The 57,671-nt window shown below is 32.7% G+C and carries 58 protein-coding genes (1 of these 58 running past the window's edge); 27 read left to right on the top strand and 31 right to left on the bottom strand.

The features are described from left to right. The 4 genes in view from CHB81_RS13285 to CHB81_RS13270 are tightly spaced (at most 4 nt apart) and all read right to left on the bottom strand, a layout consistent with a single transcriptional unit that may run on beyond the window. Positions 1–463, bottom strand: partial view of an SDR family NAD(P)-dependent oxidoreductase gene (locus tag CHB81_RS13285; RefSeq protein ID WP_089352351.1) — the 5' portion only. It extends 281 nt beyond the left edge of the window; the window shows 463 of its 744 coding nt (coding positions 1–463); it begins with the start codon at positions 461–463; its stop codon lies off the left edge, out of view. Further along, a complete protein-coding gene (locus CHB81_RS13280; protein ID WP_089352350.1) occupies positions 463–1,551 on the bottom strand; it encodes an aromatic ring-hydroxylating dioxygenase subunit alpha in 1,089 nt (362 codons plus the stop codon). The genes CHB81_RS13285 and CHB81_RS13280 overlap by 1 nt, the downstream gene beginning before the upstream one ends. Then, positions 1,548–2,603 carry a 3-oxoacyl-ACP synthase III family protein gene (locus CHB81_RS13275; RefSeq protein WP_089352349.1) on the bottom strand — a complete coding sequence of 352 codons (1,056 nt, stop codon included), beginning with the start codon at positions 2,601–2,603 and terminating at the stop codon, positions 1,548–1,550. The genes CHB81_RS13280 and CHB81_RS13275 overlap by 4 nt, the downstream gene beginning before the upstream one ends. A gap of 4 nt (positions 2,604–2,607) precedes the next feature. After that, positions 2,608–2,838: a phosphopantetheine-binding protein gene (locus CHB81_RS13270; RefSeq protein ID WP_089352348.1), complete on the bottom strand. Its 231-nt coding sequence runs from the start codon at positions 2,836–2,838 to the stop codon at positions 2,608–2,610. Positions 2,839–3,088: 250 nt separating this feature from the next. On the opposite strand from CHB81_RS13270, the gene CHB81_RS13265 reads away from it, so the two are divergent. Continuing rightward, positions 3,089–4,165 (top strand): DegT/DnrJ/EryC1/StrS aminotransferase family protein, encoded by a 1,077-nt coding sequence (locus tag CHB81_RS13265; protein ID WP_089352347.1) that lies wholly within the window; start codon positions 3,089–3,091, stop codon positions 4,163–4,165. 33 nt (positions 4,166–4,198) lie between these two features. Continuing rightward, the gene (locus CHB81_RS13260) at positions 4,199–4,771 is read left to right on the top strand and encodes an L-threonylcarbamoyladenylate synthase (protein ID WP_089352346.1); all 573 of its coding nucleotides are present in this window, start codon (positions 4,199–4,201) and stop codon (positions 4,769–4,771) included. A gap of 454 nt (positions 4,772–5,225) precedes the next feature. Here CHB81_RS13260 and CHB81_RS13255 read toward each other — a convergent pair whose 3' ends face one another. Beyond that, positions 5,226–6,350 (bottom strand): cysteine desulfurase family protein, encoded by a 1,125-nt coding sequence (locus CHB81_RS13255; RefSeq protein ID WP_089352345.1) that lies wholly within the window; start codon positions 6,348–6,350, stop codon positions 5,226–5,228. 86 nt (positions 6,351–6,436) lie between these two features. Between CHB81_RS13255 and CHB81_RS13250 the strand changes: the two genes are divergently transcribed. Continuing rightward, positions 6,437–7,396 (top strand): hypothetical protein, encoded by a 960-nt coding sequence (locus CHB81_RS13250; RefSeq protein ID WP_089352344.1) that lies wholly within the window; start codon positions 6,437–6,439, stop codon positions 7,394–7,396. Positions 7,397–7,546: 150 nt separating this feature from the next. On the opposite strand, the gene CHB81_RS13245 is transcribed toward CHB81_RS13250, so the two are convergent. Both CHB81_RS13245 and CHB81_RS13240 read right to left on the bottom strand, forming a co-directional pair. Then, positions 7,547–8,098, bottom strand: coding sequence for a Smr/MutS family protein (locus CHB81_RS13245; protein ID WP_089352343.1), 552 nt, complete (start codon positions 8,096–8,098; stop codon positions 7,547–7,549). Continuing rightward, on the bottom strand, positions 8,088–8,273 hold the full coding sequence (locus CHB81_RS13240) for a hypothetical protein (RefSeq protein WP_089352342.1): 186 nt from the start codon (positions 8,271–8,273) through the stop codon (positions 8,088–8,090). Before CHB81_RS13240 ends, CHB81_RS13245 begins: the two co-directional genes overlap by 11 nt. 106 nt (positions 8,274–8,379) lie before the next feature. Here CHB81_RS13240 and CHB81_RS13235 point away from each other — a divergent pair, with 106 nt between their 5' ends. Next, entirely contained in the window at positions 8,380–8,664 is a 285-nt protein-coding gene (locus tag CHB81_RS13235) for a DUF2752 domain-containing protein (protein ID WP_089352341.1), read from the top strand. Between the two features lie 26 nt (positions 8,665–8,690). Here the strand turns inward: CHB81_RS13235 and CHB81_RS13230 are convergent, their stop codons facing one another. Next, positions 8,691–9,392 (bottom strand): DUF1003 domain-containing protein, encoded by a 702-nt coding sequence (locus tag CHB81_RS13230; RefSeq protein ID WP_089352340.1) that lies wholly within the window; start codon positions 9,390–9,392, stop codon positions 8,691–8,693. Positions 9,393–9,582: 190 nt separating this feature from the next. On the opposite strand from CHB81_RS13230, the gene epsC reads away from it, so the two are divergent. The 3 genes from epsC to CHB81_RS13215 all read left to right on the top strand — a co-directional run bounded on the left by epsC (position 9,583) and on the right by CHB81_RS13215 (position 12,377). Continuing rightward, positions 9,583–10,374: a serine O-acetyltransferase EpsC gene (epsC, locus tag CHB81_RS13225; protein WP_089352339.1), complete on the top strand. Its 792-nt coding sequence runs from the start codon at positions 9,583–9,585 to the stop codon at positions 10,372–10,374. Positions 10,375–10,376: 2 nt separating this feature from the next. Beyond that, entirely contained in the window at positions 10,377–11,264 is an 888-nt protein-coding gene (gene cysM / locus CHB81_RS13220) for a cysteine synthase CysM (RefSeq protein ID WP_089352338.1), read from the top strand. 126 nt (positions 11,265–11,390) lie between these two features. Continuing rightward, a complete protein-coding gene (locus CHB81_RS13215; protein WP_089352337.1) occupies positions 11,391–12,377 on the top strand; it encodes an aldo/keto reductase in 987 nt (328 codons plus the stop codon). Between the two features lie 79 nt (positions 12,378–12,456). On the opposite strand, the gene CHB81_RS13210 is transcribed toward CHB81_RS13215, so the two are convergent. Beyond that, on the bottom strand, positions 12,457–13,521 hold the full coding sequence (locus CHB81_RS13210) for a sensor histidine kinase KdpD (RefSeq protein WP_089352336.1): 1,065 nt from the start codon (positions 13,519–13,521) through the stop codon (positions 12,457–12,459). A 159-nt stretch (positions 13,522–13,680) separates the two neighbouring features. Between CHB81_RS13210 and rlmD the strand changes: the two genes are divergently transcribed. The 3 genes from rlmD to CHB81_RS13195 are packed head-to-tail and all read left to right on the top strand — an operon-like array spanning position 13,681 to position 16,478. Continuing rightward, entirely contained in the window at positions 13,681–15,093 is a 1,413-nt protein-coding gene (gene rlmD / locus CHB81_RS13205; RefSeq protein WP_089352335.1) for a 23S rRNA (uracil(1939)-C(5))-methyltransferase RlmD, read from the top strand. Between the two features lie 13 nt (positions 15,094–15,106). Beyond that, positions 15,107–15,676 carry a DUF6452 family protein gene (locus CHB81_RS13200; RefSeq protein WP_089352334.1) on the top strand — a complete coding sequence of 190 codons (570 nt, stop codon included), beginning with the start codon at positions 15,107–15,109 and terminating at the stop codon, positions 15,674–15,676. Next, the gene (locus tag CHB81_RS13195) at positions 15,648–16,478 is read left to right on the top strand and encodes a DUF6048 family protein (RefSeq protein WP_089352333.1); all 831 of its coding nucleotides are present in this window, start codon (positions 15,648–15,650) and stop codon (positions 16,476–16,478) included. Before CHB81_RS13200 ends, CHB81_RS13195 begins: the two co-directional genes overlap by 29 nt. 59 nt (positions 16,479–16,537) lie before the next feature. Here CHB81_RS13195 and CHB81_RS13190 read toward each other — a convergent pair whose 3' ends face one another. The 3 genes from CHB81_RS13190 to CHB81_RS13180 form a co-directional block, all read right to left on the bottom strand. Then, on the bottom strand, positions 16,538–17,230 hold the full coding sequence (locus tag CHB81_RS13190) for an aspartate/glutamate racemase family protein (RefSeq protein WP_089352332.1): 693 nt from the start codon (positions 17,228–17,230) through the stop codon (positions 16,538–16,540). Between the two features lie 19 nt (positions 17,231–17,249). Continuing rightward, positions 17,250–17,486 carry a hypothetical protein gene (locus CHB81_RS13185; RefSeq protein ID WP_089352331.1) on the bottom strand — a complete coding sequence of 79 codons (237 nt, stop codon included), beginning with the start codon at positions 17,484–17,486 and terminating at the stop codon, positions 17,250–17,252. Between the two features lie 239 nt (positions 17,487–17,725). Beyond that, positions 17,726–18,883 (bottom strand): class I SAM-dependent RNA methyltransferase, encoded by a 1,158-nt coding sequence (locus CHB81_RS13180; RefSeq protein ID WP_089352330.1) that lies wholly within the window; start codon positions 18,881–18,883, stop codon positions 17,726–17,728. Positions 18,884–19,017: 134 nt separating this feature from the next. On the opposite strand from CHB81_RS13180, the gene CHB81_RS13175 reads away from it, so the two are divergent. Together CHB81_RS13175 and CHB81_RS13170 are read left to right on the top strand one after the other, a co-directional pair. Continuing rightward, positions 19,018–19,782 (top strand): bifunctional 2-polyprenyl-6-hydroxyphenol methylase/3-demethylubiquinol 3-O-methyltransferase UbiG, encoded by a 765-nt coding sequence (locus CHB81_RS13175; RefSeq protein ID WP_089352329.1) that lies wholly within the window; start codon positions 19,018–19,020, stop codon positions 19,780–19,782. Positions 19,783–19,870: 88 nt separating this feature from the next. Then, complete coding sequence (locus tag CHB81_RS13170) at positions 19,871–20,539, top strand: ZIP family metal transporter (RefSeq protein WP_089352328.1); 669 nt, start codon at positions 19,871–19,873, stop codon at positions 20,537–20,539. A 234-nt stretch (positions 20,540–20,773) separates the two neighbouring features. Here CHB81_RS13170 and CHB81_RS13165 read toward each other — a convergent pair whose 3' ends face one another. The 3 genes from CHB81_RS13165 to CHB81_RS13155 all read right to left on the bottom strand — a co-directional run bounded on the left by CHB81_RS13165 (position 20,774) and on the right by CHB81_RS13155 (position 25,706). Then, positions 20,774–23,158: a TonB-dependent receptor gene (locus CHB81_RS13165; protein WP_089352327.1), complete on the bottom strand. Its 2,385-nt coding sequence runs from the start codon at positions 23,156–23,158 to the stop codon at positions 20,774–20,776. Between the two features lie 154 nt (positions 23,159–23,312). Beyond that, positions 23,313–24,461, bottom strand: coding sequence for an AraC family transcriptional regulator (locus CHB81_RS13160; protein WP_089352326.1), 1,149 nt, complete (start codon positions 24,459–24,461; stop codon positions 23,313–23,315). Between the two features lie 99 nt (positions 24,462–24,560). Beyond that, positions 24,561–25,706: an AraC family transcriptional regulator gene (locus CHB81_RS13155; RefSeq protein ID WP_089352325.1), complete on the bottom strand. Its 1,146-nt coding sequence runs from the start codon at positions 25,704–25,706 to the stop codon at positions 24,561–24,563. A 104-nt stretch (positions 25,707–25,810) separates the two neighbouring features. Between CHB81_RS13155 and murQ the strand changes: the two genes are divergently transcribed. From murQ to CHB81_RS13115, 9 genes are all read left to right on the top strand, one after another. Then, complete coding sequence (gene murQ, locus CHB81_RS13150; protein WP_089352324.1) at positions 25,811–26,623, top strand: N-acetylmuramic acid 6-phosphate etherase; 813 nt, start codon at positions 25,811–25,813, stop codon at positions 26,621–26,623. Between the two features lie 223 nt (positions 26,624–26,846). After that, complete coding sequence (locus CHB81_RS13145; RefSeq protein ID WP_017498392.1) at positions 26,847–27,068, top strand: DUF6095 family protein; 222 nt, start codon at positions 26,847–26,849, stop codon at positions 27,066–27,068. A gap of 35 nt (positions 27,069–27,103) precedes the next feature. Then, positions 27,104–27,268 (top strand): hypothetical protein, encoded by a 165-nt coding sequence (locus tag CHB81_RS26865; RefSeq protein WP_158283897.1) that lies wholly within the window; start codon positions 27,104–27,106, stop codon positions 27,266–27,268. A gap of 66 nt (positions 27,269–27,334) precedes the next feature. Next, a complete protein-coding gene (locus tag CHB81_RS13140; protein WP_089352323.1) occupies positions 27,335–27,907 on the top strand; it encodes a pentapeptide repeat-containing protein in 573 nt (190 codons plus the stop codon). A 112-nt stretch (positions 27,908–28,019) separates the two neighbouring features. Beyond that, positions 28,020–28,595, top strand: coding sequence for a DUF1572 family protein (locus CHB81_RS13135; RefSeq protein ID WP_089352322.1), 576 nt, complete (start codon positions 28,020–28,022; stop codon positions 28,593–28,595). A gap of 34 nt (positions 28,596–28,629) precedes the next feature. After that, positions 28,630–29,094 carry a hypothetical protein gene (locus CHB81_RS13130; protein WP_089352321.1) on the top strand — a complete coding sequence of 155 codons (465 nt, stop codon included), beginning with the start codon at positions 28,630–28,632 and terminating at the stop codon, positions 29,092–29,094. Between the two features lie 152 nt (positions 29,095–29,246). Beyond that, positions 29,247–29,618, top strand: coding sequence for a DNA topoisomerase IV (locus CHB81_RS13125; protein ID WP_089352320.1), 372 nt, complete (start codon positions 29,247–29,249; stop codon positions 29,616–29,618). 162 nt (positions 29,619–29,780) lie between these two features. Further along, a complete protein-coding gene (locus tag CHB81_RS13120) occupies positions 29,781–31,700 on the top strand; it encodes a DUF294 nucleotidyltransferase-like domain-containing protein (RefSeq protein ID WP_089352319.1) in 1,920 nt (639 codons plus the stop codon). A gap of 2 nt (positions 31,701–31,702) precedes the next feature. Next, positions 31,703–32,329 (top strand): PolC-type DNA polymerase III, encoded by a 627-nt coding sequence (locus CHB81_RS13115; RefSeq protein ID WP_089352318.1) that lies wholly within the window; start codon positions 31,703–31,705, stop codon positions 32,327–32,329. A gap of 7 nt (positions 32,330–32,336) precedes the next feature. On the opposite strand, the gene CHB81_RS13110 is transcribed toward CHB81_RS13115, so the two are convergent. The 13 genes from CHB81_RS13110 to ychF form a co-directional block, all read right to left on the bottom strand. After that, positions 32,337–32,669: a hypothetical protein gene (locus CHB81_RS13110; RefSeq protein WP_089352317.1), complete on the bottom strand. Its 333-nt coding sequence runs from the start codon at positions 32,667–32,669 to the stop codon at positions 32,337–32,339. Positions 32,670–32,853: 184 nt separating this feature from the next. After that, positions 32,854–35,568: a DNA gyrase/topoisomerase IV subunit A gene (locus CHB81_RS13105; RefSeq protein WP_089352316.1), complete on the bottom strand. Its 2,715-nt coding sequence runs from the start codon at positions 35,566–35,568 to the stop codon at positions 32,854–32,856. Between the two features lie 40 nt (positions 35,569–35,608). Beyond that, positions 35,609–36,184 carry a hypothetical protein gene (locus tag CHB81_RS13100; RefSeq protein ID WP_089352315.1) on the bottom strand — a complete coding sequence of 192 codons (576 nt, stop codon included), beginning with the start codon at positions 36,182–36,184 and terminating at the stop codon, positions 35,609–35,611. Between the two features lie 10 nt (positions 36,185–36,194). After that, positions 36,195–37,298, bottom strand: coding sequence for a YhcG family protein (locus CHB81_RS13095; protein WP_089352314.1), 1,104 nt, complete (start codon positions 37,296–37,298; stop codon positions 36,195–36,197). 19 nt (positions 37,299–37,317) lie between these two features. Beyond that, the gene (locus CHB81_RS13090) at positions 37,318–39,189 is read right to left on the bottom strand and encodes a DNA topoisomerase IV subunit B (RefSeq protein WP_089352313.1); all 1,872 of its coding nucleotides are present in this window, start codon (positions 39,187–39,189) and stop codon (positions 37,318–37,320) included. A 162-nt stretch (positions 39,190–39,351) separates the two neighbouring features. Then, positions 39,352–40,527, bottom strand: coding sequence for a nicotinate phosphoribosyltransferase (gene pncB / locus CHB81_RS13085; protein WP_089352312.1), 1,176 nt, complete (start codon positions 40,525–40,527; stop codon positions 39,352–39,354). Between the two features lie 90 nt (positions 40,528–40,617). Continuing rightward, on the bottom strand, positions 40,618–41,601 hold the full coding sequence (locus CHB81_RS13080; protein WP_089352311.1) for a transglutaminase domain-containing protein: 984 nt from the start codon (positions 41,599–41,601) through the stop codon (positions 40,618–40,620). A 41-nt stretch (positions 41,602–41,642) separates the two neighbouring features. Then, a complete protein-coding gene (locus CHB81_RS13075; RefSeq protein WP_089352310.1) occupies positions 41,643–42,620 on the bottom strand; it encodes a transglutaminase domain-containing protein in 978 nt (325 codons plus the stop codon). A 3-nt stretch (positions 42,621–42,623) separates the two neighbouring features. Then, positions 42,624–43,148, bottom strand: coding sequence for an NADPH-dependent FMN reductase (locus CHB81_RS13070; RefSeq protein ID WP_089352309.1), 525 nt, complete (start codon positions 43,146–43,148; stop codon positions 42,624–42,626). 105 nt (positions 43,149–43,253) lie between these two features. Continuing rightward, entirely contained in the window at positions 43,254–44,168 is a 915-nt protein-coding gene (locus CHB81_RS13065; RefSeq protein WP_089352451.1) for a YihY/virulence factor BrkB family protein, read from the bottom strand. Between the two features lie 108 nt (positions 44,169–44,276). Next, a complete protein-coding gene (locus CHB81_RS13060) occupies positions 44,277–44,951 on the bottom strand; it encodes a hypothetical protein (RefSeq protein ID WP_141130398.1) in 675 nt (224 codons plus the stop codon). A gap of 8 nt (positions 44,952–44,959) precedes the next feature. Beyond that, a complete protein-coding gene (locus CHB81_RS13055; protein WP_089352307.1) occupies positions 44,960–45,637 on the bottom strand; it encodes a TIGR02117 family protein in 678 nt (225 codons plus the stop codon). 561 nt (positions 45,638–46,198) lie between these two features. Further along, positions 46,199–47,293, bottom strand: a complete 1,095-nt coding sequence (gene ychF / locus CHB81_RS13050) for a redox-regulated ATPase YchF (RefSeq protein ID WP_089352306.1) — start codon at positions 47,291–47,293, stop codon at positions 46,199–46,201. Positions 47,294–47,622: 329 nt separating this feature from the next. Here ychF and CHB81_RS13045 point away from each other — a divergent pair, with 329 nt between their 5' ends. Together CHB81_RS13045 and CHB81_RS13040 are read left to right on the top strand one after the other, a co-directional pair. Beyond that, positions 47,623–50,460, top strand: a complete 2,838-nt coding sequence (locus CHB81_RS13045; protein ID WP_089352305.1) for a TonB-dependent receptor — start codon at positions 47,623–47,625, stop codon at positions 50,458–50,460. Between the two features lie 79 nt (positions 50,461–50,539). After that, a complete protein-coding gene (locus tag CHB81_RS13040; RefSeq protein WP_089352304.1) occupies positions 50,540–51,286 on the top strand; it encodes a class I SAM-dependent methyltransferase in 747 nt (248 codons plus the stop codon). A gap of 50 nt (positions 51,287–51,336) precedes the next feature. Here the strand turns inward: CHB81_RS13040 and CHB81_RS13035 are convergent, their stop codons facing one another. Together CHB81_RS13035 and CHB81_RS13030 are read right to left on the bottom strand one after the other, a co-directional pair. Next, complete coding sequence (locus tag CHB81_RS13035; protein WP_089352303.1) at positions 51,337–52,500, bottom strand: hypothetical protein; 1,164 nt, start codon at positions 52,498–52,500, stop codon at positions 51,337–51,339. 181 nt (positions 52,501–52,681) lie between these two features. Beyond that, on the bottom strand, positions 52,682–53,032 hold the full coding sequence (locus tag CHB81_RS13030; RefSeq protein ID WP_089352302.1) for a 4Fe-4S dicluster domain-containing protein: 351 nt from the start codon (positions 53,030–53,032) through the stop codon (positions 52,682–52,684). 135 nt (positions 53,033–53,167) lie between these two features. Here CHB81_RS13030 and CHB81_RS13025 point away from each other — a divergent pair, with 135 nt between their 5' ends. The 4 genes from CHB81_RS13025 to CHB81_RS13010 all read left to right on the top strand — a co-directional run bounded on the left by CHB81_RS13025 (position 53,168) and on the right by CHB81_RS13010 (position 57,269). Then, positions 53,168–54,241: an acyl-CoA reductase gene (locus tag CHB81_RS13025; protein ID WP_089352301.1), complete on the top strand. Its 1,074-nt coding sequence runs from the start codon at positions 53,168–53,170 to the stop codon at positions 54,239–54,241. A gap of 93 nt (positions 54,242–54,334) precedes the next feature. Further along, entirely contained in the window at positions 54,335–55,405 is a 1,071-nt protein-coding gene (serC, locus tag CHB81_RS13020) for a 3-phosphoserine/phosphohydroxythreonine transaminase (protein WP_089352300.1), read from the top strand. 247 nt (positions 55,406–55,652) lie between these two features. Further along, the gene (locus CHB81_RS13015; protein ID WP_089352299.1) at positions 55,653–56,603 is read left to right on the top strand and encodes a D-2-hydroxyacid dehydrogenase; all 951 of its coding nucleotides are present in this window, start codon (positions 55,653–55,655) and stop codon (positions 56,601–56,603) included. A 102-nt stretch (positions 56,604–56,705) separates the two neighbouring features. Next, positions 56,706–57,269 carry a hypothetical protein gene (locus CHB81_RS13010; RefSeq protein ID WP_089352298.1) on the top strand — a complete coding sequence of 188 codons (564 nt, stop codon included), beginning with the start codon at positions 56,706–56,708 and terminating at the stop codon, positions 57,267–57,269. Positions 57,270–57,378: 109 nt separating this feature from the next. On the opposite strand, the gene CHB81_RS13005 is transcribed toward CHB81_RS13010, so the two are convergent. Beyond that, the coding region (locus CHB81_RS13005) for an IS3 family transposase (protein WP_141130397.1) at positions 57,379–57,671 on the bottom strand (293 nt) is incomplete at its 5' end.

The following is a 57,671-nucleotide window of genomic DNA, read 5'->3' as shown; positions in this document are numbered from 1 at the left end:
CTTTACTAGCAGCATAGATTCCATTTCCTTTCATTCCGAATAAACCTGCAATTGAAGAAACCAAAACAATTGAACTGCCTTTATTAATTTTTTTCTTTTTGAAAATTAAGTTTATCAAATAAGCAATCGAGTCAAAATTTATACTCCTCATTTCATTCATTAATTCTTCTGAATAAAACTTAACAGGAGCCAAAGACACAATTCCTGCAGAATGAACAATTCCGTCAATATTTTCGATTGTATCAACAATAGTTTTAATATCCTCCATTTTAGACAAATCTGCGGTTATAAAACTATGTCCCGTTCCGCATTCTTGTACTAGTTTTTCCAAAAAATCTTTACGTCTGGCTACTGCTATAAAAGTACCGCCTTGTCTTGCGATTGCCAGACAGGTTTCGTAACCAATTCCTGAAGATGCTCCTGTTACAAGTATTTTTTTTCCTGATAAATCGAATGGATTCATTATATGTTTTTTAGTTCTTTTTGTTTATTAAAATATTCGTAAAACTTTAAAATCCGAAACTCTTCATCACCAAATATTGGAGAATGGTTTTTAAAATTAGCAAGATTGCCTTGAATATTTTCTATAATTTTTTTGTCTTCATTTAAAACTAAATCCAAAGAATCATTAGAACTGTTATTAATAAAATCAATAATATTCTGTTCTGATTCACTTAATTCTTTTTCAAATTTTGAAGAAAAATATCGTACTCTTAAATTTGTTTTCGAAGGGGATTCCGGAAGCATAAATCCAAAATAAAATCCTTTTCCTTCTACAGAGCTTATAAATGCATTTGGATAGATGTAAAAATGCAGATATCCTTGTGTTTTAAAAGTTCTGTTTGACAAAGATTTTTCAATAATTTTACTGGGCTTTACATCCTCACTTTTGGGAAACTCGCACCAACTATGTCCTTCAAAAAAATCAAATTTTTCTGGAGGTACAGAACCAAATCCCATTTTTGCAAATGAATTTTCGTGTACAGAAGTACAATGATAACATTCTAAAACATTTTCGACCAAAAGTTTCCAGTTTACTTTATGCTCTATTGTATAATCTATTGTTTTGGTTCCAAAATGAGAACTTATCTCTTGAAGCGGAGCATATATATTTCCTAAATAATGCTCTAAACTTCTATCGAATTCCTTATTTAATTTCAGAAAAATAAAATCGCCACAAAAGGCAACCTCATACTCTTTAAGTCTTAATTCATTTATATGATCTTTTTCAAATGAATTTCGACACATTAAACCCACAACATTACCTTTTTTTCCGTAAGTCCAGTTATGATACAAACATGACGAAACCCTGTTTCCGGAAGGTTCCTCGTGTATGGTATTAAATCTGTGCAGGCAAACATTTTGAAAAGATTTTATAGTACCATTAAAATTCTGAATGAAAATTTTATCACCATAATATTCAAAAGTCAAAAAGTCATTATTATTTAATAATTCATTTTTGTGCGCTGCTAAAATCCAGGATTCGTTAGAAAACAAAGATTTCTCTTTTGAATAAACCTCTTCATCTATATAATCTAAATTCTTTATCATATTTCTATCAAATCTGAAATCACAACATTATTCAGCCTGATTTTAGCTGTTCCCCATGATAAACCAACTCCAAATCCACAAATTATCAAATCTTTAGAAGTGTTTGTCAAATTCTCTTTCAATTGAGCAACGATAGTTAAAGGAATGGTAGTAGAAGAAGTATTTCCAAATTCTTTTAGAGAATACGGAACTTTTTCAACCGGTAATTTTAATTTTTTAACAATCATTTTATTCATCATTAAATTGGCCTGATGAAATACAAAATGATCTATTGCGTCTTTATCAATTTCAAATTTCTCAATAAGTTTATTTACCGTTTTTGGAGCTTGTGAAATTCCGAAACCAAAAACATCCATTCCGTCAAGAACCAAATTACAGGAATTACGACTGATTCCCTCTTCGCTTTTTGTTACTTTAAGAGAATTTTCATCTATTCTGTTTCTTGATCCTCCGTCTGGTATAATAATAGCTTTATAGCCAGATCCGTCTGTCCCTAAATCAAACAACAAGTTCTCTGCACTTTCATCGAATTCAAATGCAGTCGCACTTCCTCCGTCACCAAAAAGCGGAACGGTACTCTTATCTGTTTTTGAAAGTAATTTACTGCTGGTATCTCCGGCTAAAAGTATACCTTTTTTTAGACCGGTTGCTTTCATCATAGCTGCAATAATAGAAATTCCGTAAACGTAACCAGAACATCCCAAAGGAACATCAAAGGCGATACAGTTTGTTGAGAACCCTAATCTGTCTTGAAGTATTGCAGCAGAAACCGGCAAAATATAATCGGCAGTCTGAGAAACAAAAACCAGGATTTCGATTTCGTCTTTCTGCCAATTTAAATCTTTAATTAACTTCTCAGCAGCCTCGCAGCATAAATCAGAGGTACAAATTTCTTTTGTTGCAATACGGCGTTCTTCAACTCCAGTTGCATCAATAAATTTTTGAATTTCCTCCTGTGTTAATATTTCTAAATCAATATTTCGTTCCTTATTTTTAGGAACGCAGCAAGAAATACCTCTTATTGCAATGTCATTTACTGAAAAAGCTGCCATTTAATTATCCTTTATTTTTAATAATTTCGAAGATATCGTTCAATGAATTAGATGATTTAATATCATCTCCTGTCAATTTTACAGAATATTCTTCATCAGCCATAGCGATTAATGAAAGTGCAGTTAATGAATTCCACTCGTCTAAATCTCTAAAAACAGTTTCTTGTGTAATTAATGCCGCGTCTGTGTCATCTAAAATGTCTGCAAAATTTCTCAAAAAAGTGTTGATTTCCATAGTAATCTAAAATTTATTTTTATTATTTATATTAATCTCATCAAAAATCGAAAAAAACCTACGTTTAATTCAAATTTAAAAAAGCCCTAAAACATTGCTAGACAAGCAAGTTCAAAACATGTCTGACTCATTAGAATGTTATAATAGGCGCTAAAGCCAAAAATTAAGGTTTCTTTTCCTAATTTTACCCCGCAAATATAACAATAGTTTACCCTTAAAGATAAATTAAACTCACTAAATCCATAATTAAATGATTCCTGTAACCAAAACTTTTCTGCCTTCGCAAGAAGAATATAATTCTTATTTAAAACGGGCATGGGACAAAGCTTGGCTTACAAATCGCGGTGAGCTTACTTTAGAATTAGAAGAAAAACTGAAAAATTTTCTTAATGTTTCTAATTTAATCATAACTAATAACGGTACAATTCCTATTCAAATTGCATTAAAATTATTTGGAAAAGGAGGCGAAATAATTACAACACCTTTTTCATATGTTGCAACTTCGGCTGCGATCGTGTGGGAAAACTGCACTCCGGTATTTGTAGATATTCATCCAGATTATTTAACGATTGATGAAACCAAAATTGAATCTGCGATTACCCCAAAAACTACGGCAATATTAGCTACGCATGTTTTTGGAAATCCGTGTCATGTTGTCGAAATAGAGCGAATTGCTAAAAAATACAACCTGAAAGTCATCTATGATGCAGCGCACTGTTTTGGAGTTCAATACAACAATCAGTCTGTTTTTAATTTTGGTGATGTAAGCACCTGCAGTTTTCATGCAACCAAAATATTTCATACAGGTGAAGGTGGTGCCATGTTTTGTAATGATAAAGAAACATATCATCAATTATTCTACAGCCATAATTTTGGACATAATGGTCCCTTAGCATTTCATGGATTGGGTATAAATGCCAAAATTTCTGAGCTACAGGCAGCAATGGGATTGGCGGTCTTTCCACACCTATCTTCTATATTTGCGGAAAGAAAAAAGGTCGTAGATTTTTACAATGAAAATTTAAACTTCGACACTATAAGATCTTTAAAAATAAGAGAAAACACAGAATGGAATTATAGCTATTATGCCGTGATTTTTGATTCGGAAGATACCTTATTAAAGATTTTAGATGCTTTAGCAAAAGAAAACATTATACCAAGACGTTATTTTTATCCTTCGTTAAATACAATCGAATATACAAAAGGAGATAAAATGCCAATTTCGGAATCTATTGCATCCCGAATTTTATGTTTACCTCTTTATGTAGGAATTTCGACAGCAGATTTAGAAAAAATCGTTAGAACTATAAATACACAAACACTATAACAGTAAAATTGCTAGTATAAAATATTTTAAGTTATGAATTCAGATATAAATACAGAAGTTCACAATGCATTCGAAGTCATAAAAGAAGGAGGAATCATACTTTATCCAACAGATACTGTTTGGGGAATAGGTTGTGACGCCACAAATCCGGATGCTGTTGCAAAAATATACAAGCTTAAACAGCGTGCCGAAACTCAAAGTATGATCGTATTGATGAATGGCGAAAAAATGATGTATAACGTTTTTAAAAACATCCCTGAAGTTGCCTGGCAAATTTTAGATTTATCAGAGAAACCAACTACTTTGATTTTAGATGAACCAAGAAATGTAGCCAAAAACATTATAGCTGCTGACAATTCGCTTGGCGTTCGTGTTGTAAAAGAACCTTTTTGTTTTAAATTATTAGAACGAATGAAAAAACCATTGGTTTCGACTTCGGCTAATATTTCGGGGCAGCCTACTCCTATTGCTTTCAAAGATATTAATCCTGAAATCATAAAAGGTGTTGATTATGTAGTAAAACTAAATCAGGATAAAGTTGCCGGAAAGCCTTCGACAATTATAAAGTTGACAAATGATTCGCAGGTTAAAGTGATACGTAAGTAATTGTGAATTGTTAATTATTAATGTCCCAAGTTCATATAAAAACCTTACAACTTCAAAATTGACTTCGACTTCGCTTAGTCTGACAAAGATTGTCTTTCTGAGCGAAGTCGAAAAATATTCAAGAAAAAAAACTTAGCGACTTAGTAACTCAGTCCCGAAGCTCAATGTCATTAAGTAAAGGATAAAACTATAAAATTACTTAAACAATTTAATCAAGAAAGTAATTAGAAAAATCCGTTTTTTATCAGCGTTTTCGCTTTCGCGAATCAGTAAAATCAGTGTCTAATTTTGACGCAGATAAAACAGATTTACTTCGTAAAAACGCGGATAAAAACGGATTTGATTTGCAATAATTTTTTTTTAAAAAAACTTAACTTAATAACATTGCCTGAAGCCTCGGGATAGTAACTTTCAAAAAAACCTTTGAACCCTTTGTAACTCTGAATCTTTGAACCTACAAAGTTTTAAGACTTTGAACCAACCAATCAATATCTTCCTTGGTATTATAATGACTAAATGAAATTCTGAGATTTGGTAATTTTAAATCTTCTTCAGACAACATTTCTTTCAAAACATGAGATGGTTTTATACTTCCGGATTGGCATGCGCTTCCTCTTGAAACTGCAATTCCTTTCATATCCAAACTAAATAAAAGCATTGAAGTTTTATCTTGCGAAAAAGGCAAAATGATGTTGATAATATTATAGAAATCCTCTTTTTTTCCGTTGATTCTAAAGTCGGGAAAATGAAGTTCTAATTGCTCAATCAAATACATTTTTAAATCTGTAATGTATTTTCTTTCCTCATCTAAATTTTCATACGAAAGTGACAGCGCTTTTGCCATTCCCGCAATTTGATGTACAGCTTCTGTTCCTGCGCGAAGTCCTTTTTCTTGTTCTCCGCCAAAAATCAAAGGCTGTAAACCTGAATTTTTTCGAACAAAAGCAAAACCAACGCCTTTTGGTCCATGAAATTTATGTGCGCTAGCTACTATAAAGTCAACTGGTATTTGTTGCAAATCTATTTCGGTTTTCCCGATAGACTGTACCGTATCTGAATGAAATAAGACGCCATATTGTTTGCAAATAACTCCAACTCTATCTAAATCTAAAATAGTTCCGGTTTCATTGTTTACGTGCATTAAACTAACAATTGTCTTTTTATCTTCAGATAGTAAATTTGACAAGTGCGTTAAATCTATACTTCCGTCAGGATTAATATTAACATAATCGACCTGAATATTATAATCAGATTGCAACGCCATTGTCGTGTACAAAACTGCATGATGCTCAATTTTTGTAGTAATGATTCTCTCGACTTTCAGATCTTCAACCGCCGAACGAAGAATCCAGTTATCTGCTTCAGTTCCGCCAGAAGTAAAAATAATTTCTTGTGCAGAACAATTTAAATGCTTGGCAATACTTTTTCTTGAAAGTTCTAAAACAGTTTTTCCATTGCGTCCAAAACTATGTGTAGAAGACGGATTTCCAAAATCTTCTGTCATAACTTTTGTCATTTCCTGAATGACTTCAGGGCGCATAGCTGTTGTAGAGGCGTTGTCGAGGTATACTTTTTTCATCATTGCAAAGTTATGAAATATCAATTGTGAAATCTTAAATATCAATTGCGAAATTTTTCACTATTTTTGACCCAAATAAAATTACGATGAAAAAATATGCTTACCTTCTCTTATTTGCACTACTTTTAAATGGTTGCGATGATGGTGATTTAACAGTTGATTCTATAGATTTTGATAAAGTTACTGCCACAAACTGTGACACAACAAACACTTTACTTTACAAAATCAAAGACAGAGAGTCGATATTATTGCAATTAGCTCCCAGCAGTCTTATAAACAACCCAACACCAGAAGGTCAACCAGTAAAATACGACATTAAAAACGACAGCCAGTATCGCGTTGTTTACAGAGCCTACGATGGTACTGTTGGAGTACCAAATATTTGCGGTATAATCCCTCCAAAAACACCAAATGTTATCGAAGAATGGTTAGGAACCAGCGGAAAAATAGAAATCACTACTACGCAAATTACTACTGTTCCAAGCGAGGTAGATGGTAGCACACGAATTACAGGTTATAACCATAACATTATTTTTAGAAATATAAGTTTTCTAAAACCTACCCAAATGACGCAGGTTGAAGCAGAATATATTTTTGGAGATTTTAAAATTACTCAAGATCCGCCAACTTTAACTTTTGCCAAACCAGACGAAGCTGGAGAATGTCCGGATTTAAAACAAGTCTATAACTACAATGCTGCATTTTACATCATGCTGGAACATTTTGATCCTACTTTATTTGTAAATGTGGCAACTCCACCGGGAGTGCCAAGAGTAAGAAATATAACCGCAACAGAAAACAATGTTGTTTATCGTACCCTTACCGGTGTTGCTTTAAATAAAGATTATTTCTGTAATGCTATCGCTCCAACAAATCCTGCCGTAAAAGAAACCTGGAACGGTACAAGTGGAACAGTTGAAGTTACAACGGAAATCGCCGGAACTATAGTTCAGCACACCATTGTAATAAAAAATGTAACGCTTGTAAAAGGAAACAGCAGCTTTAAACTAGGTAATAATTTTGCAATGGGAACTGTAACAAAATAGACAAATTAGGCTTAAAAAAACTTTTAAAGACTAATTTAATTCTTACAAAAAACGTCCATTTTTCTAAACTGATTCAAGTATAAAATCAGAAAGAAAAACGGACGTTTTTTTGTGCTTTATAATAAATGGTTTTTAACCCAAAAAGCGACTTTACTTATTATTTTGTCTAAAATAAACTTCAGTTGCACCTAAACCATATTTTTGATAATTGGCATCCTGAAAATCAATTCCGTCATAACGACCTAATAAAAAATCAAGTTCGGCTTTTAAAATTCCTTCGCCAACACCGTGAATAAAAACAATTTTAGGAATGCGATTTCTGATCGCAAATTCAATGTGTCTTTTTGCCGTTTCAGTCTGCAAAGTCAGGATATCATAATTTGACATTCCGCGTTTGTTTGGAACCAGTTTTTCGATATGCAAATCAAATTCCGGAGCTGCAATTTCGCGTTTATCCTTCTTTTCTTTCACAAAACTACGTGGTTTTGGTTCCGTTTTCTCTTTTGTAATCTCATCTAAATCGATTCTTTTAATAGAATTCATTAAATTACTGGAATCCTGAATCTTAAGCAATTCATTGGCAAAAAATGTCATCATAAATCCATCTTCCGTTTCAATTAAAACTTCATTATTTTTAACCGAAACTACCGTTCCGTTTATAGCTTCGTCTAAGACTGAAACCTTATCTCCTTTAGTCAACATCCTTCTCTTCTTTATCTTGATTTTTACTTGGTGTTTTTGCGCTCAGCTGCATCATTCCAAACATGAAAACTGCAATCGCAATTACCGTGATATAGACATTCTTTTCTGCTGAAACCTGCTCGTATAATGCAACCGAAATAGCAAGAATCATTATTATAATTTTAATCGCTTTCATATTTTAAAGTATAAGAATTCAAAAGTATAAAACTTTAAAATAGCAGTTCGCAACTTTTGAAATGTTATCAATTATTTTTTTTGTAAAATTGTAAAAAATAATCGACTTGAACTTAGAGAAATATATGATCCCTTGCCTATTCAAAACATTCTTTGGAGTGGAGTGTTTGGGATGCGGTTTTCAGCGTGCTTTAGTCTTACTTTTTCAAGGTGAATTTTCGGCTGCTTTTCAGATGTATCCGGCACTATATACTTCACTTTTATTTTTCGCTTTTGTGGCTTTGTACTTTTTAGACAAATCAAGAAACTACAAAAAAATCGTTTGGAATGTGGCGTTCATAAATCTCGTTTTTATGCTTGGCGGATACTTTTATAAACACTTCTATCTTTAACTTTTTTAATTCAAAAATCACTGAAATTATTTCTTGATTTGGTTTAGAATATCATTCATCATTTCGATTTGTACTTTCTGAATTTCGATTAATTCCTGTTGTTGGTGCATAATCATATGATCGATTTTATCGTGAATCATTCTAATTTCTAATTCTGATTTAAGGTTAATCATATAATCTTTTTTGGCTCGGTTTCTGTCTTTTTCTTCCTGACGATTTTGACTCATCATAATTACCGGAGCCTGCAATGCCGCAATACAGGATAAAATCAAATTCAGTAAGATAAATGGATACGGATCAAAACCTTTATTAACCAAAATATAAACATTAGCAGCAATCCAGACGATTATGAAAGCTAAAAACGAAATAATAAAAGTCCAGCTTCCGCCAAAATCCGCTACTTTATCTGCTATTTTCTGACCAAAACTTCTGGTTTCCTGCTCATCTTCTGCAATACTTACAATTGATCTGTCTTCTTTTAAAGATGCAATTACACTTTTTTCAAGATCAGAAAGCGTCCCTATTTCTGTAGACAAATAGTTCGACACGTATTTTTGGCGATATTCATTTAACTCCTTAACCGCAATACAATCGTCTTCGCAAAAAGAAGGATAATCTTTCATAATTAATCCCAAAATTGGATCATGTATTGATTTTCCGTAAATTTTCTCACTTTCCGGAAATTCAAGATTAGAAATAGCGCTCTTAAAAGTTGAATTGTTTTTCATTTTTATAAATTTTACTGGCTAATTTACGCATTTAACTTCTTAAGAATCATATAAAACAATCGCTTTTATCATTCTTTTTTTTATCACAAATAGAATTCGCTATGCAAAATTTCTTTAGTTAATTCGTGCCTTTATTTACAAAAAACACCTTACTTTTAGCATTTCAAATTATCCACTCAATTTTACAATTGTGACAAAAGAAAGTATCATACAAAACATAAAAGCTCTAAAAAGCCATTCAAACATTAATTACGGAATCAAAACCAAAACAGAAGATTTTACCGAGAAGCTTTTCTATACTCTTTTTGATTCGAATGCCGCTTTAGATGAAAGCATCGACGAACTTGAAATACGCTTTAAAGAAATTGCTATTCTGGCTTGCAAAAAACCAGAAAACTTATGCGAATCGATTTGGGATCGATTCCTCGAAAAATTACCACACGTATTAGAAAAACTAAATAACGATGCAGCCTATATTTTAGAAAATGATCCTGCGTCAAATAGTATCGATGAAGTTTATTTGGCATATCCCGGTTTCTACGCCATTGCGATTTACAGATTAAGTCATGAATTATACAATCTGGATTTGTTGTTATTCTCGAGATTAATGAGTGAATATGCGCATCGAATTACCGGAACAGATATTCATGCCGGTGCTCAAATTGCCTCACCTTTTTTTGTTGATCACGCCACCGGAATTGTTATTGGTGAAACAACCGTCATCAAAAAACACGTTAAAATTTATCAGGGTGTAACACTTGGAGCATTAAGCGTAAGCAAGGAAATGAAAAATGCCAAAAGACATCCAACCGTAGAAGCTAATGTTTGCATTTATGCCAACGCAACTATTTTGGGAGGTGAAACCACTATTGGAAAAAATAGTATTGTAGGAGGAAACGCCTGGATTACCAAATCGATTCCCGAAGATTCTATTGTTCTGAATACTACTACAACTGAAGTTAAAATAAAAGAAAAGAAATAAAAATGGGTCCACAGAAATTGCTTAGCCTAATTGGAAATACTCCTTTGATGGAAACTGTCAATTTGGTTAAAAATAAAAACGTAAAACTTTTACTGAAGCTTGAAGGAAATAATCCCGGCGGAAGTGTAAAAGACAGAGCTGCATACAATATGATTGCTTCGGCTCTTGAAAGAGGCGATATTAAAAAAGGTGATAAACTAATTGAAGCAACAAGTGGTAACACGGGAATTGCTCTTGCAATGATTGCTCAATTATTTCAAATAGAAATAGAATTGGTTTTACCGGAAGATTCTACAAAAGAACGTACACAGACAATGCGTGCTTATGGCGCTACAGTGATTTTAACACCTGCCAGCGAAGGAATTATTGGTTCGCGTGACTATGCCGACAAAAAAGTAGCTCAAGGCGGTTATTTGATGCTAAATCAATTTGCGAATGATGACAACTGGAAAGCACATTATAAAACTACAGGTCCTGAAATCTGGAACGATACTGACGGAACTGTTACTCACTTTGTCTCTGCAATGGGAACTACGGGAACTATCATTGGAACTTCGACTTATTTAAAAGAAAAAAATCCTGCAATCCAGATTATCGGAGCACAACCAAGCGACGGATCTCAAATTCCGGGAATTCGTAAGTGGCCACAGGAATATTTACCTAAAATTTTTGATGCTTCAAAAGTAGATACTGTAGTAGATGTTAGCGAAGAAGAAGCTCGCGTAATGACCAAAAGATTAGCACTTGAAGAAGGTGTTTTTGCCGGAATGAGCAGCGGTGGTTCTGTTGCCGTAGCTTTAAAAATTGCCGAACAACTAGAATCAGGTGTAATTGTAGCCGTTATCTGCGATCGCGGTGATCGTTATTTATCTTCTGATTTATTTGATTAAAGAAAGAGACAAAGGTTATGAGGTACAAAGGTTCAAAGGCAAAATTTATATCCTTTGATTCTTAGACCCTTAAAAAAAAACCTTTACCTCTCTGAACCTTTTTTTAACCCCTGAACCTCAAAAAGAATGAACTATAGAAAACTAGGAAAAACAAACTTCAATATATCTGAAATCTCACTTGGCACTTGGCAAGTTGGAGGAAAATGGGGATCTGCTTTTGATAATAAAACTGCAGATGAACTTTTGAATACTGCCATTGACAATGGCGTAAATTTTATTGACACTGCCGATGTTTATGAAAATGGCTTAAGCGAAACTGCCGTTGGTCGTGTAGTTCGCTCACGATCTGAACGTATTTATGTTGCTACAAAATGCGGCCGCCATATTAACCCGCATGTTAGCGAAGGTTACCAGCCAAAAGTACTTCAGAAATTTGTTGAAGACAGTTTAAAAAGAATGGGATTGGAAACTTTGGATTTGATTCAGCTGCACTGTCCTCCTACTGAAGTTTTTTATCGTCCCGAAATTTTCGAACTATTTGACCGATTAAAAGAACAAGGCAAAATCCAGAATCTTGGTGTTAGCGTAGAAAAAGTTGAAGAAGCCTTAAAAGCAATTGAATATTCGAATGTAACAACGGTTCAGATTATTTTTAATTTATTCCGTCAACGTCCATCTCAATTATTTTTCTCAGAAGCCAGAAAAAAAGATGTCGGAATCATTGCGAGAGTTCCTCTGGCAAGCGGACTTTTAACAGGTAAGTTTGATGCAAAAACTAGTTTTGACGCTCAAGATCATCGAAATTTCAATAGAAACGGTGACGCTTTTGATAAAGGAGAAACTTTTTCAGGAATTGACTATGAATTAGGTCTAAAAGCCGTTGAAAAATTAAAATCATTATTTCCGAAAACTCCAAATCTTGCTCCAATTGCACTTCAGTGGATTTTGAGTTTCGAAGATATAAGCTGTATTATTCCAGGTGCTTCAAAAGAAGATCATGTTTTATCAAATTTATCTCTTTATGATTTACCAGAACTAACTCCGGATAAAATTGCGGCGATGAATGCAATTTACGATGAATACATTAAACCTTCTGTACATCATCTTTGGTAGTTTCTTAAAGATTCTAAAATACTATCCCGAGGCTTCGGGACTGAGATCCTAAGTTTTATAGGCTGAAAATTTATTAACCTTATTTCTTATCGTAATTAATATCAAACTCAATTTTAAATTCGGCGCCTTTGTTTTTTCCTTCGCTTGTGGCGCTTAATTTTCCTTTGTTTCTTTCGATAATTTTCTTGCACAAATACAATCCAATTCCGGTTGACAATTCATTAGCGGTTCCTAATCTACTCATTTTGGTGAATTTCTTAAACAATTCATCAATCTGATTTTTATCAAAACCAATTCCTTTATCTATAACAGTAATGACCAAATTTGAATTCTGAAGATACATTCGAACTTTAATTTCGCTATCAAAATAAGAGAACTTAATTGCGTTACTTATTAAATTAACCAAAACCTGAACCAATAAACCTTCGTCGATTTTAAGTTTAGCTTCGACTAATTCTAAACTTAGATTTAACTTTATATTTTTATCGATCAGGCGCTGCTCAACCTGCTCGTTTATAAATGGGAGAATATTAGGAAATATAATGTTTTTAGGATCCTGATTTACTTTTACAATCTGATCCTGTTCTTTTAGCAGTTTTATAAAATTTTCGATGTATCGGAATTGCAAATTAGTCGATTCACATATTAATTCTGCCAAATGCTTAATAGAATCTGATGGATTTTCGCTTAAAATTAGCTTTGCCAAACCTTGCGGATTTCCCGCAAAATTTTTCAAATCATGAGAAAGCATGTAAATTAAATCCTGCTTTTCGTTTATAAAACTTTCAGATTCATAAATTGATTCTTGAATATTACACATCAACAACCCTGCTTCATCTGAATACTCTGTTGGCAAAACAGATAATCTTCTGTTATTTCTATAATCATCTAAAGATTTAGAAGCTAAAGAAATAGGCTTAATCAATTGATTTAAAACCAAAAGCGTCACTAAAGTCGCCACTAAAGTCATTATCAAAGCAAACACTAAAATGGAAATTGGAGAAATAGTATGATCCGAAAAAATTACGAAGAATAGTATACCAATTAAGGGAATATGAATACCTATGAAAGCAACAAACAGGAATTTGAACACATAACTTTTTCTCAGAAAGCCAATTTTGGAAAGATTATGATACAACTTCATAAAATAATAACAATACTATAGGTTAAAAATGTAGCATTTGGGGTTATTGCCATAAACAAAGTTAGCTTTTAAACTTAATAAAACTAGTAATTTAAAGAAATTGATAAAATATTTTGAAATTTAAATTTATAAAAGTTTACAAACCCTTATTTTTGCGCTATGGGAAGAAAAAATACAGACAAAGTTGTCTTTCATCAAATTCAGGTTCTTGATGCTGGAGCAAAAGGAGTATCAGTTGCTAAAGCTCCTGACGGAAAAGTAATCTTTATTCCGAATGTAGTTCCGGGTGATGTAGTTGACGTACAAACTTTCAAAAAAAGAAAAGCCTATTATGAAGGCAAAGCCGTAAAATTTCACGAATTTTCAGAACATCGTATAGAACCAATATGCGAGCATTTTGGAGTTTGTGGAGGATGTAAATGGCAAAATATGAAATACAGCCAACAGTTGTATTACAAACAAAACGAAGTAAAAAATCATTTGCAACGTATAGGAAAAGTGGAACTTCCTGAATTTGAAGCTATTTTAGGTTCGGAAAAACAGTTTTTCTATAGAAACAAAATGGAATTTTCGTTTTCTAACAGTCGTTGGTTAACCGAAAAAGAAATTGAAAGCACAGAAGATTTAGGAAACAGAAACGCCTTAGGATTTCACATTCCGAAAATGTGGGATAAAATTCTTGACATTCAAAAATGTCATTTACAAGAAGATCCTTCGAACGCGATTAGAAACGAAATCAGAGATTTTGCAAACGAGCATAATTTAGCATTCTTTAATCCAAGAGAACAATCTGGTTTATTGAGAACTTTTATGATCCGTACGGCTTCAACCGGAGAAATCATGGTTTTGATTCAGTTTTTCGAAAATGACAAAAAAAACCGCGAACTTATTTTAGATCACCTTTACGAGAAATTTCCACAAATTACTTCGTTGCAATATGTCGTAAACGCAAAACAAAACGATACTATTTACGATCAGAATATCAAACTATATAAAGGTAGAGATTATATTCTGGAAGAAATGGAAGGTTTAAAATTCAGCATCAATGCTAAATCTTTTTACCAGACCAATTCTGATCAGGCTTATGAATTATACAAAATAACACGTGATTTTGCCGGACTTTCAGGTAACGAAACTGTTTATGATTTATATACTGGAACTGGAACTATTGCACAATTCGTTTCTAAAAAAGCCAAAAAAGTAATTGGTGTAGAAAGTGTTCCCGAAGCAATTTTAGACGCTAAAGCAAATGCTGAACGCAATAATATAACAAATTGCGAGTTTTTTGTAGGAGACATGAAAGTGGTATTTAACGAAAGTTTTATCGCTCAACATGGTAAACCAGATGTTATTATTACTGATCCACCTCGTGACGGAATGCACAAAGATGTTATTGATCAAATCTTGAAAATTGCTCCTAAAAAAGTAGTTTATGTAAGTTGTAATTCAGCAACACAAGCACGTGATTTGGCTTTAATGGATGAAAAATACAAAGTAACACGTGTACGTCCGGTTGATATGTTTCCGCAAACACATCATGTTGAAAATGTTGTACTTTTAGAACTTCGATAACAAAAAACTATAAATGAAAAAAATAGTAGCTTTTTTATTACTCTTCACTTTTGGCTTATCAAGCTGCGAGAAAGATGATATTTGCGATTCAAACACTCCTACAACCCCTCGATTGGTAATATCTTTTTATAATAATGGTGATGCAACTTTACCCAGAAAAGTAACCAATTTAAAAGTCGTAGGAAAAGATAAGGATGGCAAAGATTTGCCTGAAGGAATAGTTTTTAACGAAAATGTTACAGATACAACCAAGTATTATGCAAATGGTGTTTCTACTATTTCAATTCCGTTAAAAACCGATGAAAACTCTACGACTTATACCTTTATTTATAATGCTGCAAGTACAGATCCTACTCTGATTAATAAAGATGTAATACAATTTGACTATAATCATAAAGATTTATATGTATCAAGAGCATGTGGTTACAAAACTACTTTTACATTAAATCCTTTTATTGCTGATCCGGTATCACAGCCTTTTATATATAGTCCGGGAGTAGATGGACCTTGGATGAGAGTAATTAACGTAGAAAACTTTAACATTGAATCTGAAAATGAGACACATCTTAAAATATACTTTTAGTTTTTGCTTATTGTTTTCAATGTTTTGGGTTCAAGCCCAGGAAACGCCGACTACAGCAACAAAAGAAATTGTTCAGGAAAAGCCAAAACTAAAATCAAAAACCGAACCTGCCAAACCGGCGATTCAGGAAACAAAAAAGGATTCGGTTCCTAAAACAGATCGTTATGGTTTGCGTGTAGGTGTCGATTTATACAAATTGACTCGCGGATTTTATGATAAAGATTATAAAGGTGTAGAATTTGTGGGGGATTTTCGCCTGACGAAAAAATACTATCTGGCTGCCGAACTTGGTTTTGAAGACAAAACAACTGACGACGATAGACTGAACTCTACAGCAACAGGAACTTACATAAAAGGAGGTTTTGATTACAATACATATCAAAACTGGCTTGATATGGAAAACATGATCACGATAGGTTTAAGAGGTGGTTTTAGCTCGTTTAGTCAACAATTAAACAGTTATAAAATCTACAATCCTAATCCGTATTGGGGAGAACAGCCTGCAATTGTTTCAGACGAAAAATTCAACGGTCTAACAGCCGGATGGCTTGAAGTTGCATTGGGAATAAAAGCCAAAGTCTTCAATAATGTATTTGTAGGCTTTGGAGTTCAGTTAAAACTTTTGGTTATGAATAATAAACCAAGTGGTTTTGACAATCTTTACATTCCTGGTTTTAATAGAACTTATGATGGAAATTTTGGAGTAGGTTTTAATTATACCGTTTCTTATTTTATACCTTTATACAAGAAAAAAGTTATTGTACCTGAAACTCCTGATAAAAAAGAAACTCCTAAAAAGTAGTTTCTTCTGTAAATAAAAAAAGCCCCGAATTTCTAATTCGGGGCTTTTTATTTATATATCTAAGACAATTGAAATGATATTGCAGCATTCGAATGTATCAAAGTAGTATCAAAAACAGGAACGGTAACATCCTCCGGTTTTATAACTAAAGGAAGTTCTGTACAACCCAAAATAACACCTTCGGCACCATTTTCTATAAGTTCGTTTGTGATCTTCAAAATGCGTTTTTTGGTTTCATCGGTAACGATACCTTTTCCTAATTCTTCAAAAATTGCAGTGTGTAGAAAATCTCTGTCGTCACTATTCTCCGGAATAATGGCTTCAACACCTCTAGCGCTCAGTTTTTCTTTAAAGAAATCAAGTTCCATTGTAAACTTAGTTCCCAATAGCGCCACTTTTTTAAGGTTTTGCTTTTCAATTTGAATAGCCGTTTCTGTAGCAATATGAATAATAGGCAAATCAATTGCTTTCGCGAGTCTGTCCGCAATAAGATGCATCGTATTAGCACACAAAACAATTGCTTCTGCTCCACCCGATTTTAAAAATTGACAAGCTTTAAAAAGCATTTCAAACGTACGATCCCAATCGTTGGTATCGTTATTCTTTTTAATATCAGCATAATTGAAAGAATAAATCAAACATTCTGAGAAGTTAAGTCCTCCCATTTTCTCGTTCATCCCCTGATTTATAAGTTTGTAATAATCTACTGTAGAAACCCAGCTAATTCCGCCTATAAGTCCAATTACTCTCATATAAAAATCACTTTATTAGTTATCCAATCTCTCTAATTCCTTTTATAAAAATCCATTTCATGAACAGCTTTTCTCCATCTTTGGTTTTTACCGCCTGAAATTTAGGCGAAATCAAAGTTGCCGCAATAAATGAGGTCATCGGGATCCAAAATCCAGTTAAATGGGTATAGGTTGCCACCAAATATCTTCCTAAAATAAATAGAATCGCAAAACATCCTAATTGATATAAAAAAGCTCTTACTTGTAGTTTAGTCATTATTTTTGAGTTGCTAAGGTTTTGAGACGCTAAGTTGCTAAGTTTTTATTTAGAAGCTTATTTTTACCTAACCTTAAATTTTTATTTTGAGTCGCTAAGGTTCTGAGTCTCTAAGTTGCTAAGTTTTTTTTAGAAGCTTATTTTCACTGACCTTAAATTTGTTATTTACTTTATATCATAAGACACTGAAATGCAAAGCTAAAAAACTTAGCAACTCAGCATCTTAGTAACTTAGAACCTTAGATCTGAAATTTCGTTCTCTTACTTCCTTCGTACATTTCGTATTTTACCAAACGTGCTTCTAAGCTTGCGTTGAAAAGTTTAATTTTACGAGAAGGTTTTAAACCTACAAACTTCAATGCTTCAAGATTTGCAGTAATAAACCAGGCATTTGTTCCCGGATAGCTTTTCTTTAAAGTATCTCCAATGTTTTTGTAGAATTCTTCCATATGAATATCCAAACGCTCATCATAAGGCGGATTAAAAACCATGTGTAACTTTCCTTCTACTTCTTTTTCAGTATCAAAAAAGTTATTTTCAGAAATAGTAACATAATCATCCAAATTGGCGTTTCTGATATTGTCTTTGGCTTTGTTTACAGCGCTTGGAGCTTTATCAAAACCTTTTATAGTATAATGGAATTCTTTTGTTTTTTTCATCAGACTGTTTACAATCTGATCGAATAAATCATTATCCCAGTCTTTCCATTTTTCGAATGCAAATTCTTTTCTGTTGATATTTGCCGGAATATTACAAGCGATCATCGCAGCTTCTGCAAGGAAAGTTCCAGAACCACACATTGGATCTAAAAAGTGACTTTGACCTTCCCAACCTGACAACAATAAAATTCCTGCTGCTAAAACTTCGTTGATTGGTGCAATATTCGTCGCTGTTCTATAACCACGCTGGTGCAATGAATTTCCTGAGGTATCTAATGCAACCGAAACCTGATCTTTGTCAATATGAATATTGATTCTCAAATCCGGAAATGCTTTATCGATACTTGGTCTTTGTCCCGTTCTTTCTCTAAATTGATCTACAATTGCATCTTTACATTTTTGAGAAACAAACTCTGAGTGATTAAAATAAGTCGAATGTACTGTAGCATCAATTACAAACGTTTGATTTGCATTTAATAATTTAGACCAATTTACACCCGAAATTCCTTTGTATAATGCTTGTTCATTATTTGCTCTAAACGAGTAAATAGGTTTTAAGACTTTAAGTGCCGTACGCAACGATAAATTGGCTTTGTACATAAAACCTTTATCGCCCTTAAAGCTTACCATTCTCACTCCTTTTTCAACATCCTGAGCGCCAAGAGCACGTAATTCGTTCTCTAATATTTCTTCAAAACCAAAAAAACATTTGGCAATCATTCTAAAATTTTCTTCCATCTTTATTTTTGTATTAAAAAACAACTCCGATCACAGTATATAACTAATGATTATACAGCTATATCGCGAAATAGTTATTTTTCGGCAAAAATACACTAAATTTGCGGTACTTTGAATTAATTGAAATAGAATAAATGTCTGAAGCACCAAACTCATCCACACCAAATCAGGATCGTAACACTCAAAACTGGTTCACATCATGGTTTGACACTCCGTATTATCACATTCTTTATAAAGACCGAAATTACAGAGAGGCGCAGATTTTTATGGATAATCTTACACATTATTTAAACCTGCCTGAAAAAGCTAAAGTACTTGATTTAGCTTGCGGAAAAGGACGCCATTCTATTTACTTAAACCAATTAGGTTTTAATGTTTTAGGTGCAGATTTGTCTGAAAACAGTATTGCCGAAGCCAGTAAAAACAGTAACGAAACCCTGCATTTTAAAGTGCACGATATGCGTGAGCCGTTTGAAGAAAAATTTGATGCTATTTTTAATTTATTTACCAGTTTTGGTTATTTTGAAAGCGACGATGATAATTTGACCACTCTAAAAGCAATCAAAGAAAGCTTGTCTGAATATGGTTTTGCCGTAATCGATTTTATGAATGTAAATCAGGTAATTGAAACGTTGGTTCCTGAGGAAGTAAAGACCGTTGAAGGAATCGATTTTAAAATCAAAAGATACGTTCGGGACGGGCATATTTTTAAAGAAATAGATTTTGAAGATCAGGGTCAAAATTATCATTTTACTGAAAAAGTAAAAGCGCTGACTTTGAAAGATTTTGAAGAATTAATGGCCGAAGCCGGTATTTTTCTATTAGATATTTTTGGAGATTATAAACTCAAAAAGTTTCATAAAACCGAAAGCGAACGATTAATCATGATTTTTAAATAATTGGTAAATCGTTAAATTGTTTAACCGTCTAACCGATTAAACAAATCAACAGTTAAACGATTAAACCAAAAAACCGATTAAACAAAATATGAACTATCTTTTACCTTTATTTTCTGTACTATTAGGATATATTGTGGCTTTGTTTTTAAAACCTAAAAGCAAAACCAATCTAAAATTGCTATTAGCATTTAGCGGTTCATTTTTATTATCGTTAACCGTAATGCATTTGTTGCCGGAGGTTTACGAATCGCACAATCACAACATAGGTTTATTTATAATGGTCGGAATTTTATTCCAGATCGTCTTGGAGTTCTTCTCAAAAGGGGCTGAACACGGTCACGTTCACGGACATGCACAGATGTCTCAGATTCCGTGGTTATTATTCATAAGTTTGTGTATTCATGCCTTTTTAGAAGGTTTTCCCGTTAGCCATCATCACGATTTAGCCATCGGGATTGCCATTCATCATTTGCCAATTGCAGTCATTCTGACTACATTTTTCATCAATGCAAATCTGGACAAAAAAGCTATTTTTATATTCATGCTTACCTTTGCAATTATGACGCCACTAGGCACAATTGCATCTGAATATTTATCCTTTTTAAATGATTATTATACTGAGATAACTGCTGTTGTAATCGGGATTTTATTTCATATTTCGTCGACTATTATTTTTGAAAGCAGCGAAGGACATAAATTCAATATTGCCAAAGTTTCGATGATAGTTCTGGGAATTTTATTAGCATTTTTTATATAAGTTGGGCGTGACCATATTCACAAAAGGCGCTATTTAACAAATCGCTTATAAGCGCCTTTCGCAAATCCGGTCGGGCTATCCGCACTACTTCGGTAGTTTACTCCTATCCCTCACGCAAAAAAACTCCTCTCGTTTAAAAATACCTAACAGGTTGAAAAACCTGTTAGGATACTAATTACAGATAAAACAGTAAATTCCAGAATTATCTAATTTTCTAATTGCCAAATTATCTAATTAATTCGCCCTCTTTTTCTCCTCCTGATTTCCAAAAGCTCTTTCCTGTACTTTTATTTTGTTGTTCCCAAAATTGTAAACCACAGATAAACGCGCAAATCTATTGCTTTCATTTTGGCTATAAACCTGTTTTACGCCATTTACAATCGAAACATCATTCTTTAAATAAGAAGTATTAAAAATATCATTTACCAAGAAAGCAATCTGCATTGTTTTGTTTAATAAATCTTGTTTAAAACCAATATTCAAACTTGACGTATATCCGGTTTCATACAAACCGCTTTTATAAGGCGAAGTGTAACTAAAATCTACTTGCAGTTTCGTCGCTTTACCCAATGAAAATGTATTGTTAGTCGAAAAATCCACTTCAAGACCATTTTGTGGTGTAGCATTAATATTTTTAATAAAAGTAGTTTTTGAACCTAAAAGATAAAGCGAATTTTCACTCTGCCACCAATCTGCAAAATTAGCCGAGTATGTTTCTCCAATTCCATAATTAATCCCTTTAAAATAGTTATCTCTTGATACAACTTGCGTCATTGTTTCCGGATTTGAAGTAAATATTACCCCATAACCATCTGTAATTGCATTTAAGAAAACACTGGTTCTTAAAATTTCTTTGTACGAATGCGCAAATTCAAAATTATCGCTAAAAGAAGGCTTCAAAAACGGATTCCCTTCAGAATAACTGTTACTGCTTATGTAAACTCGAAACGGATTTAATAAAGAAAAACTTGGTCTGCGGATTCTCCTTCCGTAGTTTAAACTAAAATTATTGTTTTCATTTTCTTTATAAGAAGCATAAAACGTTGGAAATAGTTTAGAATAATTGTTTATCGTTTCCTGATTTAAATTTACCGAAAAACCAGTTGTTTGGGTATTTTCCAATCGCAATCCCAATTGAAAATTCCATTTATCATTGATTTTTTTATCCGCATTAATATAAACCGCCTGATTATTTTCGGTGTATTCAAATTGGTTAGTCTGGTTTGGATCTAATACCGGAGTTCCGGTAATTGTATTGTAAAAAATAACATCACTTTTACTGTTTGTAAAACTCGCTTTGGCTCCATAAGACAAGTTCAACGCCTGAAGCGGATGTTCCATATCAGCCTTGAAACTCAAATTATCAATATCCTGATTAGAAAAATTTCGTGCCGATTGATTCACGTCGATAAAAGTTCCATCTGCTGCATAATTGTTTGCTAGAAAATTTCTGTCGAATTTTGAACTATAATCAAAGTAATCTACATCAAAAGACAATTTTCTATTTAGAGAATCTAGTTTTGTAATCAAATGCACATTATAAGTCTGATTACCCAATTTCCTGTCCAGAAAGCTCTCATTGATGATGTAATTGTCTAATTTATTTTGAGCATTATAATTATTAATTCTAATATCCGAGTCAAAATTCGGGCTGCTTTTATCTTTTAAAAATTGAAAACCAATCGTCGTTTTTTCCGAAAAATCATAATCTAAAGCTATTTTTCCAGATACGTTATCCTCGTTTAATTTTGTTGTCACATCCATTTTCGTAGGTCCTTCAACAAAATACATATCAAGAGTTTCTTTAAGATTCCTGTAACCCGTTTTTCCATTAATACTCGCCGAAAATCGGAACTTGTTTTTATTATAAAAGAAGTTATTCCTTAAAGTATAAATTCCGTATTTATTTTGATCGTAGGAAGCTGTAGTTGTATTTTTCCAGGAATCGCGAGCACCTTTTTTCATGATAATATTAATCAGTCCGCCAGTTCCTTCGGCTTCATATTTTGCCGGAGGATTACTGATAATCTCAATATTTTTAATATCACTTGCCGAAATAGATTTCAGGAAATTATTCAGTTCTTCACCTGTTAATTCAATCATACGCCCGTCGATCATAACACGAGAAGTTCCTTTTCCTAATATATTGATCGCATCATTTTGTACTACAACACCCGGCGCCGTATTTATAGCGCTCAGAGCATCTCCGCCAACATTTGTTACATTATTCTCAAGATTGTAAACCAAACGATCTGTTTTTTGCTCAATCGTACTTTTTCTGGATTGAATGACAACTTCACCTAAATTTGTTACATTTTCTTTTAAAATGATCAAACCCAAATTAATATCTTTTTCTATTGTAATTTCCTTCTCAAATTCAGAATATCCAGTTGGATTCATTTTTACTTTATAGAATCCTTTATTCAAAATCACTTCAAAACTACCGTCTTCTTTTGTTGTAGTTCCGCTTATAATTTTTCCTTCTTGATTTAAGATTACAACATCTGTCCATGCTATTGGTGTTTTTTCGTCGGCAATTTTTCCATTTAATTTAAAGGATGTTTGTGCTAAACAAAAAAGAGGCAATAGTAAAAAAATAAGGAGGTTAACTTTTTTCATAATTTCTAGTTTTAAACTTGTTCGATTAATTTGAAGCAAAGTTGCCTTAGAAATTTTCCAGATGCGACCGACAAAAAAAAGTCGAACCAATTTCTCTCTAAGAAATCAGTTCGACTTTATTAACCCCGAAGTACGACTTTTTACAAACCACTAATTATGAAGCGTTTCTATATGCTGTAGGCGTTAGATTTGTATATTTTTTAAACGAAGTATTAAAAGATGATTTTGAATTAAAACCTACTTCATACAGGATTTCCAAAACAGTTAAATCAGTTTTTAAAGGATTTTTCAAAATACTCATGGCTTTTTGAATGCGATGTTCGTTTACAAAATCAAAAAAATGCTGATCCATATGGTGATTAATCAAAACTGATAAATCCCGAACCGGAATATCAATTTGATTTGAAAGCTCCTGAATTGTAAGTGACGGATCAAGAAAAGGTTCTTTTTCTTTCATATACTGTTTCAATGTCGAAATTTGAGCCACAATTAATTCGTTTTGATGTTTTTTGGTTTCGGTAATATTTTCATTTTCCTTAGGTAGAATATCTCTTGCCAATTGCAATTTAGAATTGATTCCTCTAAAAAGTTCCGGATCGTTCAAGGCCTTTAACACAAACCAGCAAGTTACTACTAAAGCCAAAAACTGCATGATTACATTTGCCCAAATCCATAGCGACTCAAAATCAGTAAATCTTAAAACATTCTTCGCTATTGACAAATAATACAAAACAAAGAAAACGGTCGATATTTGAAATAGCCATTTAAAAATAGAGCTTTTAGGATTCGTATAATTTTCCTGATATATTTCTCTGTACTTTTTTAAAACCAAAAATACTCCAATGCTATAGAATACGATTTGCAAACCTAGCATCAACTGGAAAACATAAAATTCGGGCATTTGACTACGATGGTCGTAAAACCTTATTTTATCTATATTATTTAAAAAGTAAACCCTGACTATAAAAACTATATTTACAATTATAAATAGAATTGTGTGAAGTAAATGCTTTGTTTTTAATCGAAAATCCGTAAAACAAACTGACAATATATACAGATAGAAAACAGGAATTATCAAAGCACAACTTGTCCATCTGAAAAATTCTAAATTGAGATTGTTTTTCACGAAATCTTCCGAAATAAAAATTCCAATATTATCAATTATAAATAATAGCAAATAGGAAGCAAATAGTCGATTTGCTAATTTATTTTGGGTTTTCACCGTAAGTAAAAAAAATGCCAGCAATAGTGAAACAAAAACCGACATCCAGCCCATAATGCCTAAAAAGCTATCTATACTCATTTGTTTTTTGATTATTCAACAAATATAATATTTTAGTTCTTTTAATACGATCCATTAAAGAAAGCATTACGCTAGTTTGAACTAGAATCAAACAATTTATTATGAAGCGTTTCTATAAGCTGTAGGTGTGAGATTTGTGTATTTTTTGAAAGAAGTATTAAAGGATGATTTGGAATTAAAACCAACTTCATACAAAATTTCCAAAACTGTAAGTTGGTTTTTCGATTGATCCTTCAAAATATGCATTGCTTTTTGAATGCGATATTCATTTACAAAATCAAAAAAATGTTGATTCATATGATGATTAATCAAAATTGATAAATCCCGAACCGGAACATTAAATTGATTAGCAAGTCCCTGAATTGTAAGCGACGGATCTAGATAAGGTTCCTTCTCTTTCATATAATTTTTCAATGCCAGAATTTGTGCTGAAACAGCTTCATCCTGATTGCTTATCGTTACTATTATAGTCTGGTTTTCTTTTGGAAGAAAATCTTTTGTCAGTTGCAATTGCGAATTGATTCCTCTAAAAAGCTCCGGATGATTCAACGCTTTCATTACAAACCAGCAAATTACGCATAAAGCCATAACTACCATCAAAACATTTCCCCACAGAAAAGTATCTCTGGAAGCCGTATAACGCAGTAAATTTTTTGAAGCTGTAATACAATGCATTATTGCGAAAACGCAAGTCATTTGAAAAAGCCATTTGTAAGTAGAAGTACTTGGATTGGTATAATTTTCCAGATAAATTTTTCGGTATTTTTTCAAAATTAAAAAGATACAAACAATATAAAACCAGTATTGTAATTCGATTAATACCTGAAAAAAATAAACTTCAAACATTCGACTGTAATTGGCTATAAACTGTTCTTTTACAATACCTGATTGCAAATAAAATCTTGGCATAAAAACCAAATTCATAACCATAAAAGGAAGTGTATATACTAAATGCTTCCATTTTAATCGAAAATCAGAATAACAAACTGCCAAAACATAGAAGTAAATCAAAGGCATTTCGAGTAAACATACCGTAGATCTCAAAATCTCTAAATTTACATATTGATCCGGAAATGTATAATCAAGAAGACCACTGAAATCAATTGCCGACAAAATAATAAAGCAGGCAAAAAGTCGATTTGCCAATTTGTTTTCAGTTTTTACTGTCAGTAAAAAAAGTGCAAGCAGTAACGAAACAAAAACAGCAATACGGGCAACGCCATCCAAAAAGCCTAACTTATCCATTTATCTTTTAATATGTAACAAATATAATATTTTAGATCTTTTAAAAAGGTTCGAAAAATTGCGATAAAAAAGATTAATTTTGGCATGAGTAATTATAAGAGAAAATGACCTTTACAAAGACCACAGAACAAGCTTCAAAATACGAACATTTAGAAAAAATGTCTGTTCATGAATTGCTTAACAATATCAATCAGGAAGACAAAACAGTTCCAAATGCTGTCGAAAAAGCAATTCCGCAAATTGAAATTTTAGTCGCTCAGGTAGTTGAAAAATTAAAATTAGGCGGGCGATTATTTTATATCGGAGCCGGAACATCCGGACGCTTAGGCGTTGTTGATGCTTCTGAATGTCCTCCTACTTTTGGTGTTCCTTTTGATTTGGTAAACGGAATTATTGCCGGTGGAGACACTGCAATTCGTCGCGCTGTAGAAAATGCAGAAGACAATTCAACACAAGCCTGGATTGACTTACAAGCCAATAATATTGGCAAGCATGATGTTGTAATTGGTATTGCAGCTTCTGGAACTACACCTTATGTTATTGGTGGTTTGGAAACCTGTAATCAAAATAATATTGTTACCGGATGTATTACCAATAATGCAGGAAGTCCTCTGGCTCTGACAGCTCAATTTCCCGTTGAAGTAGTTGTTGGCCCAGAATTTATTACCGGAAGCTCAAGAATGAAAGCAGGAACAGCTCAGAAATTAGTCTTAAACATGATTTCGACTGCAGCCATGATTCAACTTGGAAAAGTAAAAGGTAATAAAATGGTCGATATGCAGTTGAGTAATGTTAAACTGGTTGATCGTGGAGTAAAAATGATTATGGGAGAAATTCCAGTTTCATATGAAGAAGCTTCTGAATTATTAAAAAAATACGGCAGCGTGAGAAATGCTGTTGACAATTATAATAAGTAAAAAAGGTTTTACGAAAAATGTGAGCATCACGAGTATTTAACCGCAAAGTTCACAAAGGTTTTTCGCAAAGGTCACGAAGGTTTAACTTGAAATGTAAAACTTCAAAAAACAAGTTTTTTTGAGATCGCAAAGATGGTGTCGATCTTTGTCAAAGTTTCAAACTTTGACAAAGATTTCAAACTTGAAACCTGAAACTTTTTAAACTTGACACTAAAAACAAAAAATGGCAACAAATAAAGAATTACTAGGAAAAGGAATTAAATATTTATCAGGTTCATTGCCATTATTATTTATTGGTCCGTCCTTAATTTATAATGCTTTTATGAATCAGCATACAAATTGGCATTATTTAGTTTTAGGAATTGGGATTGTGGCTTGTTTGAGTGCTATGTTTTTAATTTTCTACGGATTGAAAATCATTATGAAGGGTTTGTTTAATGACTAATTTGTATCTTCATAAAAATTAAATAATTATGGATATTGAAACGAAATCAGACGGGATTCTTCAAAAAATTGATAATACAAAAGAACTTTACTGCAACTTACAATTTAGATATTGAAAATGCTCTAGAAAACATTAAAAGTAAGGAATTCTTTACTGAGGATCAAGCTAAAGAAATTGCTCAAAAATGGGGAAGAGAATAACTTTATCTGGTTACGATTCAATCTATAATTAACAAATTACAACACCCGAAAATCCAAAAAATATTCATGGAAAGTTTAATTCACATTCAAAAAACCTTTGAGAAAGTCGCTTATATTGATAAAAAGATTAACAATCGGGAGTTTGAAGATTGTGTTTTTAAAAACTGTGATTTCTCTAACAGCAATTTTGGCTATAATACTTTTTTAGACTGCGAATTTATTGATTGTAATCTGTCGATGACAAGCTTATTTAGTACAAGCTTGAAGAATGTTACTTTCAAAAATTGTAAACTTCTTGGAATTGCTTTTAATGAATGTGACGATTTCCTATTTCAGGTTTATTTTGAAGAAAGCACTTTGGATTATGCTATTTTTTCGAATAAAAAAATGCCCAAAACTAAGTTCATCAATTGTTCTGTAAGAGAAGTAACTTTTATAGGAACGAACTTAACAAGTTCGGTTTTTGATAATTGTAACCTGGAAGGAGCGATTTTTAACGATACACAATTGGCAGCCGTTAATTTTAAAACCGCTTACAATTATAAAATTGATCCCGAATTTAATCCAATGAGAAAAGCACAATTTTCAAATGACGGAATTGTTGGACTTTTGGATAAATATGACATTAAGATTGTATAAAAAAATATGCCACGAATCTCACTAATTTTCGCGAATTTTATGTTTTGATATATCCCGATTAAAATTTTAATTCGGGAGAATTCGTGAAATTCGTGGCAAAAAAAATATAATTATGGAAGCAACTGAATCTTATTTAGAAAGTGTTAAAAAACAATTTTTATATTATAAAATGTTGGGAGAAAAAGCAATGGATCAATTAGAACCAAATCAGCTTTTTGTTTCAATAAATGAAGACACCAATAGTATTACTACTATAATCAAGCATATTTCGGGTAATATGCTTTCGCGCTGGACAGATTTCCTGACAACTGACGGCGAAAAAGAATGGCGCAACCGTGATGCCGAATTTGAAAATGATCTACAATCTAAAGAGGAAGTTTTAGAAGCCTGGAATAAAGGCTGGGATTGTTTTCTGGGTGCTTTGAACAATTTAAAAGCGGATCAACTTTCTGATATTATTTATATTCGTAACGAAGGTCATACGGTTATTGAAGCCATAAACAGACAATTGGCGCATTATCCGTATCATATTGGTCAGATTGTTTTTTATGCCAAACAATTAAAAAATAGCAGTTGGGATAGTTTGTCGATTCCAAGGAATAAATCAGGAAATTATAATGCTGAAAAGTTTGCCAAGGAAAAAGAAATCAAGAACTTTACTGATGATGAATTGAAAAGATTGAAATAAGAATTATTGTTATATTTATTTCGGAATTATAAATATGAAAGACAACAAAAACGAAACACATCATTTCTTGCCTAGTGGAGAATGGGAAGGATTTTATTGTTATTCTAATTCGCCTCACCAACATAAAATGTCTATCGAATTGAATTTTGCAAATTCTATTATTTCCGGTTCGGGAATTGATGATGTAGCCTCGTTTCGATGGAATGGTTCTTATAATTTAGAGCATTTTAAAATTAAAATGGTCAAAAAATATTCGACACATATCATTAATTATAGTGGCGATATTGACGAAAATGGTATTTGGGGGCTTTGGGATAATCCTGAAGATTTGAGTTTTTTTGCTGATATTTCGCCAAACGTTCTTCGACAAGCGCAAGCTATGGCAAAAGGAGGTTTTCATATCTGGCCAAAAGCAGTAAAGAGCGAATCTAAAGAGGAAGTCAGAGAAGAAGTAAAAGAATCTAAAAAATTGAAAGAGTTCTATATTCAGAAAATTTAGATCTTATTGATATATAATACAATTGGTACTTGATTAACCGTTAACTTTCTAGCCCTGATGGGAGGGAAAATCCTTTTACTTTTTTCTTTAAAAAGTAAAAGATTGGAAGGAACAGCAGGAAACAGCTCCAAAAAAATAAATTAAACTTAAAAATGAAAAAAATTATATTCTTTTTACCGCTTCTAACATTATTGTCTTGTTATGACGCAGAACACAATTGCAAAGATTTTAAAAACGGAAAATTCAAATTTGAGTTTGATGTAAATGGTGTTAAAAAAACAACCATTTTTGAGCGTAAAGATGGTATTGAAATAGAAACTTTTGAAGGTAAGACAGATACCTCGACAGTGCGCTGGGTAAGCGATTGCGAATATATTTTGCAAAAGAAACATCCGAAAAATATGGCTGAAGAAAAAGCAATCAATATGAAGATTTTAACGACTTCTAAAGATTCTTATACTTTTGAATTTGGAATGGTGGGTTCTGATCAAAAACAACGCGGAACGGTACATAAAGTTGAATAAACTAGAAAAAGTCTCAAATTTGAGACTTTTTTTTTATCTCCACTTGAGAAAAAACCTTTGCCTCTCTGCTCCTTTGCATCTTTGTCCCTTTTTAAAAAATAATCAGAGGTGTTTCTTTTACATTTCTTTTTTATGTCTTACATTAGAACCTAAATCTTACGCATGAAAAATACCATTTCGCATAGAGTCGCTGACTTTTTAAAGGACTTTCCTCCTTTTAGTTTTTTACATCAAAAAGACTTGGAAAAACTGTCTGAACAAATTTCTATTGTTTACAAAGATAAAGATGCCGTGATATTTGCCGAAAATGATAAGACCCATGATTCTTTTTATGTGGTTCATAAAGGCGCTGTAGCACTCAAAAAAAATCAGAAAAACAATGTTCTTGACATGTGCGATGAAGGTGATATTTTTGGATTACGTCCGCTTTTGGCACAGGAAAATTATATTATGGAAGCTGTCGCTTATGAAGAAACCATTTTATATGCGATTCCAATTGCGGTTTTTAGACCTTATGCTCTGGAAAACAGAACCGTTGGTAATTTCCTGATCGAAAGCTACGCCTCAAATACCCGAAATCCATATTCTGATATTCATAAAGATAAGTTATACGGAGACGATATTGTTCATGATCAATTGCATTCTAATAAAGATTCGTTTGATTTACAGCCTATAAAATATTCCAAAAAAATTGTCACTTGCAGTCCGTCTACGACAGCTAGAGATATTGCAAAAATCATGAATAAGAAAAAGGTCGGCGCCATTTTAATCGTTGACGAAATGCTGCCAATTGGTATTATTACGGATAAAGATTTACGCAATAAAATCGTAACTGGCGATTTTTCGATCATGACTACGGCAGAAACTATTATGACGAAACCTGTTATTACATATCCAAAGAAAATGACGGTTACTGAGGCACAAATGGCAATGATGAAAAGTAATATTAGTCATTTGTGTCTTACTAAAGACGGAACTACTAATACTAAAGCTGTTGGGATTTTATCGAAACATGATGTTATGGTGGCTTTAGGAAATAATCCTGCTGTTTTAATAAAGGCCTTAAAAAGGGCTAAAAAACCTAAAGAAATCAAACCTATTCGTGCGAGAATAATGCAATTGCTTCAGGGGTATTTAGATCAAAACATTCCGATGACGTTGATTTCTAAAATCATAACGGAGCTGAATGAAGCTTGTACAACGCGCGTTATTGAAATGTGTATTGAAAAAATGAGTAGTCCGCCACCTGTCAAATTTGCCTGGTTAGCTTTGGGTAGTCAAGGCCGAAGTGAGCAAATGCTGCACACAGATCAGGATAATGCGATTGTTTATGAAAATGTTTCTGAAGTTTTTAGGGAGGAAACAAAAGTCTATTTTTTAAAATTTGCTTCATTAGTAAATAAAGGTTTATTTGATATTGGCTACGATTATTGTCCTGCCGAAATGATGGCTTCAAACCCTAAATGGTGTATGAGCCTTGATGAATGGAAAGACAAAGTCCATCACTGGATTACAAATCCGGGGAAAAATGAGGTTTTATTGTCTTTCATTTTCTTTGACTATAGTCTAACTTATGGTGATGCGGAAGTCACGAATGAGCTTTCTGATTTTATTTTTGAAAATATAAAAGCAAACCCTATTTTTTATGTTCATTTAGTGAGCGGTGCTTTGCAAAGCCCTTCGCCTACTGGATTTTTTAGACAATTTCTGGTAGAACAAGATGGTGCAAACAAAGATAATTTTGATATTAAAAGACGTGCTTTAATGCCGCTTACAGATGCTGCACGTGTTTTAATTTTGTCGCATTCAGTAAAAGGAATCAGTAATACGGCAGAACGTTTTGAAAAATTAGCAGAGTTAGAACCCAATAACAGCGAGTTGTATTTGTCATGCTCTTATTCGTTTAAAGCTTTATTGAAATTTAGAACCAAACAAGGTCTTTTACACAACGATTCAGGGCAATTTATTGCGTTGGAATCTTTGTCTAAAATGGAAAAGATTAAGCTAAAAAGAACTTTCAAAACCATAAAAGAACTTCAGGAATTAATTAGCGTAAGATTTAATGTTTCAAACGTGGTATAAGTATGGCTTTATTTAATTTTTGGAAAAAAGAAGAAAATCTATTTAATGAAAATATCGGCATTGAAGAAACAAGATTTGTAGTTTTAGATACTGAAACTACAGGTTTTGATTACGATAATGACCGAATATTATGCATTGGTGCACTCGTACTACAAAACAATGTTATTGCTATTCAGGATAGTTTTGAGCTATATATTGAACAGGATCATTACGATAAGGCAACTGCTCAGATTCATGGTATTTTGAAAGCTTTCGTAATTCAACGACCTTCAGAGTTAGAAGCTTTACAACAATTCTTATTATTTTTAGGAGATTCTGTAATCATTGCGCATCACACTACTTTTGATGTTACTATGATCAATAAAGCCTTAGAAAGAAATGGTTTGCCAGAATTGACCAACAAATGTTTAGACACTGCTATTTTATACAAAAAGACCTTAATCAAATCGCATTTGTTTGAGAGAAAAGATCATTACACTTTAGATGATCTTGCCGATAAATTTGACATTTCTAAGAAAGACCGACATACTGCTTTGGGCGATGCTTATATTACGGCAATCGCCTTTTTGAAGATTGTAAGTAAATTGAGAGAGAAAAAAGAGATTAATCTGAATTTGTTATTCAAGTAAGAAACATTTAATTACTTGTAAAATCACTTTCTTTGGCATATAAATACAGTCTGTTATATTTCAAACTCTTTTGTGAATATTTGCCTAGAGAATCAGGTTTACGATTTATCTTTTTAGTGACATAATCTTCTTTTTTTAAAATCACTTTATATGCCAAATTTGATTTTACTTCAATGCAAAAATATCCCGTACTGTCTGTTTGGGTCTTATAACCATTTATATCTATAGAAACATTTTCAATGGGTATTTCTGTATCATAGTCGTATACATGTCCATTAAATTTATTACTGTCTATACAACTGGAAAACAGTAATACAATAAAAATAAATTTACTTTTCATATCAAACCTTTAATGTCTATTTCTTTTATTTAATTTCCTAGCCAGGAACATTAAATAAAGACAAATGTAGACTTAGCATCTACGATAAGGAGTCTACTATAAATTATAAAAATATAATTATAGGGTTTATCAGAGAAAGAATAGTACAAAAAAACCGCTAAGAAAATCTTAGCGGCTTTTATTTTTATTCTAAAACGAGTCCTATTTGTCCATCGTCATCTAATTCTGTTTCAACCGAATCATCTTCCTCTAATTCCGGTTTTTCCGGAACTTCTTCAACGGGTTCTTCATAAGGTAACGGATCTAAAAGATTAACCTGTTTTAATTTTTCAGTAGTCAACTGATTTCCTAATGCTTTAAGACCTTTTATGGCAATAAAATCCTCTACATCTATATGTAAATCTTCTTTTTGAACTCCTTTTACTTTTGCATAAACCAATTGTGCCACAGGACGATAATCTGTTGATACGATCTCTAATTGTGAATTTGGATGTTCTGTAATAAAACTTTCCTCCTTTTCTGTTTCAACCAAGAAACGTTTCAAATAATAACGTTCTTTTTCTCCATCGTAATAAATCGCCGAAATTGGTTTCTTAGGATTCCATTTCTCCAAAACAATCATATCCTCATCAAAATGGGTTGATAATTCCGGTATAATAACCTTCAGTTTACCTGTTTGATTAATGATTAAGATTTTATCACTTGGTTTAAATTCACCTAATAATTCTCCCCTTGCATCAACATTCAGACGTTTTACGGTATCATCAAACCAAACTTTTCTTGGCAATAAAGTCGAAATTCCTTTCTCTTTTAATTCAATTTTCTTGATTGGGTATTTAGTAACCAAATTTCCTTTTGAAGCACGGCCTTTTATCGCCAATTTGGCAAAATCAATATCAAATTTTAATTTCTTGATCGTTCCAACCTGACGCAATAAAATGGTAATGACCTCAGCTTCCCCATTTGGATTATGCGAAAAATAAACTACTTGTGAACCAGCCGTTTCATTCGTCAAATCATAAGGTTTATCACGTGTAACACCAGAAACATTGAATCGTTTGATATAAGAAGGTCCTGATTTTCCATCACGATACATCATGTTGTAAATCGTTCGTTTATCGCTCTTATCAAAAATTGCAACGTGAATAATATCTTTACCCACAAATGTTTTGGCATCGACTTTTGTGACAAGCATTTTTCCGTCACGAAGAAATACAATTACATCATCGATATCAGAACAATCGGTAAGATATTCGTCTTTTTTCAAGCTTGTTCCAACAAAACCTTCTTCGCGGTTTACGTATAGTTTTGTGTTACGTAAAACTACTTTTGTAGCCTCAACGTTGTCAAAAACACGAAGTTCTGTTTGACGCTCACGACCTTTTCCGTATTTCTCTTTTAATTTGGTGAAATAAGCAATCGCAAAATCGGTTAGATTTTCTAAATGATGTTCCACTTCCTTCATTTCGTCTTCTAACTTGGCGATAAAATCATCGGCTTTATCAGAGTCAAAACGAGTAATACGAATCATCGGAATTTGAGTCAGTCTTTGCAAATCATCATCGTTGATTTCTCTAACAAATGATTTTTTGAAAGGCTCAAATCGATCGTACAAATATTTATAAAGAGATTCTCTATCTGAATATAATTTGAAATCAATGTACATTTCTTCACGAATGAAGATTTTCTCTAAAGTAGAGAAATGCCATTTATTCTTTAATTCTTCTAATTGAATTTCTAATTCCTGACGAAGTAAATCTACTGTTCTGTGTGTCGAAATTTTCAACATTTCAGAAACTCCGATAAACAACGGCTTATTATCTTCAATAACACAACCTAAAGGCGCTACAGAAGTTTCGCAAGCTGTAAAAGCAAACAAAGCATCGATAGTTTTATCCGGAGAAACACCTGGGAAAAGGTGAATTAATATCTCAACATCTGCAGCTGTATTATCTTCGATTTTCTTGATTTTGATTTTACCTTTATCATTGGCTTTCAAAATACTATCAATCAAAGTCGTTGTATTGGTCGAAAACGGAATTTGCGTAATTACCAAGGTATTCTTGTCTAATTGTGCAATTTTAGCACGCACACGCACACGTCCGCCACGAAGTCCGTCATTATAATTCGACACATCGGCAATACCTTGTGTCATAAAATCAGGATATAATGTAAAGGCTTTTCCTTTTAAAATCTTGATCGAAGCATCAATTAATTCATTAAAGTTATGCGGTAATACTTTAGTCGAAAGACCAACCGCAATACCTTCTGCTCCTTGTGCCAAAAGCAACGGAAACTTTACCGGAAGATTGTTTGGTTCTGCACGACGACCATCGTACGAAACACCCCAATCGGTAATTTTTGGAGAATATAAAACCTCCAAAGCAAATTTAGATAAACGTGCCTCGATGTAACGAGAAGCCGCAGCTCCATCACCCGTTAATATATTTCCCCAGTTTCCCTGGCAATCAATCAATAAATCTTTCTGACCAATTTGTACCATCGCATCACCAATACTCGCATCTCCGTGTGGGTGATACTGCATGGTATGTCCTACAACATTTGCAACTTTATTATAACGACCATCATCCAATTCTTTAAGCGAGTGCATAATACGACGCTGAACCGGTTTAAAACCATCTTCAATCGCCGGAACTGCACGTTCAAGGATTACATACGAAGCGTAATCCAAAAACCAGTCTTTGTACATTCCCGTTACTTTGGTAATAACGTCTTCTCCTTCTTCTTCCTGATTTTCGTAAAAATGCTGCCCTTCAAAATGCTTGGCATCTACGTTGATAATTTCATCGTCGCCGTCTTGATTGTCATCAATTTGGTTTTCATCTGAATTATTCTCGTCGTCGTTTGGAATTATGTTATCGTCTTCTTCGTCTTTCATTTTAATGCTGAATTTATTCCAGTATGTTTATGATTTAATTTTATTTTAATATTCCTTTATCTTTAAAGAATATGTATTCTTGATCTTTATCTGAATCTTCCATAAAAAGGTTAATTCCAAACTTTTTAAATAATGCTTCCATATCAGAATAACAATATTTTTGAAATCCATCAAGATTAGCTGAATTGCTTGAAGCATAACATTCCATGCAAAATTCATTATAACCAATAATTCTGTTTTTATCATCTCTAAACAAAATCATGTGCCTGGGATTATAACACGCTGATTCAATTTGCTTCAGAGCACAAGTATCACATACCATTAGATTTAAAAGTTCTTTCTCCTGAACCTTATTAAGTACCACTCTCTCCTGAATCATTGTACTGTCGAAAGTTAATTTATAATTATCAACTAATACCTTATAAATTGGAGGTTCTCCTTTATATTTTGTATCCCAAACTACTCTGTTATAATAAGAGATTAATTCAATTTTTGAATAATTCTTTAAAGGAAATTCTCTCTTTGTAATCAGTTTACTAAATGACTGACTTTCTATCTTTTCTTTTTTACAAGAAATAAGAATTAAGATGGAAATCAGAAATAGTATTTTCTTCATTTATTAGAATCTATTTACACTCCAGAAGTTCTTTCAAAACCTCAACACTTGGTAATACCGTTTTATATTTACTGGCAAAAATTTGCTCGTTGTTTTCAGGTAACGTATATTTTACTACTGCTTCACTTTTATTTTGGCAAAGAACAATTCCGATAGTTTTGTTTTCATCTTCCAATCGCATTTCTCTGTCATAATAATTGACATACATTTGCATTTGACCTAAATCCTGATGTTTTAATTCACCTATTTTCAAATCTATAAGAACAAAACATCTTAAGATTCTATTATAAAAAACTAAATCTATTTTAAAATGTTTATCATCAAATGTAATTCTTTCCTGTCTTGCAACAAAAGTAAAACCATGACCTAATTCTAGCAGAAAATGTTCTAGTTTATTAATGATTTCTTGTTCTAATTGAGATTCTGAATATTGATGTAATTCTGGTAACCCCAAAAATTCAAGTATATATGGATCTTTAATAAGATCTTTAGGTTTTTCGATAATCTGACCCTTTTCAGAAAGTTTCAAAACCCCTTCTTTATCTCTGCTTAAAGCTAATCTTGTATAAAGCGCTGAATCATATTGACGTTTTAATTCCCGAACACTCCAATTGTATTTTTCAGACTCTATTTTGTAGAAACGTCTTTCTTTTTCATCATCGATTCGCATTAAAAAAACATAATGGGTAAAAGTCAATTTAAAAAACGAAGCCAATGTTTCGTAATCAATCCTATTAAATTGCGCAGTCACTGACTGCGTTTTTTTAGATTTGAATTCCTCAGTCAGTGACTGGGTTTTTTGAATTTGTAAAATCCGAGTCAGTGATTCGGAATTTGAGTAGGTCAAATAAAACTTCCTAATATTCTCTAAACTAACTAAAGAAAAACCTTTTCCAAACTCCTTTGTCAATTCTTTAGAAAGGCTTTTTAAAAGCTTTTTCCCGTATTCAGCACGCTCTTTACCTCTTTGCTCTTCCTCAACAATGATTCTTCCAATTTCAAAATAGGTAATTGTCATTGTTGAATTTACGGTACGTAAAACTTGTTGTCGGGCATTTTGCAATAACTCCGCAACTTGCTGAAAAATGATTTTATTTTGAAGACCGTCTGGCAATATTATATTACTTTAATTTTTAAACTTCAGCTTCAACCGTATCCAATTCCACCTTCAAGTTCTTGATGATAAATTCTTGTCTGTCTGGTGTGTTTTTTCCCATATAAAAAGACAATAATTGCTCAATCGAGGTGTTTTTATCCATCATAATTGGGTCAAGGCGAATCGTTTCTCCAATAAAATTCTTGAACTCATCCGGAGAAATCTCTCCCAAACCTTTAAATCGGGTGATTTCCGGTTTTGGTTTTAGTTTTTCGATCGCATCTTTTCGTTCTTCTTCTGAATAACAATAGATTGTTTCTTTCTTATTTCGAACCCTGAAAAGTGGCGTTTGCAAGATATACAAATGCCCTTCTTTGATTAATTCAGGGAAAAATTGAAGGAAAAATGTAATCAATAACAAACGAATGTGCATTCCATCGACATCGGCATCGGTTGCGATTACGATATTGTTGTAACGTAATTTTTCCAATCCGTCTTCGATATCCAGAGCTGCCTGGAGTAAGTTGAATTCTTCATTTTCATAAACAATTTTCTTACTCATTCCGTACGAATTCAAAGGCTTACCACGTAAACTGAAAACTGCCTGAGTATTCACGTCACGCGACTTTGTAATAGATCCGGAAGCCGAATCTCCCTCGGTAATAAAAAGTGTACTTTCTAAGTTTCTTGGGTTTTTAGTATCCGGAAGATGTGCGCGGCAATCTCTTAATTTTTTATTATGAAGATTGGCTTTTTTAGCACGATCTGTTGCCAGTTTTCTAATTCCTGACAATTCTTTTCTCTCGCGTTCAGCTTGCAAAATTTTACGTAATAAAGCTTCTGCCGTTGGTGTATTTTTATGTAAATAATTATCTAGTTTGTTCTTCACAAAATCATTTACAAAAGTACGAACTGAAACTGCTGGAGTTCCGTCATCAGAACCCATATCTGTAGAACCTAATTTAGTTTTGGTCTGCGACTCAAAAACCGGTTCCATAACCTTGATACTAATTGCACTTACGATCGATTTACGAACATCTGACGCTTCGAAGTTTTTGTTGTAAAACTCCCGAATGGTTTTTACAATCGCTTCTCTGTAAGCCGCTAAGTGCGTTCCTCCTTGTGTGGTATTCTGACCGTTGACAAAAGAGTGATATTCTTCGCTATATTGCGTTTTACTGTGCGTTAAAGCGATCTCGATATCATGATCTTTTAAGTGAATAATTGGATATTCAAGGTCTTCTTCACTAATTGTTTCTTCTAATAAATCTCTAAGACCATTTTCAGAAATATATTTTTCACCATTAAAAATAATCGTCAAACCATTGTTTAGGTAACAATAGTTTTTGACCATTTTAATTACATATTCCATACGGAATTTGTAATTTTTAAAGATGGTTTCATCTGGCGTAAAAGTAACTTTTGTTCCTTTTCGCTTTGTTGTATCAATTATATCTTCTTCAAGAACCAGATTTCCTGCTGAGAATTCTGCTCCTTTTTGTTTATCATCACGAACAGATTCTACACGGAAATAATTTGAAAGTGCATTTACGGCTTTTGTTCCGACACCGTTCAAACCCACTGATTTCTGGAAAGCTTTAGAATCATACTTTCCTCCTGTGTTCATTTTTGAAACTACATCAACTACTTTTCCTAACGGAATTCCACGTCCGTAATCACGAACCGAAACCGTTTTATCCTTGATAGTCACTTCAATAGTTTTCCCCGAGCCCATTACGAACTCATCGATACAGTTGTCTAAAACCTCTTTTAACAGAATATAAATACCATCATCCGGCGAAGATCCGTCTCCCAATTTTCCGATATACATCCCCGGACGCATACGGATATGTTCTTTCCAATCGAGTGATCGAATATTATCTTCGGTATATTGATTTTGCTCTAGCATAAAGTAAATTGGATTTTTGGCTAATGTACCATTTATAGTCAAAAAATGAAAGCGTATTTTTTTTTTGTTATGATTAATAACAGCTTTAAATCCTATTTAAATTGATTTTAAAATAATACGACCATTAAAAGTATAAAAAATCAGCTTTTAAACAAAAAAATACTATTTGATTCCCAGTACTTCTTTCGCCAAATCAATCATTTCAGGCGTTCCAGTATTTTTATTTTTCTCATCAGAAAGTTTTACAACTCCCTCCCAATGTCTGTTTTCCATTTTAACTTCTGTCAATTTTATAACCATATTCATAGATGGCAGACCTACATCATTGGTGAAATTGGTTCCAATTCCGAATGACATTTTGATTTTATCTTTACAGAAATCAGTTATGTTTTTTACCTTATCATAATTTAGAGAATCCGAGAAAACAATTACTTTCGATTGCGGATCAATTCCCATTTTAGCATAATGCGAAATTACTTTTTGTGCAAACTCAATTGGATCTCCGCTATCATGACGTACTCCATCAAAAAGTTTGGAGTATTTTTTATCAAACTGACTGAAGAAAATTTCACTAGTATAAGTATCTGTCAAGGCAATACCCAGATCTCCACCATAAACTTGTGTCCAATGTTCAAGGCTCATAAAATTAGCCATTTTAAACCCGTACTGCGCCGCATGAAACATAAACCATTCATGTGCATGTGTTCCTAAAGGCCGCATGTTATTAACCATCGCAAAGTGTACATTACTGGTTCCTATAAAACTTTGAGAACCAAAAGTTCGCAACGTATCGTTTATCAAAACATGTACATCATAAGAATGACGGCGTCTTGTACCAAATTCCAAAATCGAAACTCCTAGTTTATTATAATTATCAATTTTGTTTTTAGTAAGCTCTTTTACCGCTTCATCATTTAAACGGATTAAGTGATTGGATTTATAAAAAAGTTCCGAAATTAATGCCATCAAAGGTACTTCCCATAAAATCGTACGATACCAATACCCTTCAACAGTAACTTTTATATCGGATCCTTCCTGACTAATTTGAACTTCTGAAGGATCATAGATATATCCTTGCAAAAAATCAAAATAAGTGGGATCCAAATAAGGACAATGATGTGATAAGTACAGCTTTTCCTCTTTTGTTAATCGCAAGTCTGCCATAGCATCGACTGATTTTCGAAGTAAATCTCCAAAACCCGGCGGAAAACTATGCTTTCCTCTATTTATAAAACCATAACGAACTCTTGCCTTTGGAAAAAGTTTTATTACAGTATGCTGCATCGTAAATTTATAGAAATCATTATCTAATATTGATTTCAGGAAAGTTGTTTCCATAATCTGGCTACTATATTAATTTTCAAAACCCTAATTGCTAAGATACGCCAATTCGATAAAAGAAGAAAACTCTTTAAACAAACATTATGGCTACATTAATTTTGGAACTATTTTAAAAGCTGCAAGAGCTTGATTAGAGAGAAAAAAAGTTATAAATCGACCATATTTTCTGTTATAAGTAACCTGAAATTCTAATGCTCCATTTTTTTCTTTTGGATTTTCAATCTTGACATGCTCATCTTTTTTATTCAAATAATAAAGATCCTCGAGTCTTGAAATATTTTTAATTTGAAAGGTTATTTTATCACCATCATTTGCATGAACAACTCCTGAGTATGGAGCTGAAATTTCACAGGAATTATCTACAAATTCATTATAGATAAGTGGTCCGTTTAAAAAGGCGTCTTTATTTCCTGTGTTACCTGCATACATTGACGACTCCGGAAAATGTTTCATGTAGAAATATTCAGGAGCCATATCAAAATAAATGGGCGTAAATTTCTTTACGCTAACCTGACGCTTTTCATCAAAATATCCTTGCCCCCATGTCGCATCAACTAATATCCATTTTCCATCAATCTGAACCGTATTCCAGGCATGATTTGATCCTAATCTTTTTCTGCCAATATCATTCAGTATTATTTTAGAATCTCCGGTTACAACCTGACATTTTAATCCGCACAATGTCGCCAAATGCTGGTACAACAAAGAAAATCCCTCGCATACTGCTTTTTTAGATCTAAATGCTTTCTGGGTGGTACTTACATGCGCCAATTGAATTTGTTTAGCATTCTCCGATTCATTCTTAGAATCAAAAGTTTTAGGTTTTGGAGGATCTAAATAAGTCTTTAAATCATAATCCAAATTCAATGCAATCCAACTATAAATTGCTCTTGCTTTATCTTGTTCTGATATGAAATCTTTTTGAATTCTTTCTGCTAATTTTTCTGTACTGCCAAAACTTGGGTACTTCAAAACAATACTATCTATGGCACTATATTTTTGAGAATAAGACGAATTTAAAAAAACAATATTCAAAAAAAGGAAGACAAAGGCGATTTTTCTTATTGCCATAATAGGTAATTAGGTTTAGGAGAGGTTAAAATTTAGTGAATTTATTTTGGAACTATTTTAAAGGAAGCTATACTGTTTTGATATAGAAAAAAAGTAATATACGAACCGATTCTTTTATCATAAGTAACCTGAAATTCTAACGCTCCTCTTACTTCTTTAGGATTTTCGATTTTAGCAGCCTGTCCTTTTTTCAAATAAAAAAGTGTGTCGGTTTTTGAAATATTTTTAATTTTAAAAGTGATTTTATCACCATCATTTGCTTCAATTATTCCTGAATTTGGTGATAAAATTTCATTATCGCCTTCAATAGTTACATCAAAAATCAAAGGTCCATTTAGAAAGTCATCTTTGTTTAGTTTTTCATTTAGATAAACTCCCGAATCAGGAAAATGTTTCGCAAAAAAGTATTTGGGATCAGTATCAAAATAAACAGAATTAAAATAATTTACCATTGTTCTTTTGTTACTGTCATAATATCCTTGTCCCCAGGTTGCATCGACCAAAATCCATTTTCTATCAATTTGTACGGTATTCCAGGCATGATTTGATTGTGAATTTTGACGGCCAATATCACTTAATAATCGTTTGGAATCACCCCGGATAACTTCGGATTTTAAACCAACCAAAGTAGCTAAACGCTGATATAAAAGTGTAAAACCTTCGCAAACTGCTTTTTGAGAATCAAATGCTTTTTGCCAGGTTTTGTCCTTTAATGCTTCTATCTGTTTTTGCTTTTCAGCTTCAGTTCTATAGCTAAATCTTATTGATTTTGGAGGATTGAGATATGATTTATAATCGTACTTTATATTTAAAGCAATCCAGCTGTAAATCGCTCTTGCTTTATCATGTTCAGACGTGAAATCTTTTTGAATTCTTTCTGCCAGACTTTCTGTAGAACTAAAATGTTTGGGATATTTCAATACAATCTTATCAATCGCATCATATTTTTGAGAATACGACGAATACGGAAAAATAAGACTCAGGAAAAGAAATATAAAGGCAATCTTTTTTATTGTCATGGTTTAAAAACTAGACTTAATAATGTCTTTTAATTCTTTATCTAACTCTGCATTTGAAATTTTATTTTCTACTAGGTCAAAATTTGCATTAAAAGTTGGTAATGAGTAAGTCGCTTTTATTTGCGCTCCGTATCTTGGTAAAGCATTATTAGCGATTTCCAAAACCGAAGCTCCTCCTCTTGGACCTGGCGAAGTTGCTAATAATAACATTGTTTTTTGCTGAAAAACTTCTTTCATAATTCTGGAACACCAATCAAAAAGATTTTTGAAAGCTGCGGAGTAATTCCCATTGTTTTCTGCCAAAGAAACAACCAAAAGATCAGCACTTTCAATCTTTTTCAGAAATGCTTTTGCAAGTTCATGCTGGCCAATTTCTTTTTCTAAATCAACACTAAATAATGGCATTGCAAAATCGTTCAAATCTAAAACTTCAACTTCTGCGTTTTCAAATAAACTTGCTGCATAAGTTGCAAAATGTTTATTGATCGAATGCTGACTGTTACTTCCTCCAAAGGCTACAATTTTCATATTTATTTTATTTTATGTTAATTGATTTTTTTGCCACTGATTGCACTGATTTAAAAGATTTTTCTAAAAAAATAAATTCTAATCTGTGTAAATTTGTGGCATATTTCATTTTGGGATTTCAAAAATCTTCTTTTTTATTTCAACAGAATAATCATTTGGCGCAATTTGCCCTCCAAACGACTTGGCATAAACCTTAGTAAACTCAGCTCCAAAATATAAAATTATAGCTGAATAATATACCCAAACTAAAATAATAATTACAGATCCCGCCGCTCCGTAAACACTAGCAATAGTTGAATTCCCTAAATAAAATCCTATTGCAAATTTACCAATCATAAAAAGAACTGCCGTACAAACGGCGCCAATAAAAGCATCTTTCCATTTTATGATTCCGTCTGGTAAAGTTCGGAATATAATTGCGAAAAGCAATGTGATACTTCCTAAAACAATCACTAAATTTATAACATAAAATAAATATATGGTACTATCTGCCAGATAAATCTTTAACCTGGAATTTAAGACATCTAAAGTTGCATTTAGCATTAAACTGACCAGCATCAAAAATCCAACAGAAACTATCATGGAGAAGGACATGATTCGGTTTTGAATGAATTTTTTCAGCCCTTTATTCGGTTTCGCACGCAATCCCCAAATAAAATTAATAGAGCTCTGAATTTCTGCAAAAACTCCTGAAGCACCTATTAATAACATCACAACTCCAAAAACGGTTACAAAAACATTACTATCAGATAATTGCACATTTTTAATTGCATCCTGAATCTGGATTGCAGCGTCGTTACCAACTAAACGATTTATTTGTCCGTAGAGTTCACCTGTTACAGCTTCTTCTCCAAAAAAGAAACCGCAAATCGTAATGATTATAATCAATAATGGCGGTAATGCAAATATGGTATAGTAGGATAATGCAGCGCTTAGTTTAATAGCGTTGTCATCATTGAATTCTAAAAAAGTCGTTTTGAGTAAATACCAGATTTTTGATAAAATATTTTGCTTATCCACAAGATTAAATTTTTGAGATTCTCTCAAAATTATGAAATTTCCGAAAATTTTGAATTGTTGCTTTTTTCGTAAATATTACATTTTTACCATGTGGTTTTGAGTTTCTTTTTATTTTGAAACCTTGTCATATTCCTCATCCGTCCCGAAATTTTTGAATTTAAGCATTCTTTTGAATTCATTTCGTGTTGGCTTAATCAAATAGGACATTGAATCTAATTTTTCACCTTTAATACTTGTTACGGAATCCAACTTTTTTAGATCACCAGGCAAATAAATTTCTTTTATCCTGAGTTTATTATTTTTTAAACTTAAAAAATTTATTCTCCAGAAAATAGAATCTTTCATACTCATTATTAACTGACCATCAATCCGTTTTAGTTTATGATAATATGATAGCCTAAAAAATGTATCTATAGAAACTGTCGTAAATTCGATTGAATCTCCAATTTTATGCAAACTAGACTTTTCATTTGTATCTTTATTTGTTACCTCATTTCCAACAATTTTATATTGTTGCTTAATAGAATCAAATTCGGTTTTATGAATTTTATATTTCCAGAAATACTTATATATCATTCTATCTTCTTCAATTCTTAAAAAAGTAGAATCTTTATCGATGTAAACACCTCTAAATCTAATTGGAAAATGATCCATTTCGCTATCATTGTTTGGTTGTGGACTTTCGAAATAAAAGATAAAACAATCTGGACACGGACGCATTCTTATTTTTTTACAGGAAGTTAAAACGACAAGTAAAACGAGAATTAATACTATCTTTTTCATGGCTATTTTTACTGATAATGACAGAAAATCCCTTTATCATAAATCGTCCACAAACTTGCTTTTTGATTGGCAGCTTTTAATGCGCAGTTCGCCCAGGTATTACAGGTATAAAATAAACTATAACTTCCTTTGGCCTCATAAAAAGCATCTTTCTTTCCGTAGCTATAACCTTGAATCCATTCCGGGCTTGTGGGGTTATTGAAGCTTTCTGAAATATAAGTTACTAACTTTTTATAATCTTCTTTTGAAATCAGAATACGTTTGCAGTTTTCGCCTTCTCTTAATTGTTTAAAAAATGTGGTGTGCATTGCCGAAGAGCTTACTCCAAAAATCGCTTTTAAGGCTGTGCTTGCTTTTAGGTCTGACCATTCTGGCGTGTGCAAATAAAATCCTTTATCGCCCCAGCCAAAAGCTACAAACTGCATTACACTATCTTTTGATTGGGTCTGACTGAATTGGATTTCGTTTCGCCAATCTTTAATTTCAGTTGTAATTGGAACTACAATGTCAGTGTGAACTCCATTGGAAAGGATGTAAATAGGAATTGCGTCTTTTTCATCAACTTTTGCGATATCTGAATTAACGGTGATTTTAGAAATCAAATAAACAGAGATTACATATAAAACAAGAAAAGTAATGATTCCGAGGATAGTCCAGCCCAGAAATTTGAAGGTCTTTTTTAGCATTTGGTTGGTTGTTATTAGGTTTATAAAATGGTCTTTTTTGTTGTAACCAATTTTTGAGCCAAAAAATTAAAAATGTTAAAATTTTATTTTCCTTATTTTACTTAACCCCCCTAAAGTCTTGATTCTACAACTACCCCAGATTAGAATGGAAAGCATTTTTTATGAATTTATATTTTTTTCGGCGATAAAAAAGCGACTGAAAGAAGCTCTTTTTATGCCAGACAAAAAAATATATTCAGGAAAAATCTTGAAGTGTAAAGCTGGAAACAGGTTCTAAAAAAATGGCACACAGATGATGCGGGTTTGAACAGATTTATACGGATTTCTTTTTACTTTGACTTTTTGTTTCTCGCAGATTCTTCAGATTTATTTTGAAAACAAATTGTCATCCTGAGCGAAGTCGAAGGCTCACTAAACTTTGACGGGCTTCTCCCGAAGTTTCGGGACGCTCAGCCTGACAATCGCTATCTTTCGAGCATAAAAAAACTGCTGAATTTCTCCAGCAGTTTAGTCTTGTTTCTAAAATCTTGATTCTATAATCTTGACTCTATTCTCCAGAACTTAAACGTTGAAACGGAAGTGCATTACATCTCCATCTTTTACAACATATTCTTTTCCTTCGACTTTGAATTTTCCTGCTTCTTTTGCTTTTGCTTCTGAACCGTATTGAACGTAATCTTCGTATGAAATAACTTCTGCACGAATGAATCCTTTTTCAAAATCAGTATGGATAACTCCAGCCGCTTGTGGCGCTGTTGAACCAATGTTGATTGTCCAGGCACGAACTTCTTTTACACCTGCGGTAAAGTAAGTTTGTTGTTTTAATAATTTGTAAGCTGCACGAATTAAAACTGATGCTCCCGGCTCTGTTAATCCCATATCTTCAAGAAAAACCTGACGCTCTTCGTAGCTTTCTAATTCTGTAATATCAGCCTCTGCTCCTACTGAAAGGATAATCACTTCAGCATCTTCATCTTTTACTAATTCACGAACCTGATCTACATATTTATTTCCGTTTACTGCAGAATTCTCATCAACATTACAAACGTATAAAACTGGTTTTGCAGTAATTAATTGGAAAGATTCCATTAAAACTTCTTCGTCATTACCTTGAGGAGTAATAGTACGAGCCGATTTAGCTTGTAATAATGCTTCTCTGATTCGGTCCAAAAGTCCTTTTTCAGTCTGTGCTTCTTTATTTCCGGTTTTAGCAGCACGATTTACTTTTTCCAAACGTTTTTCAACTGTTTCTAAATCTTTTAGCTGTAACTCGATATCAATCGTTTCTTTGTCACGAATTGGGTTTACATTTCCGTCAACGTGAACGATGTTATCATTATCAAAACAACGTAAAACGTGAATAATAGCATTACATTCTCTAATGTTTCCTAAAAATTGGTTTCCAAGACCTTCACCTTTACTTGCTCCTTTTACCAAACCTGCGATATCAACAATATCAACTGTTGCCATTTGTACGCGCTCTGGTTTTACCAATTCTTCTAATTTGTTGATTCTTGGATCCGGAACGTTTACAACACCAATATTAGGTTCGATTGTACAAAACGGAAAGTTCGCACTTTGCGCTTTTGCATTAGATAAACAATTAAATAATGTTGATTTTCCAACATTTGGTAATCCTACAATTCCTGCTTTCATCTGTTGTTTCTATTTATTTTTTATTAGATCCTGATTCTCTCAGGTCTTTATCATTAATGCTTTTACCTTAATATATAGATCGTTACTTTAATGATGTATAATTTATGGCTTGCTTTTTTGTTTCTGCCAAAATGATGTTTTTTGGCTTTAAAATTTTGCAAATATAAGATTTAATAGCTCGTAAGTGAAGTAAAAATGACGATTATTATATTTCGATACCTTTTCTTAAAAAAAATTAAACTTATTACTAATATTTTGTTAAATAACATTACTTTTATCGACATATTTAACAAACCACTATTGAATTTTTAACCAAAACAACTTTAACCATGAAAAAAATTGCAATTTTATTATTTCTATTTAACACTTTGGTCATTTTTGCGCAACAGCAAATTTCGGGTGTAGTAAAAGACAAGACGGGAACTCCACTGCCTGGTGTAAACATTCTTGAAAAGGGTACTAATAATGGTGTTTCTACCGATATTGACGGATCGTATAAAATCACTGTTAAAGATGGTGCTTCATTAATTTTTACTTATATGGGATACAACAGCGTAACCAGGCTGGCAAATTCTCCACAAATTGATGTTGCCTTATCTGAAGAAGGAGGGCAAAATCTTGATGAAGTAGTCGTTACAGGTTCCAGAGCGGCCGTTAGAAGTAATACTACGAGTGCATTACCAATTGATATATTGTCTTCCAAGGATTTAACTTCTACAGGTCAGGCCACGTTTGATAAGGCTCTACAATACAAAATCCCATCCTTTAATACGGTACAAACTCCTGTAAATGATGCTACTTCATTACTAGATCCATATGAAATTAGAAACATGGGACCAAGCAGAACTTTAATTCTTATTAATGGTAAACGTAAAAACTTAAGTTCTTTACTTTATGTACAAACTTCTCCTGGACGTGGAGAAACGGGTGCAGATATTTCTGCTATTCCAACAGACGCGATCGAGAGAGTTGAGATTCTTCGTGACGGTGCTTCTGCTCAATATGGTTCTGACGCGATTGCGGGAGTAATGAACATCATTTTAAAGAAAAACAACCATGACGGATCTTTAACTGTAAGAAGCGGAATTACTTCTGAAGGTGATGGAGAAATGCTTGGCGCAAGTTTAAATAGTGGTACAACTGTTGGCGAAAAAGGCTTTTTGAATTATACGATAGACTTTTCTAAAGTAAAATTAGCGAACAGAGCAGGAACAGTCGATGGTGGAACTAGTCATTTAGGGCCTGATAATGAACCGCTGGAAGGTGGAGAATATGCAGATTTTGTATATGTTGATCCAGAAAACCCAGCCAATTGGACAAATGGTGCTACTCCTACATCGATTAGAGCGGATAATGTCGCAGGAATAGCGGTCATAAATGATTATTTAAAAAGACATCCTGATGCCAGAAACGTTAATGGTTCGCCTGAAACAGCTGCTGCAAAATTCTTAATTAATGGTGGAAACGAAATTAGTGATAACACCAGTTTGTATTATAATGCTGCTTATGTGTATAAAAAAGTAAATTCGTTTGCTAACTTTAGAACACCATATTGGAGACCTTTATCTTCTGATCCTTATTTGAATGATTTCTTTGGAAATGGTGATCCGGCAAATCCATCTTATGATGGTTACGGACCAACTTTTGAAGGAGATTTAACAGATTATAATGGTACATTAGGTTTTAAAACGGTTAAAAACGGTTGGAATACTGATGCCAGTTTAACAGTTGGTGGAAACAAACAAGTTTACACTGTAAACAATTCGGTAAACAGATCAGATATTACTACAACAACGATTAACCCTGATACAGGTCTTCCTGAGACTTCTTTTGTTTATAGAGAAAATAGTCCAATTTCGTTTAAACCAGGAGGAACTTCTTTTAACCACATTGTTGGAAATATTGATGTGTCTAAAATTGTATCAGACCAAATTAGTATAGGTTTTGGTACAGAGTTCAGATCTGAATATTTTGCAGTTATTGAAGGAGATAAGGCTTCATGGGACGGAACCGGTGCTGACTCTTTTGCAGGAAACAGACCTGAAAATTCAGGAAAATGGAACAGATATAATGTAGGTGTTTATCTGGATGTTGCTTTTGATATTACAAAAGACTTTTTAATAAACGGAACAGTTCGTCATGAAGAATATAGTGATTTTGGCGGAGCGACAGTTTGGAAAGCAAGCACAAGATATAAATTTCTGGATGATAAAATTACTTTAAGAGGATCTGTTTCAACAGGTTTCAGAGCGCCAACTTTACATCAAATTTATACCCAAAAATCTCAATATTCATTTGTAGCTGGAGAAGGAATTCAAATTAGCGGAATCATTAATAATGTTTCCCCTCAGGCTCGTCAATTAGGAATTCCACCGTTAGATCCTGAAAAATCAACTAACGTAACGGTTGGTGTTGGTGCAAAACCTTTTAAAAACTTTAATATAACTGTTGATTATTATAATATTAAAGTAGAAGACAGAATCGTTTTAGGAGACAGACAAGATACCGAATTTGGAGATGTGGCTTGGTTTTCTAATTCATTCGATTCAAGAACTGCTGGTTTAGATATTGTCGCAGGTTATAATAATGTTGGTATTGGTGCAGGTAAGTTAGGATTTAATGTTTCTGGAAATATTACTTTAGAAAATAAAAGAATTTCTCCGGTAACAAACAATTCATTCGGAGATATCTTAAACTCTTTGACTTTTACTTCAAGACCTGATACAAAATGGATTTTTGGAATTAACTATGAAATTGGTAAATTCTTATTTTCTTTAAATAATACTTATTTCGGAAAAACTACTTTTAATCAAGACGGTTTAGCAACAAATGATCCTAATGCACCAGTTACATCACCGGAGTTTTTAGCAGCTAACTTAAAAACAGAATTCATTCCTAAAATTGTTACTGACTTAGGTGTTAATTTTAATGCTACTGAAAAACTAACCATTGCATTAAATGTAAACAACTTATTTAATGTTTTACCTCAGTGGAAATTCGTGGCAGAAAATGAGGCAGGAGCTGCATTACTAGCTGATCCGGCTCAAACCAGACAACAATCTAACTTACTTACATTTAACCAACGTTACTCAAGAATGACTTATGATGGATTCCATTTCAGTCAATTAGGAACTATGTTTAACTTATCTGTAAACTATAAATTCTAATTCAAATTGTTTAAATAATATAAAAGGGTTGTCTTTATGATGACCCTTTTTTATACTTTTATATTAAAATTTTCAAGTTATGGCAAATTTATATGATGGTAAAATGGCCGCAATTTACGATGCGATGTACCAGACTTTTGTTGATTATGATGAAGAATATGCATTCTATAACAATCTAATTCAGGAAAACAAAGCTTCTGGCATTCTGGAAATTGGAAGCGGAACCGGAAATCTTGCGCAAAGATTTCATCAAAACAATCAAAATTATCAAGGTTTGGATTATAGCGATGATATGATTACAATAGCCAGACAAAAAAATAAAGATTGCTCTTTTACTAAGGGTGATATGCGCGATTTTAAACTTAACAAGTTATTCGATGCTATTTTAATTACCGGAAGATCTACAAGTTATCTCATTACTAATGATGACATGAACAGAACTTTTAGTTCTGTTCGTAAAAATTTAAACGATAATGGCGTTATTATTTTTGATTTTATAGATGCAAATAGATTTATTCCGTTCACAAAAGAAAATCCGGTTATTATGCATGAAGCCAAATATGAGAGCATAAATTATATCAGAGAAAGTCATTGGGATACAAACAATTCCCTTGAAAATTTCATGCTGGAATGGACGGCAAAATATTACACTTTTGTAAATGGAAAAAAAGAAATAATAGAAAATGATTTTTCGACCGTTCGGGTTTTTACTCTTAATGAAATTGAGCTTTTTTTATATCTAAATAATTTTGAAATACTTAAAATAATTGACCGAAAAACCTATGCTTATGATACTTATGTTATTGTGGCAAAAAAAATATCATAAAAAAAAATCCGGAACGTAAGTTCTGGATTTTTTTACCTAATAACTAAAAACTACATCTTAAAATCCAGCGAGCTTATGATTGCTTTTTCTTCTTCGGTTGCTGTAAACCCTGAGATATCCCAATAATTGGTTAGAATTTTATTCTTTTTATTAAACAATGATTTTTCTTTAAAAACATCGCTTTCACTATAAGTATAATTTTGTCTATTGAAATTTGTCGTCACAAAATTATTACGAACCTGAATGTTTTTGACTTTATCTTTCAAAATCAAATCATAGGCAATTTCCTCATTAGAACTCAGTAAATAATAATCTAAGCCTTCTGCTCTATAACTAACTTTTACAAATGACCTTGTAATATGTTTAGAACCAATACTTGGTTTCTCTTCCGGCTCCGGAATATTTCCGGGGGCAATAGAAATCGTAAATTCAATAATGAGTTTTTTTTCCGGATCGTAGGTAATTTCAAAACTATCAATAGCCTTTTTAGATTTATTCAAAGGCGTAACCGTCATCACATAATAGTCTTTATTTTTGGGATGTCCTTTAGTTATAAAATCATAATCTTTTCTAGTTTTTGAATCCAGTAAAGGATCGAAGTATTTAAAATTTGAATAATTTTCCATTATATTATTCAAATTATAGCCTTTTAAATCGGCACTTACATCCGTTTCTAATAAACCATAAGATCTATTTTGCTCTACCAACAAAGTTGTGTTTATCTTTTTTTGACGTGCTACAAATTGAAAATTTACCAAACCATCATTATAGTAAGAGTATTTATTGTCAAGCATAAAAAACTCTCTCACATAAACTTTAAGTCTGTAAGAAGCGGCTAATTTCTGTTTTGAATTAGCAACAAGTTTACTGAGCGATCTAACTGGTTTTTCTTTCGAAACAACAATTTCATCTAATTTATTATTGTTACTTTTAAGATAAACAACAAACATGTCTGGTTTTAAAGATCCCCAGCGAAGTGTCACTTTTTCGTAATCGGTCTCCGAAACCTGAATATTAGACCCGCCGGTCAACATAAAAGTTACTTTTCCGTCTTTATTACTTATTAATGTTTGTTTCGTTTTCAAAATAAACACAGCAGCATTTTCTATAGGCAATTGTGTTTCAATATCTTTTACAATAATTGAATACTCAATCTTCTGAGCAAAAACACCGATATTAAAGAACAAAACAAATAAAAGTATTAGTCTCTTCATAAACAATTATTAAATTTCTCAACTAAAAACACTTCCAGTATTAAAAAATTATCATCAAATTAACTAAAATAAAACATTAAATACCAGTATTATATAAAAAAAATATATTAAAAAAGTGACAAAAAAAAATCCTGAGCATTAAAACTCAGGATTTTTTCAAATCTATTCGAGATAAATAAAATTATTCGTTGTGTAAAAACGCTTGTCTATTCAACAAGGTTTCTTCGTCTTCTACATGATTATCATCTGGCACGCAACAATCTACAGGACATACGGCTGCACATTGTGGTTCATCATGAAAACCTTTACATTCTGTACATTTTCCGGGAACGATATAATATACTTCGTCAGAAATTGGAGTTTGAGCATCATCAGCATCAACCTCAGTTCCGTCAGGTAAAATTATTTTCCCTGAAAGTCTTGTTCCGTCTTTATATCTCCAATCGTCAGCTCCTTCATAAATTGCTGTATTAGGGCACTCTGGTTCACAAGCCCCACAGTTTATGCATTCGTCAGTTATAATTATTGCCATTTTGTTCTTGGTTACGAGTTAAAAGTTACAAGTTGAGAAATAATAATACTAAGATTTTATTCTGCTTTGTCTTATAACTTAATATAGCTTATTTTTGTGCAAAATTACAATCAAAACTCTTCATAAACAAACATTATGACATTAGAAACAAAAAAAAGTATTTTTGTTGAATTAGGAAAATTTCTAAAACAATTTTCTGAAAAGGATACAATCAAAAAATCGGATGTCTTACATAACGATTTATTTTTTGATGATTTCGAAAAGCTGATACATTTATCGCAATCTCATAATGGCTGGTATACCCCTGAACAAGTGTATTTTGCAATAAAATCATGGGCAGACGCTTTAACTAATGAAAACATTGACAAATGGCTTTCGCAATATTCATCAGAGTTTTCTCAGGAGGACAAAACGGGGAAAACAGTCGCTTTAATATTAGCCGGAAATATTCCGTTGGTAGGTTTTCACGATTTTCTTTCGGTTTTAATTACCGGAAACAAAGCTTTGATAAAAACTTCCTCCAACGATCAGCATTTATTACCGTTTTTGGCCAAGTACTTAATTGCTGTTGATGAAAGCTTAAAAGATAAAGTCACTTTCGTGGAAGGCAAACTGGAAAACTTCGATACCGTAATTGCTACAGGAAGTAATAATACTGCCCGATATTTTGAATATTACTTTAAGGATAAACCATCAATTATTCGAAAAAACAGAAATTCGGCTGCCGTTTTAAACGGAAAAGAAACGCATGAAGAATTAGAAGCTTTGGGCGAAGATATTTTTAGATATTTTGGTTTAGGATGTCGCAATGTTTCTAAACTTTTTGTTCCAAAAGGTTATTCTTTTGATACTTTTTTTCAGGCAATTTTTAAATATCAGGACGTTATTCACTACGAGAAATACGCTAACAATTATGACTATAATAAAGCGGTTTTTTTAATGAGTAATTTCAAATTATTAGACAATGGCTTCTTGACTTTAAAAGAAGATTCGAGCTATGCCTCGCCTATTTCGAGTGTTTTTTATGAATTTTATGAAAATATCGAAGATTTGCAAACGCGTCTTGAAGTTGACGCTGAACAAATTCAGTGTATCGTGAGCAATGATTTAATCAAAAACAGCATCTCTTTCGGGCAAACACAAAATCCTCATTTGTGGGATTATGCAGATAACGTAGATACTATAACGTTTTTGTTAACAACAAAGTAAAAATATGTTTAATTATTTCGAATAATTTATCGGTTTTTCAGCTCCTATTGCCGAAATTTGCATCTTTAAAATTTCCGACTATTAACAAAAACCATGAAAAAACACAACTACAGCGCAGGACCAAGTATCTTACCTCAAGAAGTTTTTGAGAAGGCATCAAAAGCAATTTTAGATTTTAATGATTCAGGACTTTCTATTCTGGAAATTTCGCACCGAAGCAAAGATTTCGTTGCAGTTATGGAAGAAGCTCGTTCCCTTGCTTTAGAATTATTAGGGCTTCAGGGAAAAGGATATCAAGCCTTATTTTTACAAGGTGGTGCAAGCACGGCATTCTTGATGGCTCCTTACAACTTGATGAAAGAAAACGGAAAAGCGGCTTATTTAGATTCAGGAACCTGGGCAACTGCTGCTATAAAAGAAGCTAAGCTTTTTGGAGAAACTGTTATCGTAGGTTCTTCAAAAGAAGAAAATTACAACCATATTCCAAAAGGATACGAAATACCAAGTGACGCAGATTATTTTCACTGTACAAGTAACAATACTATTTTTGGAACTCAAATGAAAGAATTCCCGGCAACTAACATTCCAGTAGTTTGCGATATGAGTTCTGATATCTTTTCCCGCGATTTAGATTTCTCTAAATTTGATTTAATCTATGCCGGAGCTCAAAAAAATATGGGTCCTGCAGGAACTACTTTGGTAGTTATCAAAGAAGAAATCCTGGAGAAAAACGGAAGAACAATTCCAAGTATGTTAGACTATGCAAAACACATTAAAGGAGAAAGTATGTATAATACTCCACCTGTTTTTGCGGTTTACGTTTCGTTATTAACATTACAATGGATTAAAAGTAAAGGCGGAGTTGCTGCTATTGAAAAATTAAACGACGCAAAAGCAGATTTACTTTATACTGAAATCGACAGAAACCCATTATTTAAAGGTGCTGCAGCGGTTGAAGATCGTTCTAAGATGAATGTTACTTTCTTATTAAACAACGCTGATCATACGGCTACGTTTGATGCTTTATGGAAAGAAGCTGGAATTTCAGGATTGCCAGGACACCGTTCTGTTGGTGGTTACAGAGCTTCTATTTACAATGCTATGCCTATCGAAAGTGTTCAGGTATTGGTTGATGTAATGAAAGCTTTGGAGTCTAAAGTTTAATCGCTTCTTTCGGTAAATCGTTAATCTGGTTAACTGTTTAATCGAAAATTTGTATTGAATACTGAAACCCTAGCCCTGATAGAAGTGGAAATCTTTTTGTGTCCGCCGCGGCGGATAAAAAAGATTGGAACGTCCCGAGGCTTCGGGAGCGGGATTAGCTCCAAAACAAAAAAAAGAAAAAATATAATAATTGGTTCTTCGGTTAAACAATTAAACGATTAATCAATAAAAAAACACATAAACTAAAATGAAAGTATTAGCGAATGATGGAATTTCTAAAAGTGGAATTCTTGCTTTAGAAAAAGGTGGATTTGAAGTTATAACTACAAAAGTAGCTCAGGAACAAGTTGCTAATTTTGTGAATGAAAATAATATAGACGTTGTTTTAGTGCGTAGTGCAACTAAAGTTCGTAAAGATATTATCGATGCCTGCCCGGGATTAAAAATTATTGGTCGTGGTGGTGTTGGTATGGACAATATCGATGTTGATTATGCAAAAAGCAAAGGAATTCATGTAATTAATACGCCTGCTTCATCATCAGAATCTGTTGCTGAATTGGTATTTGGACACTTATTTTCTGGTGTTCGTTTCTTGCATGATTCTAACAGAAATATGCCTCTTGAAGGGGATTCAAACTTTGATGGTTTGAAAAAAGCTTACGCAAACGGAACTGAATTAAGAGGTAAAACTTTAGGTATTGTTGGTATTGGTCGTATCGGACAAGCTACAGCAAAAATGGCTCTTGGTTTAGGTATGAAAGTTATCGCTGCAGATATGTTTATTCCGACTGTAGATGTTAAAGTTGAGTTTTTTGATGGTCAGTCTATCACAACTACAATTGTTTCTCAATCATTAGAGTCTTTATTTAAAGAAGCTGATTTCATTACATTGCACGTTCCTGCTCAGGATGGTTACGTAATTGGAGAGAAAGAATTGGCAATCATGAAAGATGGCGTTGGAATCGTAAACTGTGCTCGTGGTGGTGTTATTGACGAAGTAGCTTTAGTAAAAGCATTAGATTCTGGAAAAGTTGCTTTTGCAGGTTTAGACGTTTTTGAAAGCGAACCAAAACCAGAAATGGCAATCTTAATGCATACTAAAATCTCTTTGACTCCGCACATTGGAGCTGCAACTGGAGAGGCTCAAGACAGAATTGGAACAGAATTAGCTTCACAAATTATTACTTTGTTAAGCTAAGTAATAAAAAAATAGATTAACTTTAGAGGGATTTACTATTTATTTGTAGTAAATCCCTTTCTTTTTGCATAAATTTGACGTCTAATTTAAACTCTAAAAATCATGTTTGAACAATTAACGCAATTAGTACAACAATACGGAGGAGATGCCGTAATAAATAATTCTGCTATTCCAAATGAGCACAATGAAGCTGTAATTACCGAAACAAGTTCTTCAATTTTTGCAGGATTGCAAAAAATTGCTTCAGAAGGCGGCGGCGAACAACTTGCCAGCTTATTTAGCGGAACATCTGCAATAGACAGTTCAAATCCTGTTGTACAGCAATTAACACAACAAGTGACAGGAAATCTTGGTGAAAAATTTGGATTAAGCAGTGCAGCTTCTTCTGGCGTGGCGGCAAGCATGATTCCGCAGATTTTAAGCTCGTTAGTAAATAAAGCTAAAGATCCTAATGACAGTAGTTTTAATATATCTGATATTATTGGTGCTATTTCCGGAAACAGCGGACAAGCTTCAGGAATTATGGATACGATTTCTAAATACGGAATGCAGTTTGGATTAGATCAAAATGCTGACGGAAAAGTAGATGTAGCAGATGTTCTTGTTGTTACCAAAAGTAAAGGTGGAATTGCAGGATTTATTGGAAAATTATTTGGAAGTAAATAAAAAGGTTCTGAGTTGCTAAGTCGCTTAGGTTCTAAGTCTTTTTAGCATCTTAAAAAATATTAAAGGCTGTTTGCTTAGACTGCACCCAAAAGTTTAGACAAATTTATAATTAAGTTTGATAATAATGAGCTCGATATTTTATCGGGCTCATTTTGTTTAAATTTGATTTAATTCTTTCGTTATTGTAATATATTATATACTTATTAATTTCTTTTTTTAATTGTTCTATTGATTTAAATTTTTGGGTATAAAACATTTCAGATTTTAATATTCCAAAGAAGTTTTCAATAATTGCATTATCTAGGCAGTTTCCTTTTCTTGACATGCTTTGTTTGATTCCTTTTTGTTTTAATAAAAGTTGGTAATGATTCATTTGGTATTGCCAGCCTTGGTCTGAATGAA

The sequence above is a fragment of the Flavobacterium sp. ov086 genome (genome assembly GCF_900187965.1).
GTDB lineage: Bacteria > Bacteroidota > Bacteroidia > Flavobacteriales > Flavobacteriaceae > Flavobacterium.
Note: the sequence above shows the minus strand (reverse complement) of the source record. Positions and strands in the feature narration are given on the sequence as shown.

Bases quoted from the DNA above. Each gene is read 5' to 3' on its own strand.
- CHB81_RS13170 (WP_089352328.1), top strand. From the start codon at position 19,871: ATGAACTATCTTTTACCTTTATTTTCTGTACTATTAGGATATATTGTG.
- CHB81_RS13155 (WP_089352325.1), bottom strand. From the start codon at position 25,706: ATGGATAAGTTAGGCTTTTTGGATGGCGTTGCCCGTATTGCTGTTTTT.
- CHB81_RS13255 (WP_089352345.1), bottom strand. From the start codon at position 6,350: ATGAAAAAAGTATACCTCGACAACGCCTCTACAACAGCTATGCGCCCT.
- CHB81_RS13190 (WP_089352332.1), bottom strand. From the start codon at position 17,230: ATGAGAGTAATTGGACTTATAGGCGGAATTAGCTGGGTTTCTACAGTA.
- CHB81_RS13160 (WP_089352326.1), bottom strand. From the start codon at position 24,461: ATGAGTATAGATAGCTTTTTAGGCATTATGGGCTGGATGTCGGTTTTT.
- CHB81_RS13040 (WP_089352304.1), top strand. From the start codon at position 50,540: ATGGCAAATTTATATGATGGTAAAATGGCCGCAATTTACGATGCGATG.
- CHB81_RS13100 (WP_089352315.1), bottom strand. From the start codon at position 36,184: ATGAAGAAAATACTATTTCTGATTTCCATCTTAATTCTTATTTCTTGT.
- CHB81_RS13080 (WP_089352311.1), bottom strand. From the start codon at position 41,601: ATGGCAATAAGAAAAATCGCCTTTGTCTTCCTTTTTTTGAATATTGTT.
- CHB81_RS13270 (WP_089352348.1), bottom strand. From the start codon at position 2,838: ATGGAAATCAACACTTTTTTGAGAAATTTTGCAGACATTTTAGATGAC.
- CHB81_RS13250 (WP_089352344.1), top strand. From the start codon at position 6,437: ATGAAAAAATATGCTTACCTTCTCTTATTTGCACTACTTTTAAATGGT.
- CHB81_RS13280 (WP_089352350.1), bottom strand. From the start codon at position 1,551: ATGATAAAGAATTTAGATTATATAGATGAAGAGGTTTATTCAAAAGAG.
- CHB81_RS13105 (WP_089352316.1), bottom strand. From the start codon at position 35,568: ATGAAAGACGAAGAAGACGATAACATAATTCCAAACGACGACGAGAAT.
- CHB81_RS13010 (WP_089352298.1), top strand. From the start codon at position 56,706: ATGTTTGAACAATTAACGCAATTAGTACAACAATACGGAGGAGATGCC.
- CHB81_RS13240 (WP_089352342.1), bottom strand. From the start codon at position 8,273: ATGAAAGCGATTAAAATTATAATAATGATTCTTGCTATTTCGGTTGCA.
- CHB81_RS13180 (WP_089352330.1), bottom strand. From the start codon at position 18,883: ATGGAAGAAAATTTTAGAATGATTGCCAAATGTTTTTTTGGTTTTGAA.
- CHB81_RS13215 (WP_089352337.1), top strand. From the start codon at position 11,391: ATGAACTATAGAAAACTAGGAAAAACAAACTTCAATATATCTGAAATC.
- CHB81_RS13055 (WP_089352307.1), bottom strand. From the start codon at position 45,637: ATGCTAAAAAAGACCTTCAAATTTCTGGGCTGGACTATCCTCGGAATC.
- CHB81_RS13045 (WP_089352305.1), top strand. From the start codon at position 47,623: ATGAAAAAAATTGCAATTTTATTATTTCTATTTAACACTTTGGTCATT.
- CHB81_RS13230 (WP_089352340.1), bottom strand. From the start codon at position 9,392: ATGAAAAACAATTCAACTTTTAAGAGCGCTATTTCTAATCTTGAATTT.
- CHB81_RS13035 (WP_089352303.1), bottom strand. From the start codon at position 52,500: ATGAAGAGACTAATACTTTTATTTGTTTTGTTCTTTAATATCGGTGTT.
- CHB81_RS13125 (WP_089352320.1), top strand. From the start codon at position 29,247: ATGAAAAAAATTATATTCTTTTTACCGCTTCTAACATTATTGTCTTGT.
- CHB81_RS13075 (WP_089352310.1), bottom strand. From the start codon at position 42,620: ATGACAATAAAAAAGATTGCCTTTATATTTCTTTTCCTGAGTCTTATT.
- pncB (WP_089352312.1), bottom strand. From the start codon at position 40,527: ATGGAAACAACTTTCCTGAAATCAATATTAGATAATGATTTCTATAAA.
- CHB81_RS13060 (WP_141130398.1), bottom strand. From the start codon at position 44,951: ATGAAAAAGATAGTATTAATTCTCGTTTTACTTGTCGTTTTAACTTCC.
- CHB81_RS13210 (WP_089352336.1), bottom strand. From the start codon at position 13,521: ATGAAGTTGTATCATAATCTTTCCAAAATTGGCTTTCTGAGAAAAAGT.
- CHB81_RS13245 (WP_089352343.1), bottom strand. From the start codon at position 8,098: ATGTTGACTAAAGGAGATAAGGTTTCAGTCTTAGACGAAGCTATAAAC.
- CHB81_RS13135 (WP_089352322.1), top strand. From the start codon at position 28,020: ATGGAAGCAACTGAATCTTATTTAGAAAGTGTTAAAAAACAATTTTTA.
- CHB81_RS13015 (WP_089352299.1), top strand. From the start codon at position 55,653: ATGAAAGTATTAGCGAATGATGGAATTTCTAAAAGTGGAATTCTTGCT.
- CHB81_RS13120 (WP_089352319.1), top strand. From the start codon at position 29,781: ATGAAAAATACCATTTCGCATAGAGTCGCTGACTTTTTAAAGGACTTT.
- CHB81_RS13175 (WP_089352329.1), top strand. From the start codon at position 19,018: ATGTCTGAAGCACCAAACTCATCCACACCAAATCAGGATCGTAACACT.
- murQ (WP_089352324.1), top strand. From the start codon at position 25,811: ATGACCTTTACAAAGACCACAGAACAAGCTTCAAAATACGAACATTTA.
- CHB81_RS13110 (WP_089352317.1), bottom strand. From the start codon at position 32,669: ATGAAAAGTAAATTTATTTTTATTGTATTACTGTTTTCCAGTTGTATA.
- CHB81_RS13140 (WP_089352323.1), top strand. From the start codon at position 27,335: ATGGAAAGTTTAATTCACATTCAAAAAACCTTTGAGAAAGTCGCTTAT.
- ychF (WP_089352306.1), bottom strand. From the start codon at position 47,293: ATGAAAGCAGGAATTGTAGGATTACCAAATGTTGGAAAATCAACATTA.
- CHB81_RS13195 (WP_089352333.1), top strand. From the start codon at position 15,648: ATGAGACACATCTTAAAATATACTTTTAGTTTTTGCTTATTGTTTTCA.
- CHB81_RS13115 (WP_089352318.1), top strand. From the start codon at position 31,703: ATGGCTTTATTTAATTTTTGGAAAAAAGAAGAAAATCTATTTAATGAA.
- CHB81_RS13070 (WP_089352309.1), bottom strand. From the start codon at position 43,148: ATGAAAATTGTAGCCTTTGGAGGAAGTAACAGTCAGCATTCGATCAAT.
- rlmD (WP_089352335.1), top strand. From the start codon at position 13,681: ATGGGAAGAAAAAATACAGACAAAGTTGTCTTTCATCAAATTCAGGTT.
- CHB81_RS13265 (WP_089352347.1), top strand. From the start codon at position 3,089: ATGATTCCTGTAACCAAAACTTTTCTGCCTTCGCAAGAAGAATATAAT.
- CHB81_RS13030 (WP_089352302.1), bottom strand. From the start codon at position 53,032: ATGGCAATAATTATAACTGACGAATGCATAAACTGTGGGGCTTGTGAA.
- cysM (WP_089352338.1), top strand. From the start codon at position 10,377: ATGGGTCCACAGAAATTGCTTAGCCTAATTGGAAATACTCCTTTGATG.
- CHB81_RS13260 (WP_089352346.1), top strand. From the start codon at position 4,199: ATGAATTCAGATATAAATACAGAAGTTCACAATGCATTCGAAGTCATA.
- serC (WP_089352300.1), top strand. From the start codon at position 54,335: ATGAAAAAACACAACTACAGCGCAGGACCAAGTATCTTACCTCAAGAA.
- CHB81_RS13275 (WP_089352349.1), bottom strand. From the start codon at position 2,603: ATGGCAGCTTTTTCAGTAAATGACATTGCAATAAGAGGTATTTCTTGC.
- CHB81_RS13025 (WP_089352301.1), top strand. From the start codon at position 53,168: ATGACATTAGAAACAAAAAAAAGTATTTTTGTTGAATTAGGAAAATTT.
- CHB81_RS13200 (WP_089352334.1), top strand. From the start codon at position 15,107: ATGAAAAAAATAGTAGCTTTTTTATTACTCTTCACTTTTGGCTTATCA.
- CHB81_RS13090 (WP_089352313.1), bottom strand. From the start codon at position 39,189: ATGCTAGAGCAAAATCAATATACCGAAGATAATATTCGATCACTCGAT.
- CHB81_RS13145 (WP_017498392.1), top strand. From the start codon at position 26,847: ATGGCAACAAATAAAGAATTACTAGGAAAAGGAATTAAATATTTATCA.
- CHB81_RS13130 (WP_089352321.1), top strand. From the start codon at position 28,630: ATGAAAGACAACAAAAACGAAACACATCATTTCTTGCCTAGTGGAGAA.
- CHB81_RS13165 (WP_089352327.1), bottom strand. From the start codon at position 23,158: ATGAAAAAAGTTAACCTCCTTATTTTTTTACTATTGCCTCTTTTTTGT.
- CHB81_RS13185 (WP_089352331.1), bottom strand. From the start codon at position 17,486: ATGACTAAACTACAAGTAAGAGCTTTTTTATATCAATTAGGATGTTTT.